53 protein-coding genes and 5 pseudogenes (1 of these 58 only partly in view) are annotated in these 57,279 nt (G+C 60.3%); 22 read left to right on the top strand and 36 right to left on the bottom strand.

Annotated elements, in window-relative coordinates; all coding sequences use genetic code 11:
* From KX928_RS11650 to KX928_RS11585, 14 genes are all read right to left on the bottom strand, one after another.
* Positions 1–67 carry the start of an acetamidase/formamidase family protein gene (locus KX928_RS11650; RefSeq protein WP_219502286.1) on the bottom strand. 893 nt of this gene lie to the left of the window's left edge, so 67 of the gene's 960 nt are visible here — the first part of the coding sequence; the start codon lies at positions 65–67; its stop codon lies beyond the left edge, outside the window.
* Positions 64–1,230 carry a M20 aminoacylase family protein gene (locus KX928_RS11645; RefSeq protein ID WP_219502285.1) on the bottom strand — a complete coding sequence of 389 codons (1,167 nt, stop codon included), beginning with the start codon at positions 1,228–1,230 and terminating at the stop codon, positions 64–66. The genes KX928_RS11650 and KX928_RS11645 overlap by 4 nt, the downstream gene beginning before the upstream one ends.
* 42 nt (positions 1,231–1,272) lie before the next feature.
* The gene (locus KX928_RS11640; protein ID WP_219502283.1) at positions 1,273–2,088 is read right to left on the bottom strand and encodes an ABC transporter permease; all 816 of its coding nucleotides are present in this window, start codon (positions 2,086–2,088) and stop codon (positions 1,273–1,275) included.
* Positions 2,085–3,026 (bottom strand): ABC transporter permease, encoded by a 942-nt coding sequence (locus tag KX928_RS11635; protein ID WP_219502281.1) that lies wholly within the window; start codon positions 3,024–3,026, stop codon positions 2,085–2,087. The genes KX928_RS11640 and KX928_RS11635 overlap by 4 nt, the downstream gene beginning before the upstream one ends.
* A 55-nt stretch (positions 3,027–3,081) precedes the next feature.
* Positions 3,082–4,620, bottom strand: a complete 1,539-nt coding sequence (locus tag KX928_RS11630) for an ABC transporter substrate-binding protein (RefSeq protein ID WP_219502279.1) — start codon at positions 4,618–4,620, stop codon at positions 3,082–3,084.
* Positions 4,621–4,693: 73 nt separating this feature from the next.
* A complete protein-coding gene (locus KX928_RS11625; RefSeq protein WP_219502277.1) occupies positions 4,694–6,343 on the bottom strand; it encodes an amidase in 1,650 nt (549 codons plus the stop codon).
* Positions 6,340–7,071: a FadR/GntR family transcriptional regulator gene (locus tag KX928_RS11620; RefSeq protein ID WP_219502275.1), complete on the bottom strand. Its 732-nt coding sequence runs from the start codon at positions 7,069–7,071 to the stop codon at positions 6,340–6,342. Before KX928_RS11620 ends, KX928_RS11625 begins: the two co-directional genes overlap by 4 nt.
* A 15-nt stretch (positions 7,072–7,086) precedes the next feature.
* Positions 7,087–7,830 (bottom strand): DUF1028 domain-containing protein, encoded by a 744-nt coding sequence (locus KX928_RS11615; protein WP_219502266.1) that lies wholly within the window; start codon positions 7,828–7,830, stop codon positions 7,087–7,089.
* On the bottom strand, positions 7,827–9,608 hold the full coding sequence (locus KX928_RS11610) for a gamma-glutamyltransferase family protein (RefSeq protein ID WP_219502264.1): 1,782 nt from the start codon (positions 9,606–9,608) through the stop codon (positions 7,827–7,829). The genes KX928_RS11615 and KX928_RS11610 overlap by 4 nt, the downstream gene beginning before the upstream one ends.
* Positions 9,609–9,624: 16 nt before the next feature.
* Complete coding sequence (locus KX928_RS11605; RefSeq protein ID WP_219502263.1) at positions 9,625–10,509, bottom strand: ABC transporter permease; 885 nt, start codon at positions 10,507–10,509, stop codon at positions 9,625–9,627.
* Between the two features lies 1 nt (position 10,510).
* A complete protein-coding gene (locus KX928_RS11600) occupies positions 10,511–11,455 on the bottom strand; it encodes an ABC transporter permease (protein WP_219502261.1) in 945 nt (314 codons plus the stop codon).
* A 61-nt stretch (positions 11,456–11,516) separates the two neighbouring features.
* Positions 11,517–13,037, bottom strand: coding sequence for an ABC transporter substrate-binding protein (locus KX928_RS11595; protein WP_219502259.1), 1,521 nt, complete (start codon positions 13,035–13,037; stop codon positions 11,517–11,519).
* A gap of 3 nt (positions 13,038–13,040) precedes the next feature.
* On the bottom strand, positions 13,041–14,141 hold the full coding sequence (locus KX928_RS11590) for an ABC transporter ATP-binding protein (RefSeq protein ID WP_219502258.1): 1,101 nt from the start codon (positions 14,139–14,141) through the stop codon (positions 13,041–13,043).
* The gene (locus KX928_RS11585; protein WP_219503791.1) at positions 14,138–15,103 is read right to left on the bottom strand and encodes an ABC transporter ATP-binding protein; all 966 of its coding nucleotides are present in this window, start codon (positions 15,101–15,103) and stop codon (positions 14,138–14,140) included. Before KX928_RS11585 ends, KX928_RS11590 begins: the two co-directional genes overlap by 4 nt.
* Positions 15,104–15,421: 318 nt before the next feature.
* On the opposite strand from KX928_RS11585, the pseudogene KX928_RS24030 reads away from it, so the two are divergent.
* Positions 15,422–15,601, top strand: a pseudogene (locus KX928_RS24030) (IS6 family transposase); the annotation flags it as partial.
* Positions 15,602–15,983: 382 nt separating this feature from the next.
* Here KX928_RS24030 and lhpI read toward each other — a convergent pair.
* The 9 genes from lhpI to KX928_RS11540 all read right to left on the bottom strand — a co-directional run bounded on the left by lhpI (position 15,984) and on the right by KX928_RS11540 (position 23,402).
* Positions 15,984–17,681, bottom strand: coding sequence for a cis-3-hydroxy-L-proline dehydratase (gene lhpI / locus KX928_RS11580; RefSeq protein WP_219502255.1), 1,698 nt, complete (start codon positions 17,679–17,681; stop codon positions 15,984–15,986).
* Entirely contained in the window at positions 17,678–18,619 is a 942-nt protein-coding gene (locus KX928_RS11575) for an ornithine cyclodeaminase family protein (protein WP_219502247.1), read from the bottom strand. The genes lhpI and KX928_RS11575 overlap by 4 nt, the downstream gene beginning before the upstream one ends.
* A gap of 59 nt (positions 18,620–18,678) precedes the next feature.
* Positions 18,679–19,365 (bottom strand): glutathione S-transferase family protein, encoded by a 687-nt coding sequence (locus KX928_RS11570; protein ID WP_219502246.1) that lies wholly within the window; start codon positions 19,363–19,365, stop codon positions 18,679–18,681.
* A 25-nt stretch (positions 19,366–19,390) separates the two neighbouring features.
* A complete protein-coding gene (locus tag KX928_RS11565; RefSeq protein ID WP_219502245.1) occupies positions 19,391–20,128 on the bottom strand; it encodes an amino acid ABC transporter ATP-binding protein in 738 nt (245 codons plus the stop codon).
* Complete coding sequence (locus KX928_RS11560; RefSeq protein WP_219502244.1) at positions 20,079–20,792, bottom strand: amino acid ABC transporter permease; 714 nt, start codon at positions 20,790–20,792, stop codon at positions 20,079–20,081. The genes KX928_RS11565 and KX928_RS11560 overlap by 50 nt, the downstream gene beginning before the upstream one ends.
* Entirely contained in the window at positions 20,792–21,469 is a 678-nt protein-coding gene (locus tag KX928_RS11555; protein WP_219502243.1) for an amino acid ABC transporter permease, read from the bottom strand. Before KX928_RS11555 ends, KX928_RS11560 begins: the two co-directional genes overlap by 1 nt.
* Before the next feature lie 65 nt (positions 21,470–21,534).
* Positions 21,535–22,344 carry a transporter substrate-binding domain-containing protein gene (locus KX928_RS11550; RefSeq protein ID WP_219502241.1) on the bottom strand — a complete coding sequence of 270 codons (810 nt, stop codon included), beginning with the start codon at positions 22,342–22,344 and terminating at the stop codon, positions 21,535–21,537.
* A 150-nt stretch (positions 22,345–22,494) separates the two neighbouring features.
* Positions 22,495–23,109, bottom strand: coding sequence for a Rid family hydrolase (locus KX928_RS11545; protein ID WP_219502240.1), 615 nt, complete (start codon positions 23,107–23,109; stop codon positions 22,495–22,497).
* Positions 23,076–23,402 (bottom strand): aldo/keto reductase, encoded by a 327-nt coding sequence (locus KX928_RS11540; RefSeq protein WP_219502238.1) that lies wholly within the window; start codon positions 23,400–23,402, stop codon positions 23,076–23,078. The genes KX928_RS11545 and KX928_RS11540 overlap by 34 nt, the downstream gene beginning before the upstream one ends.
* Positions 23,403–23,768: 366 nt before the next feature.
* Between KX928_RS11540 and KX928_RS11535 the strand changes: the two genes are divergently transcribed.
* The 3 genes from KX928_RS11535 to gcvPB all read left to right on the top strand — a co-directional run bounded on the left by KX928_RS11535 (position 23,769) and on the right by gcvPB (position 27,915).
* A complete protein-coding gene (locus tag KX928_RS11535; protein WP_219502237.1) occupies positions 23,769–24,878 on the top strand; it encodes an ATP-NAD kinase family protein in 1,110 nt (369 codons plus the stop codon).
* Between the two features lie 74 nt (positions 24,879–24,952).
* Complete coding sequence (gene gcvPA, locus KX928_RS11530) at positions 24,953–26,359, top strand: aminomethyl-transferring glycine dehydrogenase subunit GcvPA (RefSeq protein ID WP_219502236.1); 1,407 nt, start codon at positions 24,953–24,955, stop codon at positions 26,357–26,359.
* Complete coding sequence (gene gcvPB / locus KX928_RS11525) at positions 26,356–27,915, top strand: aminomethyl-transferring glycine dehydrogenase subunit GcvPB (protein WP_219502235.1); 1,560 nt, start codon at positions 26,356–26,358, stop codon at positions 27,913–27,915. The genes gcvPA and gcvPB overlap by 4 nt, the downstream gene beginning before the upstream one ends.
* A gap of 18 nt (positions 27,916–27,933) precedes the next feature.
* Here the strand turns inward: gcvPB and KX928_RS11520 are convergent, their stop codons facing one another.
* On the bottom strand, positions 27,934–29,070 hold the full coding sequence (locus tag KX928_RS11520; RefSeq protein ID WP_219502234.1) for an NAD(P)/FAD-dependent oxidoreductase: 1,137 nt from the start codon (positions 29,068–29,070) through the stop codon (positions 27,934–27,936).
* A gap of 29 nt (positions 29,071–29,099) precedes the next feature.
* Between KX928_RS11520 and KX928_RS11515 the strand changes: the two genes are divergently transcribed.
* Complete coding sequence (locus tag KX928_RS11515; RefSeq protein ID WP_219502233.1) at positions 29,100–30,050, top strand: dihydrodipicolinate synthase family protein; 951 nt, start codon at positions 29,100–29,102, stop codon at positions 30,048–30,050.
* Positions 30,051–30,066: 16 nt separating this feature from the next.
* On the opposite strand, the gene KX928_RS11510 is transcribed toward KX928_RS11515, so the two are convergent.
* Positions 30,067–30,840: an SDR family NAD(P)-dependent oxidoreductase gene (locus KX928_RS11510; protein ID WP_219502232.1), complete on the bottom strand. Its 774-nt coding sequence runs from the start codon at positions 30,838–30,840 to the stop codon at positions 30,067–30,069.
* 3 nt (positions 30,841–30,843) lie between these two features.
* Complete coding sequence (locus KX928_RS11505; protein ID WP_219502231.1) at positions 30,844–31,944, bottom strand: NADH:flavin oxidoreductase/NADH oxidase; 1,101 nt, start codon at positions 31,942–31,944, stop codon at positions 30,844–30,846.
* A gap of 110 nt (positions 31,945–32,054) precedes the next feature.
* Here KX928_RS11505 and KX928_RS11500 point away from each other — a divergent pair, with 110 nt between their 5' ends.
* Positions 32,055–32,894 carry a sugar phosphate isomerase/epimerase family protein gene (locus tag KX928_RS11500; protein ID WP_219502230.1) on the top strand — a complete coding sequence of 280 codons (840 nt, stop codon included), beginning with the start codon at positions 32,055–32,057 and terminating at the stop codon, positions 32,892–32,894.
* Here the strand turns inward: KX928_RS11500 and KX928_RS11495 are convergent.
* Positions 32,891–33,649: an SDR family NAD(P)-dependent oxidoreductase gene (locus tag KX928_RS11495; RefSeq protein ID WP_219502228.1), complete on the bottom strand. Its 759-nt coding sequence runs from the start codon at positions 33,647–33,649 to the stop codon at positions 32,891–32,893. The two genes, KX928_RS11500 and KX928_RS11495, sit on opposite strands and share 4 nt — an antisense overlap.
* A gap of 89 nt (positions 33,650–33,738) precedes the next feature.
* Between KX928_RS11495 and KX928_RS11490 the strand changes: the two genes are divergently transcribed.
* Genes KX928_RS11490 through KX928_RS11480 form a run of 3 tightly spaced genes read left to right on the top strand, consistent with a single transcriptional unit; the run spans position 33,739 to position 37,458 of the window.
* Positions 33,739–34,683 (top strand): 3-hydroxyacyl-CoA dehydrogenase NAD-binding domain-containing protein, encoded by a 945-nt coding sequence (locus KX928_RS11490; protein ID WP_219502226.1) that lies wholly within the window; start codon positions 33,739–33,741, stop codon positions 34,681–34,683.
* Positions 34,680–36,347 (top strand): FAD-dependent oxidoreductase, encoded by a 1,668-nt coding sequence (locus KX928_RS11485; protein ID WP_219502224.1) that lies wholly within the window; start codon positions 34,680–34,682, stop codon positions 36,345–36,347. The genes KX928_RS11490 and KX928_RS11485 overlap by 4 nt, the downstream gene beginning before the upstream one ends.
* Positions 36,334–37,458 carry an NAD(P)/FAD-dependent oxidoreductase gene (locus tag KX928_RS11480; protein WP_219502222.1) on the top strand — a complete coding sequence of 375 codons (1,125 nt, stop codon included), beginning with the start codon at positions 36,334–36,336 and terminating at the stop codon, positions 37,456–37,458. The genes KX928_RS11485 and KX928_RS11480 overlap by 14 nt, the downstream gene beginning before the upstream one ends.
* Before the next feature lie 3 nt (positions 37,459–37,461).
* On the opposite strand, the gene KX928_RS11475 is transcribed toward KX928_RS11480, so the two are convergent.
* Positions 37,462–38,310, bottom strand: a complete 849-nt coding sequence (locus tag KX928_RS11475) for an IclR family transcriptional regulator domain-containing protein (RefSeq protein WP_219502220.1) — start codon at positions 38,308–38,310, stop codon at positions 37,462–37,464.
* Positions 38,311–38,527: 217 nt separating this feature from the next.
* Here KX928_RS11475 and KX928_RS11470 point away from each other — a divergent pair, with 217 nt between their 5' ends.
* The 10 genes from KX928_RS11470 to KX928_RS11425 all read left to right on the top strand — a co-directional run bounded on the left by KX928_RS11470 (position 38,528) and on the right by KX928_RS11425 (position 47,904).
* Complete coding sequence (locus KX928_RS11470) at positions 38,528–39,862, top strand: ABC transporter substrate-binding protein (protein ID WP_219502219.1); 1,335 nt, start codon at positions 38,528–38,530, stop codon at positions 39,860–39,862.
* Between the two features lie 56 nt (positions 39,863–39,918).
* Positions 39,919–40,815 carry a carbohydrate ABC transporter permease gene (locus KX928_RS11465; protein ID WP_219502217.1) on the top strand — a complete coding sequence of 299 codons (897 nt, stop codon included), beginning with the start codon at positions 39,919–39,921 and terminating at the stop codon, positions 40,813–40,815.
* Complete coding sequence (locus tag KX928_RS11460) at positions 40,815–41,636, top strand: carbohydrate ABC transporter permease (RefSeq protein ID WP_219502215.1); 822 nt, start codon at positions 40,815–40,817, stop codon at positions 41,634–41,636. Before KX928_RS11465 ends, KX928_RS11460 begins: the two co-directional genes overlap by 1 nt.
* A 3-nt stretch (positions 41,637–41,639) precedes the next feature.
* The gene (locus tag KX928_RS11455) at positions 41,640–42,773 is read left to right on the top strand and encodes an ABC transporter ATP-binding protein (protein WP_219502213.1); all 1,134 of its coding nucleotides are present in this window, start codon (positions 41,640–41,642) and stop codon (positions 42,771–42,773) included.
* Positions 42,770–43,723, top strand: coding sequence for a dihydrodipicolinate synthase family protein (locus tag KX928_RS11450; protein WP_219502211.1), 954 nt, complete (start codon positions 42,770–42,772; stop codon positions 43,721–43,723). Before KX928_RS11455 ends, KX928_RS11450 begins: the two co-directional genes overlap by 4 nt.
* Positions 43,714–44,496 carry an SDR family oxidoreductase gene (locus KX928_RS11445; RefSeq protein WP_219502209.1) on the top strand — a complete coding sequence of 261 codons (783 nt, stop codon included), beginning with the start codon at positions 43,714–43,716 and terminating at the stop codon, positions 44,494–44,496. The genes KX928_RS11450 and KX928_RS11445 overlap by 10 nt, the downstream gene beginning before the upstream one ends.
* Positions 44,496–45,197 (top strand): SDR family NAD(P)-dependent oxidoreductase, encoded by a 702-nt coding sequence (locus tag KX928_RS11440; RefSeq protein ID WP_219502207.1) that lies wholly within the window; start codon positions 44,496–44,498, stop codon positions 45,195–45,197. The genes KX928_RS11445 and KX928_RS11440 overlap by 1 nt, the downstream gene beginning before the upstream one ends.
* Entirely contained in the window at positions 45,194–46,576 is a 1,383-nt protein-coding gene (locus KX928_RS11435) for an aminotransferase class III-fold pyridoxal phosphate-dependent enzyme (protein ID WP_219502198.1), read from the top strand. Before KX928_RS11440 ends, KX928_RS11435 begins: the two co-directional genes overlap by 4 nt.
* A 47-nt stretch (positions 46,577–46,623) precedes the next feature.
* Positions 46,624–47,466 (top strand): polysaccharide deacetylase family protein, encoded by an 843-nt coding sequence (locus KX928_RS11430; protein WP_308342299.1) that lies wholly within the window; start codon positions 46,624–46,626, stop codon positions 47,464–47,466.
* A 132-nt stretch (positions 47,467–47,598) separates the two neighbouring features.
* On the top strand, positions 47,599–47,904 hold the full coding sequence (locus tag KX928_RS11425; RefSeq protein ID WP_219502188.1) for a hypothetical protein: 306 nt from the start codon (positions 47,599–47,601) through the stop codon (positions 47,902–47,904).
* Between the two features lie 121 nt (positions 47,905–48,025).
* Here the strand turns inward: KX928_RS11425 and KX928_RS11420 are convergent, their stop codons facing one another.
* From KX928_RS11420 to KX928_RS11400, 5 genes are read right to left on the bottom strand one after another with little or no spacing between them, the layout of a single operon-like run.
* The gene (locus tag KX928_RS11420) at positions 48,026–48,754 is read right to left on the bottom strand and encodes an MBL fold metallo-hydrolase (protein WP_219502187.1); all 729 of its coding nucleotides are present in this window, start codon (positions 48,752–48,754) and stop codon (positions 48,026–48,028) included.
* Positions 48,751–49,794: an ABC transporter ATP-binding protein gene (locus KX928_RS24325; RefSeq protein ID WP_219502186.1), complete on the bottom strand. Its 1,044-nt coding sequence runs from the start codon at positions 49,792–49,794 to the stop codon at positions 48,751–48,753. Before KX928_RS24325 ends, KX928_RS11420 begins: the two co-directional genes overlap by 4 nt.
* Positions 49,791–50,561: an ABC transporter permease gene (locus tag KX928_RS11410; RefSeq protein ID WP_219502185.1), complete on the bottom strand. Its 771-nt coding sequence runs from the start codon at positions 50,559–50,561 to the stop codon at positions 49,791–49,793. Before KX928_RS11410 ends, KX928_RS24325 begins: the two co-directional genes overlap by 4 nt.
* Before the next feature lie 2 nt (positions 50,562–50,563).
* Positions 50,564–51,364, bottom strand: coding sequence for an ABC transporter permease (locus KX928_RS11405; RefSeq protein WP_257883728.1), 801 nt, complete (start codon positions 51,362–51,364; stop codon positions 50,564–50,566).
* A gap of 47 nt (positions 51,365–51,411) precedes the next feature.
* Positions 51,412–52,464, bottom strand: a complete 1,053-nt coding sequence (locus tag KX928_RS11400; RefSeq protein ID WP_219502182.1) for an extracellular solute-binding protein — start codon at positions 52,462–52,464, stop codon at positions 51,412–51,414.
* 126 nt (positions 52,465–52,590) lie between these two features.
* Here KX928_RS11400 and KX928_RS11395 point away from each other — a divergent pair, with 126 nt between their 5' ends.
* Positions 52,591–53,211: a TetR/AcrR family transcriptional regulator gene (locus KX928_RS11395; RefSeq protein ID WP_219502180.1), complete on the top strand. Its 621-nt coding sequence runs from the start codon at positions 52,591–52,593 to the stop codon at positions 53,209–53,211.
* Here KX928_RS11395 and KX928_RS11390 read toward each other — a convergent pair.
* Both KX928_RS11390 and KX928_RS11385 read right to left on the bottom strand, forming a co-directional pair.
* On the bottom strand, positions 53,204–54,628 hold the full coding sequence (locus KX928_RS11390) for an aldehyde dehydrogenase family protein (RefSeq protein ID WP_219502178.1): 1,425 nt from the start codon (positions 54,626–54,628) through the stop codon (positions 53,204–53,206). The two genes, KX928_RS11395 and KX928_RS11390, sit on opposite strands and share 8 nt — an antisense overlap.
* 804 nt (positions 54,629–55,432) lie before the next feature.
* Positions 55,433–55,737: pseudogene (locus KX928_RS11385) on the bottom strand (integrase core domain-containing protein); the annotation flags it as partial.
* Positions 55,738–55,818: 81 nt separating this feature from the next.
* On the opposite strand from KX928_RS11385, the pseudogene KX928_RS24320 reads away from it, so the two are divergent.
* Positions 55,819–56,089: pseudogene (locus KX928_RS24320) on the top strand (transposase); the annotation flags it as partial.
* Positions 56,090–56,101: 12 nt separating this feature from the next.
* Here the strand turns inward: KX928_RS24320 and KX928_RS11380 are convergent.
* Positions 56,102–56,536, bottom strand: a pseudogene (locus KX928_RS11380) (LysR family substrate-binding domain-containing protein); the annotation flags it as partial.
* 454 nt (positions 56,537–56,990) lie between these two features.
* Between KX928_RS11380 and KX928_RS11375 the strand changes: the two are divergent.
* A pseudogene (locus KX928_RS11375) lies at positions 56,991–57,279 on the top strand (endonuclease/exonuclease/phosphatase family protein); the annotation flags it as partial.

Below are 57,279 nucleotides of genomic sequence, written 5' to 3'. Positions count from 1 at the left end.
TCACCGGCGGCAGCTGCGCGTCAAAGAAGCCCCAATGGCAGGTCTTTGGGCTGGCATTCACAATCATGCGGGCATCCTTTCCTCAACGAGGCTGACCCAATAGGAACAGCCGGTGGGGATCACCTCGTCATTAAAGTCATACTCCGGGTGATGCAGGCCCGGCCCTGCGCCGACCCCCAGCTGAATGTAGGCGCCCGGACAGGCCCGGAGCATGTAGGCGAAATCCTCACCGCCTGTTGTACGCGGTGCATCGGTGATGCATGTCCCGGCCACCGCGCGCGCCGCGGAAATACAATGCGCGGTCTCGGTCTCGTGGTTGGCCATCACCGGGTAAGGTTCTTCATCAAATCCAAGCGCGGCCGCGGCCCCGTAACTTTCGGCGGTGAGTTTTGCCAGAGCCTCAATCCGGTCCAGTGTTGCGGCGCGTACATCCATGTCGAAACTGCGCACGGTGCCGCGCAGCACTACATGCTCGGGGATCACGTTGAAGGCTTCGGATTCGGTTCGGAAAGAGGTCACTGAGACCACCAGAGGCTGTTGCGGATCCGTGTTTCGGGAGACCACGGACTGCAACGCCATGACAATGGCTGAGGCCGCCAGCGTTGTATCCACCGTGTTATTGGGCCGGGCGGCGTGCCCCCCTTTGCCGCGCACGTTGATGTGGAAGCTGTCGACCGCAGCGTAAAAAGCACCCGGGCGGATGGCAAATTGACCCAGAGGCAAAAGCGGAGAGTTGTGTAACCCGTAAATCTCTGAAATGCCGAACTTGTCGATCAGACCATCCTGCACCATGGCCTCGGCACCAGCACCTCCCTCTTCTGCGGGCTGGAAAACCACCGCCACCGTGCCATCGAAATTCCGCGTCTCCGCCAGATACTGCGCGGCCCCCAACAGCATAGCGGTATGCCCGTCATGCCCACAGGCATGCATCTTGCCGGGGGATTGCGAGGCATGCTCAGCTCCGGTCGCCTCGAAGATCGGAAGCGCATCCATATCCGCCCGCAATCCGATCACCTTGCCGGAGACCGTGCGCTTGCCATGGATCAGACCGACAACACCTGTTTTGCCGATCCCGGTCACAACCTCGTCACAGCCAAAGGCGCGCAGCTTGTCTGCCACGATGCCGGAAGTGCGTGGCAGATCATATTGCAGCTCCGGGTGCTGGTGCAGATCACGGCGCCATGCGGTTACTTCGGCATGCAGTTCAGCAAATCGGTTTCGGACAGGCATGTCATTGGCTCCTTTGTGAGACGTTAAGGACTTCGGGTACGGTCAGGCAATGCGTGGGTCCAGTACATCGCGCAAAACGTCACCAAACATATTCAGACCCAAAACCGTGAGTGCCACTGCCGCGCCCGGCACGAGCGCTGTCCATGGGGCGATGTCCAGATAGTCGCGGCTGGCCTGGATCATCAAACCCCAGCTTGCATCCGGGGGCTGCGTGCCCAGCCCCAGAAAAGACAGGCCGGCCTCGGCCAGAATGGCAAATGCGAGACTGATCGTGGCCTGAACTATGATCGGGGGCATGATGTTGGGCAGCACATGACGCAGGATCATCTTCCCATCCGAGGTGCCGACGGAACGCGCCGCCTCGACATAAGGCATTTGTGCAACGCGCAGTGCTTCGCCGCGGATGATGCGCGCCAGATAGGGCGTAAAGGCGATGCCGATGGCTATGATTGTATTGGTCAGGTTTGGCCCCAGTACCGCTGAAATCGTCAGGGCAAGCAGCAGCGCCGGGAAAGCCAGCAGCGTATCCACCAGCCGCATCAGCACATTGTCGATCCACCCGCCGAAATAGCCTGAGACGACACCAATGGGCAGCCCGATCAGCAAGCTCATCAACACCGCCGTTCCCGCGATCATCATTGATGTTTGCGCGCCCAAAAGCACGCGGTACATCAGATCACGCCCCAACTGATCGGTGCCAAGCGGATGCGTAATTGAGGGCCCGGCGAGCCGCGCGCGCATGTCCATCTGCGTGGCCCATGTCTCCGGGATCAGCAATGGACCAAAGAGAGCGGTCACAATGACCAGCAGCAGGATGGTTCCGCCAAAGATGCCCTTGCCCGTCAGAAACCGCCTCATGACAGTTTGATCCTCGGATCGATGAGGGTGTAGAGCAGATCGACAATCAGGTTGGTGAGCATGACCACAGCGGCAATGACGAATACGGTGCTCTGGATCAGCGGGATGTCCCGGTTCAGCAGGGCCTGATACGTCAGCCAGCCCATACCCGTGAAATTGAACAGGCTTTCGATCACGATGATCGAGCCGAAAAGATAGCCCACCTGCAAACCAGCCACCGTTATGACCGGACCAATGGCATTCGCGAGCGCACAGCGCCAGATGACCGTGCGTTCTCGCAGGCCCTTGGCGCGGGCCATACGGATGAAGTCCTGCCCCAGAACAGACATCATCGTCGAACGGGTCATGCGCGTCAGATGGGCCATCAGCCCGAGACCCAGCGCTAAAGAGGGCAAAAACGCATGGCGCACAGCGCCCAGAAAGTCATCTGCCGGATGTACAAAACCAGAGGAGGGGAACCAGCCCAGATACCGCGCAAAGAGCAGGATCAGCATGATCCCAAAGAAGAAATCCGGCAGGCTGACGCCGAAAAGCGCCGTCGTTGAGGCAGTATTGTCCTGCCATTTGTCACGATGCACCGACGCCCAGACCCCAAGCGGGACGGCACAGGACAGGGCAATCGTCATCGACATCACCACAATGAGCGAGGACGCAACGACTTTATCCGCGATCAACGGACCAATCGCCGTCTTGAACACCAGCGAAGTGCCCCAATCGCCCGTCATAATCCCCAGGATCCAACGCCCGTATTGAACAATCAGCGGGTCGTTGAGCCCAAGGCTCTCGCGCAGACCGGCCAGCGCTTCGGGATTGGATTGCGTCCCCATGATCACCATCGCCACGTCACCTGGCAGGATGTTTGTGACCATGAAGGTGATCACTGAGATCAGCAGCAGCGTCAGCGCCACGGACAGCAATCTGTTGACGATATAGGTCATGGCCGCCTCCGCATTGGGTGGGTCCGGGGCGCCGGCAGCGCCCCGGACAGCTGCATCAGGCTTTCAGCCAGACCTTGTGGAAGTTCATCTCTGACCCATTGGGCTGAACGACGGTGTCAAGACCCATCACGTTCGGCTGTGCCCCGATGGTGCCATTGCGGAACCACAGAATCACATCGAGCGTGTTCTCGTTGATGTATTGCTGTACGTCCTTGTAGATCGCCATGCGGGCGTCTGTGTCCACGGTCACGCGTGCCCGCTCCAGCATCTCGTCCAGCGCCGGTTCAGAGATTTTGCGATAGTTGAAACCGCCAGTGGAATGGTAGAGCGAATAATACAGGAAATCCGGCTCCCACAGGGTGAAGAAATTCATCATCGTGACCTGGAAGTCCTTATCGACCCAGACCTGGCTCAGCCAATCCGACCATGTGAGCTGCTCGATGCTCATGTCGACGCCACCGGCACGGAACCACTCCAACATGATCTGCGCACTGTCCACGTGATAAGGGTAGTTGGTGGTCACCTTGAACACGATTTTCAGGTCTCCGGGGCCGTAGCCTGCTTCCTGTAGCAAAGCAGCTGCGCGTTCGAAATCCTGCGGGCGCTGGCTGATGGCGTCATTGTAGGAGGCCGATGTCGGGAAGCTGGGCGAAGCGGAGGTCTTGCCCTGTCCCCAGAGCGCGCCCTGCATCAGGGTTTCCTTGTCAATCATCAGATCAAAGGCTTCACGGACACGCGCATCCTTGAAGGGTTCGAAATCATGGTTGAAGTTCACGAAATCCCAGTTGAGCGGGAACCACGCCACCGTCTGGAAATCTGAATTGCCCTCGAATTCGCTCATCCGGTCGAGCGGAATGTCGTTGATCATGTGCAACTCACCCGTCCGCAGGCCGGTCAGGCGCACCGTTGGCTCCGTGATCTCGCGCGAGATGACCTTGTCCAGGTAGGCTGGTCCCCCGAAGTAGTCGTCAAACCGCTCAAGCTCGACCTCATTCCCGAACTCGCGGCGGATGAATTTGAACGGCCCCGCGCCAATGGGCGTTTCACCCTGCACGTCACCGGTGCCTTGCGGCATCACAACGCCCGCGCCATTCTCCGCAAGACGTGACAGGAAAGGCGCATTGACGGTTTCCAGCTTCACAATCACCGTCAGATCGTCGGGTGTCTCGATACTCTCCACCGCGTTGAACACTTCGAAGTTCACGGCCCCGGTCTCCGGGTTCATCACGCGCTCAAAGGAGTATTTAACATCGGTCGATGTCATCTTGTCACCGTTGTGAAACATCACATCGTCGCGCAGTCTGAAGGTGTAGGTCAGCCCGTCATCCGATTGCTCAAAGCTGGCTGCAAGGTTTGGAACGATGTTGAAATCCGCGTCAGCCGACACGATACTTTCGTGGACGTTCTGCAACAACCGGCCTGTGGAGGCCGTTCCCGTCTGGTGCATGTCGAGGTTCTGCGTCGTTTCGGAATGCCCCCAGATCAGGGTGCCACCGCGCACCGGTTCCTCAGCAAACACCGCGACGGGCGCGCCGGTCACGATCGCAGCCCCCATGATCGCGGTCGTTGATTTCAAAAATTCTCTGCGTTTCATCTTGTCGTCTCCATGTCTGGCGCAGTCTCTGCGCAATTTGCAAGTAAAACGGCCTGCTTTCTGCAGGTCTTCATTATTGTGGAAAACCCGGCCGCTCCGAGGCCACGTCAAGCGCCTGCTCCAGCGCCATGCCAAGGTTTAAAAGCGGCCCTTCATCGAAAAGCTGGCCCCACAGCGATATCCCCTGCGGCACCCGGAAGGTACGTTCGCCTTCCGCTTCACCGGTGGTCAGCTTGCCTGCGCCCAAAGACGCGGCAGAGCGGGTCGCGATCTGCTCAAATCCTGCCCGCAAATGCAGACAGGGATGGCCTGTGAAATTGCTCGCCACCAACATCGGCCCGGTCATAAAGGGGCCGATCAGCGCATCGACACCCTCCATCATCTCGCCCACCGCCTGCATCACACGGTAGCGCAGGCGATCAAGGTTTACGTGATCGACTGCGGACAGGAACCGTGCCTTGCGCATGGTGTTGGGCCAGGCGCCTTCCTCCTGCCATTTCAATGTGTCATCTGCATCGGTCAGGGTCAGCTCTTCGAATGCCGCAGCGGCTTCGGCGTAAAGCACATTCATCAGCGCACCGTAGGGCAGGTCTTCCAGCGTGACCTCCTTGACGGTAATGCCCAGCCCCCTGGCAGCCACCAGAGCGGCGCGGTCAACATCGGTCGCGCCTTCCTCGAAGGCCTCCGGCAAGTATCCCAAAACCATACCGTCAATGCTGCGCCTTGCATCAAAGACGAAGGGGGCGGCGATGGATCCGCGATCCTTTGCGTCATGGCCATTCAATGCTGCCAAAACGAGCCCTGTGTCCTCAACCGACCGGCAGATCGGGCCCACCTTGTCCAGCGACCAGCAGAGCGCCATCGCACCGGTCCGGCTGACCCGTCCGAACGTCGGTCGCAGGCCGGTCGTGCCGCAGCGTTGTGACGGTGACGTGATCGACCCGAGCGTTTCTGTTCCAATGGAAAACCCGCACAGCCCCGCCGCCGTTGCAGAGGCCGATCCCGCACTCGACCCGCTTGAGCCTTCGTTCAGGTTCCAGGGGTTGCGGGTCCAGCCGCCATACCAAAGATCGTTGTAAGCGAGCGCGCCCAGGGTGGTTTTACCCAGCAGCACAGCCCCCGCCGCCCGCATCTTGCGCGTCACGGCAGCATCCGAGCCCGGTACCCGGTTCTGAAACGGCTCAGCCCCCCATCCGGTGGTGATCCCCTTGGTATCAAAGAGATCCTTAAGCCCATAAGGAATTCCGTGCAGCGGCCCGAGGCTCACCCCTGCCCGCGTCAGGTTATCCATCGCGTCTGCCTCAGACAGCGCCACATCGGCCGTGACGGTGGCGTAGCATTCCAATTTCGGGTTCAGCTTTTCGATCCGTGCAAGGTAGATCTCCGTCAACCGGCGGGACGTGATTTGTCTGCTGGCCACCCAATGTGACAGGGCTGTCAGCGGGGCAAAAGCAATGTCTTCGTCGTTGTCTGGCAGGTCTAACGGTCTTTGAGACAGGCGCAGATCATCCAGGCCATGCGGCATGGTGAAACTAGGTAGTCGTGGATCAAATCGGCAGGCCATTGGGGTTGCATTGTCCAGAACCACGCCGCGGCGCGCCTGTGCGGAGAGGAGCTGACCCTCGAGGTTGCTAAGCATCTGGTCCCGTTCAGCAGGCGTGTATGTCACCCCCATCAGCTTTTCGGCGGCGGCAATGTCAGATGCGGTGAATGGCTCTGTCATATCTCTGTCCCCACGGTGAAAAAGGTCTTGCCTTCAGCGGTAGCGGCATGGCCAATTTCGCCTTCCAGCGCCCGAAAGCGTGTTTCCAGATGATCGCGCATGGCGTGGCGGGCGGCGGCAGCATGCCCCAGCGCGATGGCGTCGACGATGGCCAGATGCTCTGAATGGGTGACCGCCAGTGACGCCCCGTCCCGCGCCTTGGCTCTGATGGCTACCCAATCCGGGTTTGACCGGATCTTGTCGAGCAGGGCATAGGCTGTCAGCAGCGGACGGTTGCGCGCGCATTGTGCGATCAGCCGGTGCAGCGCGCCATCCCACAATTCCGTTGCCTGCGCATCACCAGCTTCAAATTGCCGTTGCGCCAGATGCCGCAACCGGGCGATCTCCTCCGGCAGCATCCGCGTGGCGCAGAGTGCTGCCAGCTCCGGCTCAATACACAGGCGCGCCTCCATCACCTCAAGCGTGTTCGTCTCTCCGGTGATCTTTGCCGCCAAATCCCCCATCGGGTCCGCCGGCTGTCCGATGAATGTACCCTTGCCCTGTCGCCGCCAGACCAGACCTTCCTCTTCCAGCGCATCCAGTGCCTGACGCACATGCCGTCTGCCGACGTCAAATCTCTCTGACAGGCTGCGTTCGGTTGGCAACTGCCCGTCTTCGCGCCATTCACCGGATTTGATCAGCGCGAGAAGCCGCTCCCTGACTTGCAATGATGACCTGTTGAGTGTCATGCCACCTCCCTCATTTCAGTACTCCACCGCATGTGACTGGCTGGTCTTTCCGCGGGCCTTTCTGCGTGCCTCGGCGGCTGCAATGTCGGCATCAATCTCGTCCCGCGTGGGCACGCCCGAGAAACGTGCCGCTGTCGGCATGCCCTTGGCGAAATGCACGTATCGCTCCTGCGCCACGCTCCAAAGACGCGACAACTCGGCCAGAGGATCAGCATGATCATCCGCGCGCAGGTCGAGCCAGGGATGGGCCTCACCGCGATGGATCACCAGACCGGCGGCTTGACGCCCCCGTTTGTCCCCGCCAGCGTCCTCACCAGCTTGCATCGCGACGATCAGGCGTTCGGCAAAGGGTAAATCGGCCCCTGCCTGAAAAGCCTCCGAGGTGGCGCGCAGCACCCCCGGCCCTGCCAGCATGTTGCCCGCAACCGAGTGGTCGTGTCCCTGCAGATGCCCGGCCCATTCCACGCAATCCGCACCGGTATGGGCGGCGAAATCACCTGCCGCGTCCATCATATGGGCCTGACGAATAGCGCGGCCTTCATCCCGCGCGACCAGATCCGCCAGTACCGCCCTGGCAGGTTCGCCGGCATTCAGCCGGTCGCGCCCTTCTGTGCCCCAAACCGGATTGCAGAACGCCTGACTGGCAACAGCACCTTGTGCGCACAGGTAAGGCACCACCGCACCGCAGGCGAAGAACTTGCTCGCCACGATCAGGCCGACACTGCCCTCCGCGTCCCGTGCAATCAGCGACCAGGTCATCGGCCCACCGCATAGGCTTGCATCAGGCGCGGTGTCGCCGCCGCCCGCAGCAGGCCATCCTTTTCTCGCAAAGCCGCCGTCAGCCGCCCCACCGTCCAAGGCTCCGCCACCGTTACCTTGTGACCCCGTGCACGCAGCTCCGCGATAGCATCCGGGCCCACATCGGGTTCAATCATCATCTCGCCGGGACGCACTTCGCGCGGGAAGAACGACCCCTGGAAATGCATAGAGTGGAACAGGGGCGCATCCATACCTTGCTGCAAACCCAGACCGAAGTGGACAAAGCGCAGGAACCAGATCAACTGCCACTGATCCTGCTGGTCTCCACCGGGCGTGCCAAAGACCAGCCGGACGCCATCCTTCTCGGCAAGACTTGGCGACAGCGTGGTTCGCGGGCGGCGACCGGGGGCAAGCGATGTGGGCAAACCTTCGTCGAGCCAGAACATCTGGGCCCTTGAATTGAGCGGAAACCCCAGACCCGGAATAACCGGATTGCTTTGCAGCCAGCCGCCCGACGGGGTGGCCGCCACCATATTGCCCCAGCGGTCGATGATATCAAGATGCACTGTATCGCCGCGCTTTTCGGTCAGGTGGGACATGGTGGGTTCCTGCGCCGTCACGTTACCCACATTGAAGTCGCGCTGGCAGCGTTCGATGTAAGCATCCGCCAGGTGCTCAAACCCGGGCACCCGGCCCGGACGCTGCGCCAGCGACGCTTTGCTGCCTATCAGCGCGCGGCGCTCCATGTTGTAAGCATCGCTCAACAGCACCGCCATCGGGATGTCGCTATGGGCCGGATCACCATAGTAAGCCTCCCGATCCGCATAGGCGAGCTTCATCGCCTCGATCACGATGTGCGCGAACTCCGCGCCGTTCGGATCCATCGCGCCCAGATCGAACCCCTTGAGGATCGCCAGCGCTTGCAGCATCACCGGCCCCTGGCTCCAGGCATCGGTCTTGTGCACGGTCCAGCCATGGTACCTGTAGCTCAGCGTGTCTTCGTAAGTTGCGCGCCAGGCCGTCATGTCTGCTGGCGCCAACACCGCGGCATGCGGGGCCTCCGACACATCCATTACATGGGCGTCCTCAAGATACGCAAAGATCGCATCTGCCACGAAACCTTCACGCCACTGACGCCGGGCCTCGTCGATCCGCGCGTCGCGCGTGCCGCCTTCGGACGCCGCCAACCTGTCATAGGTTGCGGCCAGATCGGGATTTCTGAAAAGCCTGTGCGCTTCGGGCGCCCGTCCGCCTGGTGTCCAGACCTCGGCCGAGCTGGGCCACTCCGTTGCAAAGAAGTCGGCCAGACCCGCAATCGTATCTGCTACTCTGGGCAATACCGGGTGCCCGTCGCGGGCATAGTCGATCGCGGGTTGCATGACCTCGCGCAGACCCATTGTGCCATGATCGCGCAGCATCAACATCCAGCCATCAAAGGCTCCGGGAACCACGGTGGCCAGCAGGCCGGACCCCGGCACCAGCGTCAGCCCCTGCGCCCGGTAATGCGGGATGGTGGCGGCAGCCGGTGCCACGCCTTGCGCACACAGTACTTCGGTTTTACCCGTCTTTACGGAATGGAAAATCGCCGGCATGTCGCCTGCCGGGCCGTTCAGATGCGGCTCGACCACCTGCAGGGTCAGGGCGCAGGCCACGGCGGCGTCGAAGGCATTGCCACCCTTCTCCAGGATCGACATGGCCACCGCCGACGCGATCCAATGCGTCGAGGTGGCCACGCCAAAAGTGCCTCTGATCTCGGGTCTTGTGGTGAATTCGGACATGTACACTCCAGACCCCTCAGTGCTCACGAGGATCGAGCGCATCACGCAGCCCGTCCCCCAGCAGGTTGAACCCCAGGACCACAAGGAAAATCGACAGCCCCGGCCACATCGCCATCCAGGGGGCCTGATTGAGGAAATTCTTTGCCGTGTTCAGCATCGACCCCCAGCTGGGAGCCGGTGGCTGCTGGCCCAGTCCGAGAAAAGACAAGGAGGCTTCGGCAATGATGGCTGTCGCGATGGTCAGTGTGGCCTGCACAAGGATCGGCGGCAGGACATTGGGCAGAATGTATCGGCTTAGGATGCGATGGGTTGGCAAGCCGATGGCCCGGGCACTGTCCACGTAGTCTTCGGATTTGATATTGATCACCTGCCCGCGCGTCAGGCGGATAAAGATCGGCGTGGCCGAAATCCCGATGGCAATCATCGCGTTGGTCAGTGACGGCCCAAGGAAGGCCGCGAGCGCGATGGCGAGGATCAGGAAGGGTGCTGCCAGCAATGCTTCCGTACAGCGGGAGATTACGGCATCGGTCCAGCCGCCGAAGTAGCCCGCCACGAGACCCAAGGGAACGCCCGCGATCACCGCTATGCCGACCGAAACCACACCCGCCAACAATGACGCCTGCGCGCCCCAGATCATGCGTGCCATGACATCGCGCCCGATTTCATCCGTCCCCATCCAATGCGCCCAACTGGGGGCTTTGCGCACCGCGCCCCAATCGGTCGCCGCCGGATCGGGGATCGGCAGAATAGGCGCGGCCAAAGCAATCAGAACGAAGAAGATGACAAGACTGCCGCCCAGGAGCGCGCTGCGATGCGCACGAAGCTTCTTCCACACACGGTTTTCAGGCTTGGCGGTCAGAACCGGATCTGAGGTCAGCTCGGTTGGGGCGGCGTCTCGCATCTTACTGCTCCCTCAGACGCGGGTTCAGAACAAAATACATCATGTCCGCCAGCAGGTTCATGAAGATGAAGCCGACGGCGGTGACCAGCACGATCCCCTGAACCACCGCATAGTCACGGTTGAACACCGCATCCACCACGAGCTTGCCAAAGCCGGGGATGGTAAAAATCTGCTCCGTCAAAACCGCACCGGCGATCAGCTCGCCAAAGAGCAGCGCGGTGAGCGTCACGATCGGGGTCAGCGCGTTCCGGAAACTGTGTTTGAGGATCACCACACGTTCAGAGAGCCCCTTGGCGCGCGCGGTGCGCACATAGTCAGCGCTCAGAACGCCCAACATCGCTGAGCGCGTGTGTCGCATCAGCGTTGCGGCCAATGCTGTCCCCAAAACGAAGGAGGGCATCAGCATCGTGCGAATGGATTGCCAGAAATCTTCGGACAAGGGCACATAGCCCGACGCGGGCAACAACTGCCATTTCACCGAGACCAGCAGGATCAGCATGATCCCCAACCAGAAATTGGGAATGGAAAGACCGGATAAGGCGACCACATTGGCCACGTAGTCCGTGACCGTGCCCTTTTTCACCGCTGACAGAATGCCCGTCGGGATACCGATCACGAGGGCAAAGATCATTGACATCGTCGCGAGTTGGATGGTCACCGGCAGTTTCTGTGCCATCAACTCGGTGACCGGCTGATTGGTCCTGAGCGAGGTGCCCAGATCGCCTTGCAGCGCATTGCCGATCCACGCCAGATATTGCACCGGGATCGGGTCATTCAGGCGGTACTTCTCGCGCAGAAATTCGAGCACTTCGGGATCACGTTCCTCGCCCGCCAGCACCAGCAGCGGGTCGCCCGGCAGCAGCTTTTGCAGGGCAAAGACGAAGATCGAGATCAGAATGATGGTGGGGAGTGCGATCAGCACCCGCCGCATCAGAAACCGCAGCATGACAGGCCCCTTGACAAGAGAAGAAACCGCGCCGCCGGTGTCAGCGGCGCGGTGTCGGAGGTCACTCTTCCCAGGTCACGTTTTCCAGGCGGATCATACCATCGGGATAAGCCGTAAAGCCCTTCATGTTGTCGCGGTAGGCCCAGATCCACTTGACGTGGTAGAGGAACAGGCGCGGCAACTCGTCGAGCATGATGACCTTGGCTTCGTCATAGATCGCCTTGCGCTCTTCTGTGGTTGCGGCGACACGTGCGGCGTTCAGCAACTCATCCATTTTCGGATCCGAGAACTTGCTGTCGTTGATGCCGCCCTCGCTCGTGACAAACGGGTGGTTGTTGCCATCAGGATCGACCCGGCCGGACCATCCGATCTGGCTGGCGGTGTAGTCACCCGCCGACTGATCCGCGAGCAGGGTGGCGAACTCTTTCGACGTCAGTTTGATGTTTATCCCGGCCTGAGCGGCCATGGCCTGCACCACCTGCATGACCGCAAGAGGTTCGGTCGAATTGGGCACCTGAACTTCCAGGTCCAGACCTTGAGGATACCCGGCCTCTGCCAAAAGCGCTTTGGCTTTTTCGACATCGGCCCCCTCAACCGGTAGCGCCTTGTTGTACCAGGGCGAGGTTGGCGGGAACGACTGGTTCCCCGGCGCAAAGGCCCCCTCGAACACCACCTGGTTCAACGCTTCACGGTCAATCGCGTAACTGAGCGCCTGGCGCAGCCGCTTGTCATTTCCCCAGGGGTTGTCGCCCTTGTCACCATTGTTGATATTGAAGGTAATTGCTTGATATCCCAGCGAAACTGCGCTGTCGACCACGATATTCGAATCCGCTTCAGCCTGCGCCAAATCGGTGGCATTGAGCCGCTCAAGCATGTCGATGTCACCCGATTGCAGGTTGGCAAGGCGAACTGTCGTATCCGGAATCGGCAGGAAGGTCACGCTGTCAAAGTGGATCGCATCAGCGTTCCAGTAGTCATCGAATTTGCTCAGAACAATCTTGTCCTGCGCCACACGCTCCTCGAATTTGAACGGTCCTGAACAAACAGGGTTCAGGCCGAAATCCGCGCCCGCTTCGGCCGCTGCGGTCGGGGACATCATCATGCCGGCGCGATCCGCAAGCTGAGCGATCAGAGTGGAATCCGGCCCGGCAAGATTGAGGACGATCTCATACTCGCCGGTCACCTCGGTTGATGTAATTGACTTGAGCTCTGACTTGCGGCGCGACTCGTCCAAGGTCTGCGAGCGTTCGATATTGGCGGCGACGGCTTCCGCATTAAAGGGCGTGCCGTCATGGAAAACAGCGCCTTCACGCAATTGCATGGTGATCCTTTTACCGTCATCGGACGTTTCCCATGCCGTTGCTAGCTGCGGGATGATTTCCAGATCAGGCGTGATGTCCACCAGCTTGTCACATAGGGACGCATAGACAATCCGCCCCACGAAGGTGCGAGACTGGTCCGGGTCCAGCACATCCGCGTCCGATTGCAATGCAATGCGCAAATCCTTGGCAAACCCGGGTGCGGCTGTCAGGGCTGTTGCGCCCATCAATGCGGCAAAAACCGCGGTTTTCAAATGAGTCATGGGTCAGATCCTCTTGGTTGCTGTTTCGTCATGGTGAATAACCGTTCCGCCGGTCGTCGCCGCGCGATAAAGCGCGAAGCGTGCTTCGGCCGCGTCTGATCTGCGGGACGGTATGGCGGGGGCAGGCTGCGTCGCAATCTCTTTCCAGAAATGGCAGGCGACCTGATGGTCGGCGCCCTGCAGCTTTGGACTTTCGGATTTGCATCGCGCCTGAGCGTGGAGGCACCGGGTGTGAAACCGGCAGCCCGGTGGTGGATCAGACGGACTGGGCATTTCGCCCAGCACGCCGGACTTCTTGTCGCGTGACGCCCCGTCAATGGACGGGATCGCGGAAAGCAGCGCCTGCGTATAGGGGTGCAGCGGCGTCGCAAAGACCTCTTCAGCTGTGCCAATCTCGACAATCCGGCCCAGATACATCACCGCAACGCGGTCGCTCATATGGCGGATCACCCCCAGATCATGCGCGATGATCACCAGTGTCAGGCCCAGATCGCGACTGAGATCGCCCAGCAGATTGATCACCTGCGCCTGCACCGACACGTCCAGTGCCGACACCGGTTCATCCCCGATGATCAGCTTGGGGCCAGAGGCCAGCGCGCGGGCAATGCCGATCCGCTGACGTTGCCCGCCGCTGAATTCATGCGGATAGCGCCCGGCATGTTCTGGCCGCAGCCCCACCTTGCGCAATAACTCCGCGACCTTGGCGCGCCGGTCCTCGGTGCTCATCTCCGGCGCGTGCACTTCCAGGGGTTCGCCAACCAGCTTGCCCACACTCATGCGTGGATTTAGCGAAGAAAACGGATCCTGAAAAATGAACTGCATCTGCCTGCGCAGGGTCTTCAGCACTTCGCCCTTCGCATGAGATACCTCGTCCCCGTCGAACAGCACGCTACCCTCTGTCGGTTCCAGCAGACGCATCAGCAAACGCGCAAGGGTGGATTTTCCGCAGCCGGACTCCCCGACAATCGCAAAGGTTTCTCCCCGCCGGACTTCAAGTGACACACCATCGACCGCCTGCACCGGAGGCTTGGGCGACAACCAATTGCCACCATCGCCAAAGTGTTTGACCACATCCACTGCTTCGAGGATCACATCATCCCTCATGCGCTGACCCTCACATGCGCTTCCAGGGGCGCATAATGGCAGGCGACACTGTGATCGGGTGCAATATCGGACAGTGATGGGCGCTTTGAACAATACGAAGTGGCAAAAGCACAGCGGGTCCGGAAACGGCATCCGTCGGGCATGTTGGAAATCGTTGGCACCGTTCCGGGGACAATAGCCAGCCGCTCGCCGGGTTTATCAAGCCGTGGCATCGCGCTCATCAAACCAATTGTGTAGGGGTGTTGCGGATTGCGGAACACCTCCTCCACCGGTCCCTGTTCCACGACCTGACCACCATACATTACTGCGACGGTGTCGGCGATTTCGGCCACAACACCGAGATCATGGGTGATCATGATCGTGCCCATCCCGGTCTCGTCCCGAAGGTCTGCGATCAGGTCAAGGATTTGCGCCTGAATGGTGACATCCAACGCTGTCGTTGGCTCATCCGCAATAAGGATCTGCGGTTCATTCGCCAATGCCATGGCAATCATGACACGCTGACGCATACCACCGGACAATTGGTGCGGATATTCCCGCAGTCGTTGACCTGGGTTTGCAATGCCCACCCGCTGAAGCATTTCTTCAGCACGATCCAGCGAGGCAGCACGGGTACCGCCCTGGTGACGCTGCACAACTTCGGCAATCTGGTTGCCAATGCGAAAGGCGGGATTCAGCGAAGTCATAGGCTCCTGAAAAATCATTGCAATCTTGTTGCCACGCAGCTCCGCAGGCAGACGATCCGTAACCAAATCCCACTCATCGGACGAAATCCGCATTTTTCCTGAGGAAATCTGAGCTGAATTCGGGGGCAGCAATCCCATGATCGCCATTGATGTGACGCTTTTCCCGCAACCCGACTCGCCGACGACACATAGAACTTCTCCGCGCCTGACGCGCAGGTTAACGCCCTGCACAACGTCGTTTTTCTGACCTTTGAATCGCAGTGTCAGATCAGACATTACGAACAAGGCATCCTCGGACGCCAGCTCCTGTCCCGCTGTTGGTGCCGCAATTGCCATCGAATAATCATCCCCAGCACAATTCGATTCGTACGCTTTTGAACCAATTATAAATTGGTTCTGATTATAAGCGAGGGATTTGCTGAAACTTTTGTACAAATCCAGAGAACACTTCGACTTCGTCAGTAAGCTGCTAGAAATATGTGCGCTTCGAAATGCGAACTTCGTCGGGCATTCACTGCGTAGCGGAGTACCGCGCTCGGTACCGTCGAAACACGCTGGCTTGAGTAGATCAGGGCGATGTCGCTGCCTCGCTGGATAGCAAAACGCTCTCCGTTCCGTTGTTTCAGAGCAAGCCCCGAAACTGTTCGGCTGGCGGATACACTCTACGCTCGATTTCCCCTCCCACTCCGCAACGTGGAAGACTTTCTTCACGAATGCGGCATCGACGTCCGCCACGAAACTGTCCGGTTTTGGTGGAAACAGTTCGACCCGGTTGGCCGAGGTCTTTGTGAAATCAACGGTGCGACGCTATTATGGCGCCGTTATTCGTGAGGCTAGTCCACAAACGGGTCGATCCCACGGCACATCGGTGACGGCAAGTGTCGTTACCAGCTGAAGAGCCGCGATTTCGCCCAATTCAGAAGCTGAGATGGGCTTGCAGGACATCTCAACAGGCATCCATCAAGTGGCGGCTGACAACCTTAAAGGCCGACTGTACCGGGCGCGCAGATCGAAACAGCGCCCTGCCCTCACCGTTTGCTGAAATCAGCATCCCGGTACGGGTTCCGTGGCGCCAGCCGCGCCCCGTCGCCCGGGATACACTGAAAGCTGTCTTTTACGCGGCGATGGACACGGACCTTCTCGCGAAGATGAGCTTCTAAGTCTTCAATAAGAGCCAGTCGGGAAGGCAGCCGGCAGCGGTGCCGGTGATCGCGGCATGCGCACAGTCCGCCAACCCCCCGAACCGCACGCCACGACCTGTCAAACCTTTGGCGTAATGCGCATATTTTCCAGAGTTTGTCATGAGCACCTGTGCACCCGGTGGGAAAACCGGCTCCGTGATGGAGCACCAACAGATATCCGGGATGATCCGAACGCCCGCATCACGCAGGCGTTCCACGATACCCTCAGCACGGGCTGCGGCCAGCACGTCACGCCCGACCGTCACGATCGTGTCCGTGCTGCATGTGTGTCCTGCAATGAGATCGGCGAACGCCCGACACTCCGTCAACGAAGCGTGCGGGCTGCCGATTGCAACCAGATCGACCTGTGCGTCGGCAGCGTTGAAGTCGCGCCAGACCACGGCCAAATCAGTCGGCGTGATTTCGGACCGTTCGTGACCATCGCGCGGAGCAAGCGCGCCTTCGGGCGTGTGGCCCCGCAGATGGATCAGGGGGGCCGCTGACGTCGTCCCAAAGGCCGCACATAGGGCCTTCAGGTCATCCTCTGTTGGTTGGGCTTTTTTCAGGCCCGTAAGAACCGGAACCCCGCTAGGCGATCTCACCCCCGCCAGCCATCCCAGCATGGGCCATAGGGCATCATCATGGGTTTCAGGCAGCGTGACATCGATGACATGGTCGGGCACACGGTTCTCGTCCAGATAGACGCCCGTGTTGGGCGCACGTCCGGTCATGGCGATAAACAGATCGAGGTAATCGGGGTGTTTGACCGTGCGCGCGCCGATCACCGAATTTGCATAGATCACGGCGTTCGACTCGGACCAGCCGATCATTTCACCCAGCACCGGACCCTCGTCCAGCAGGTAGGGAGCACAGGTGAAAGTGGGCCGGGCTCCCATTTTGACGTAGGCGTCCGCAAGACGGCTGGCTTTTTTGCCAAAATCGGGCACGACATTCTGTGATTGCCAATTTTCCCGGTCGACGGAAATCGCATTGATTGTCGTTGGAATGCGGGTCCTGGCGCCCATCTGCTGCATCTTTTCGGCAAAATCCAGATTGGCATCATGGGCCAGAATGCATCCGTCGATATGGCCGCGCCGCACATCGATCAGATCCTGCGCACCCTGGGCGGCGGCCATGAGGCACAGGACCGTCATCGCCACTTCAAGCGCCGCCCCCTCTTGCCCGTCGAGCATGCGCCGATCCATGTCATTCAACGCCAGCATGTCAGGGTGCAACTTGGCCAAGGAGATCGAACGGCCACCAAAGCGCAGTTCATCGCGTGTGATCGTCGCTCGGTCCGCGCCTGCCAGATCGTCATAGATCGCCCTTGTGCACCGCAGGACAACAACCCGGGCGTCAAAGAGCTGCTCTGCAATCATTGCGCCAAGCGTAAGGATGTTTTCCTCTTTGCGAAAAACCAGTGCCGCGGGGGCGTGCCCGTTGCGCGCAAGTTGAAGCAACACGCCGCTGCCGCTGCAGGAGCCACGAGACGTCGGCATAAGAACAATGCGCCCGGCAAGCGAGGCACCGTGATCGGGATGATGCGCGTCGATGATGACCCCGGTGTCAGGATCAACGCCGCCCCAAAAGCTGAGCCCTTCCTGGCAGGCAAGCACCTCCGCATCTGCCTGACCCGGCACCAGGGCCGTTGCGGTGGGTTTGTCTGATGTCATGCGCTGTCCCCAACCGCCTTTATGATGTAGTCGCCGATCATCAAATCAAGATGTGCGCCACCACCGTTCTTGAAGATGGTAATCTGATCATCGGAAGTACGGCCCGGATGGTCCCTGCCGATCAAATCATAGAACTCCGCTTTGACGTCCGCTTCGCTGATTACACCTGCCGCAAGCGGGATCGTCAATTCGCCAATGTGATGAAGGGTGGTGTCCCGGCTGTCCACAAATATCGCGCCTTTTGCCATCAGCGCATCATCCGCCTCGCGCATATCAGCCTTGAACGCACCGATCAGATCGACATGCGTGCCCGCAGATATCCATTCCCCCTTGATCACGGGCGTGCGCGCCATGGTCGCCGAACTGATGATGTCCGCAGCCGCGACAGATGACGCCAGATCATGCGCCACAACGATCTCCCTACCCGCATTGCAGAAATCATCCACGATCTGGTGCGCTTGTGCGGGCCGCCTTGCCCAGATCGCAATCTTTTCCACCCCCGGAAACACCTCGAGATAGGCCTGTACCAGAGCCCTTGCGATCACCCCTGCTCCCATTATCAGAACGCGTTTGCTCTCTGGGCGCGCCAGCAGTTTTGCCCCCAGAAGAGAGTCGCTGACCGTTTTGATCTTGGTCACGAGACGGCTGTCGATCATGGCCCGGAGGCGGCCATCATGGGGTTCAAAGACCATCATCGCGCCTTGCGTCGTTGGCAGGTCTCTGGTCGCGTTGTCCCGCATAACCGTGACGGCCTTGACCGAATACCCCAGCCCTTCGATGTAAGCGGCGCGGTTGAGCAAGGTGGCGTCCGACGGCCCGAGAAAGATATCAGCAACCTCGGCCCTGGGACGCAGATGCCCCTTGCGCAGGGCTTCGATGGCTTTCTCCCACGATATCAGACCGATGGCATCGTCGTGACTGATGTAGGTCTGTGTCATGGTCGCTCTCTTTTCATGGTCACACCCTAAAACCAGATGACGCGGGCCCCATCCTGTATTCAGACCACATCGGGGGCAAAGATCTGCGGGTAGAGATTGCGCATCGCCGTGTCGTCCATCTCGGTCTGAAAGACATGGGTTTCTGACAGCGCGTGGGCACGCGTGGCGGCGGGGCGTGCGTCCAACTTGTCGAGAAGGCGCTTGATGTTCGTGAAACGCTCGAACGCATCCGGTTCTTCAAGAACGAAGGGAATACGCGGCGCCCACCCCCAGACGGCCATATCCACAATCGTATATGTGTCGCCCATCATGTACTGCCGCCCCTTGAGCCGGTCATCGATAATCTGCCAGTGGCGGTTGGTTTCAAAATGATACCGTTTGATCGCATAGGGCAGCTGCTCGGGCGCCATGTTGCGGAAGTGAAAAGCCTGCCCCGAGTACGGGCCGACACCTGTTGCAATGAACATCAGCCAGGACAGCATTTCCCCCCGCTGCGCGGCCGGAGGCAGAAACCTACCTGTCTTTTCAGCCAGATAAAGCAGGATGGCATTGCTGTCGAAAACGGTCGTCTCGCCATCTCTGATCGCCGGTACTTTTGCGTTGGGGTTGATGGCGCGGAAACCGTCGGTGTGCTGATCACCGCGTTTGGTGTCGATGGGTACGGGGCGATACTCCAGACCGCTTTCCTCAAGAAAAAGGCTGACCTTGAGCGGGTTGGGGGCTGCATTGAAGAAGAACTCGATCATGGCGATACCCTTTGGTGATGCAGGTTCAATGGCGCAGGATTTTCGAGAAGAAGTCGCGCGCACGGTCGGTCTTGGGCGTGTCAAACAGCTCGGCCGGGGTACCAGCCTCGATGATCTGACCTGCGTCCATAAAGACGACCTTGTCGGCCACCTCTCGCACAAAGGCCATCTCGTGGCTTACGATGACCATCGTCATCCCCTCGTCCGCCAGCTTGCGAATGGCGTCGAGAACCTCGTTCACCAGTTCCGGATCCAGCGCCGAGGTGACCTCATCCAGTAGCAGGATCTGCGGTTTGAGAGCGAGCGCGCGCGCCAGTGCCACGCGCTGTTGCTGGCCCCCCGAAAGCTGGTCGGAATAGGCCTCCGCCTTGTCCGACAGCCCGACAAGGCCAAGCAGCCTGCGCGCCTCCGACATCACCTCGGACTTGTCCCACTTCTTGATCTTGAGCGGGGCGAGCGTGAGGTTCTGCATCACGGTCATATTCTGGAACAGATTGTACTGCTGAAACACAACGGCCATGCGGTCCCGTGCCGCGCGCACTTCCTTGGCGGAGGAATAGTTCATCGTCTCCCCGGCGATATCGACCGCGCCGCCGGTGATCGGGGTCAGCCCCATCAGGGCGCGCAGGACCGTGGATTTGCCCGATCCCGATGGCCCGACAAGCGCCGCGATCTCGCCCTTCTCTATCGAGAAGGTGATCCCCTTGAGAACCTCAAGTGAACCATATTTTGCGCGTACGTCGTTGACCGCGAGGTGTGGCAAGGCGTTTCTCCAGATATTGGCCGAGCATGCTCAGCGGGAACGACATGAGGAAGTAGCAAAGGGCGATGGTTCCAAACACCAGAATGCCCGAATACCCCTGATTATTCAGCTCTTTACCCCGGAACGTTAATTCGAATACACCGACCTGGCTGACCAGCGCCGTATCCTTGATGAAACTGACGGCAAAGGCGATGGCAGGCGGCACGATGACGGGCCAGGCCTGCGGCAGAACAATGCGCAGGTTGGTCTGCAGCCGCGACAGGTTCATCGCCTCGGCAGCTTCGACCTGCGCCCGTGGCACGCTTTCGAGCCCACCGCGGATGATATCGGCCGTATAGGCCACGGCATAGAGACAAATCGCAATCACCGCGATGGTGAAAAGCGAAGCATTTGGCGTCACTGTCTGGATGAAAAACAACACCAGGTACACGACGACGATGAATGGAATACGGCGAAAAACCTCGACATAGAGGATGCAGATCAACCGCAAGGGCATCGCCCAAAGGCCCGGCGTCTGGCGCAGGTAGACCAGCACAAACGCCAGCCCAAAGCCGATCAGACAGCCCATCAGGGTCATTGCCAGCGTAAGGCCGGCAGATTCGAGCAGCAGGAGGAGATTGGGCCCCGAGAAAAAGCGCGGTATCTGGTCAAGGATACGCTCCATCAGAAAATCCTCGCTTTGACACGGAAGGCCCACCGTCCCAGCAGCGCCAGACCGATGGAGGCAACGAAGGTCAGCACGACATACATGCCAGCGACGACTGTAAAGTATTCAAGCCAGCGATAGTTGACACTGGACAGGTTGATCGCCTGACCGGTCAATTCGTCGACACCGATCAGCGCGCCGACGGATGTGCCCATCACCAGAACAACGATGAAGAAATTGGCAAGCGCGGGGTAAATCGATTTGGCGATATGCGGGATGATGATGTAGCGCACCTGCTGGATCAGCGACATGCCAAGCGTCTGGCCTGCTTCGATTTCGGTGATCCGCACCGACAGGAACCCCGCGCGCAAAATCAGCGTCAGGTAGGCTCCGGCGTTCAGCGTCAGCCCGATCAGAAGGCACGCCTCGTTCGACCAGCGCAGGCCCACTTCGGGCAGACCGAAGTAGAGAAAATAGATCTGGATCAACGCGGGTGTGTTGGTGATGAACACCACATAGGAATCCACCAGGAACCGAATGGCCCATGGCCCGTATGTCTTGAGTGCCGCACAGATCAGCCCGATGAGCGCCCCGCCTCCAAAGGCAATGCAGCCGAGCTGAAACGTCAGCCAGGCCCCCTCGAGCAGTGCCGGGAAATTGTCCCAGACGACGCCGAACTGAAAATTGTAATCCATATGGTTCTATGTGTGGATACGCCCCGGACTTCTGTCAGAAAACCGGGGCGTATCGCTTTACTCAATCAAAAATACGGAACAGGGTCGACGGTCCGCAGCATCGGCGCGCCGTAGTGCTTCTCCCAGGTTTCGTTGATCATGCCCGAAGAATGCAGATTGTAGAGCGCGATATTCAGCACTTCCGTCAGGTTTTCGTTGCCCTGGCTGACGCCGATGGCGCAATAGGCCACAAAGATCGGGTTCTCGACCACGCGCCACGCGACATCGGGGTAGTTTTCGGTGAAGGCCATGAAGAAATCGATGTTCTCCACAATGGCGTCCGCCCGTCCCTGCCCCACAAGGCGCACGGTGTCCGCGAGGGTATCGACCAGTTCAACCTCGACGTTCGGCATGTTCTCACCGATCCAGTCAACGGTCCAGTTGCCGCGCATGTTGGCCAGCGTCACGCCATCCTTGTCGAAATCCTGCCAGCTGTTTCCCTCGACCTTGTCGGTGGTCAGAACGGCCAGAACTTCGGTGTGCAGAGGCACTGTGTAGTCAATCAGTTTTGCGCGCTCGGTGTTGCGCGTCAGGGCACCCAACGAGATGTCGATACGGTCGGAGACGAGGAAGGGCACTCGCTGCGGTGTTTCTGTCGGCACCCATTCGACCTCGACGCCAATAGCGGCCGCCAATGCGTTGCCCACGTCGATGTCAAAGCCAACCCACTCCCCCGCATCGTTGCGCGTGCTCATGTTGGGGAAATTCGGGTTGATCCCGATACGCAGTTTGCCGTCTGATAGTATTTCATCAAGGCTCTTTGCGTCCGCACCGGTAAAGGTGGTAGCCGCCAGCGCAAGCGCCGCAATGCCCGCTAGGAACTTTCTTTTCATCATGTCTCGTAACTCCCGTGTTGGTTGGCCCACGTCAGGACTTTGGCCAAGAATTTGGGTCTTCGCCCGAATTGTGCGCAAAACGAACTTTTGTGCGCATTCAGCGTCGGCAAACTTTGTCCGTGTGTCAATAGCTGATGAGTCTTGGCGCGATTAACTTGGATCGACGTCGGCTTCGGCCTCGATTTCGACGGCATAGGGCCCGATCACCTGAACGCCGCCGATCAGCGTATTGGCCGGAAGACCCCCCCTGAAACAGCGGGCATGCACACGCGACACGGCCTGCCAGTTCCCGGCACCGCGCAGGTAGATGCGGGTGCGCACCACATCTTCGGTCGCGCGCCAAAGCGATCCCACCGCGGCCGGTATCTTGTCCAAGGTATACGCGGCCTGCCCTTTTACGTCTTCCGCGCACAGGGGGTTGCCATGGGGATCGGTGGCCGTCGTGCCGCTGACCCGGATAGAGGTCCCGGTGCGGTGTGCGCGCGCAAATCCCGCTTTTTCTTCATAGATAGATCCGCTCAGCGCGCGGGATTTCTTCGGGCGTGCGGGCGCGGAAATGACACCAAAAACCGGCGGCAAGGCATGCAGATGATCGCTCAGATCGCCCGACGCGGTCAGGCACGGTGGCTTGTGGTATTCGTCGCCGCAATCGCCGGGAACGCGGCCGAGCGTCTTTACCGCGGCCCTGATCGCGGCGCGATCTTCCGCGTCGAACTGCAGCGAAAGCGCGTTCAGGCTGTCGACACGGTGTTCGGCTTCGCCCAAACGCGCGCCAATGATTGTCGCGCGCGGCGTCGGTCGCGCAGGAAGAAACAAAACGGGTTTGAAGCTATTTCGATCCTGTCTTTGATCAGCATACGCAGATGGGAGGCGTCGAAATTCGCCGGCCCGATCTCACCGATCAGCCCCTCTTTGCGCAACCGCATCGGGTGTTCAAGCACATCGAGGTAGTCCTGCGACTGGTACTGCCACCAACGGAATTGCATCACGTCAACGCAGTCAATCTGCAGGCGTTCCAGCGCCGTCTCGACACCTTTGCGCACCACATCGGCCGTCATTTGTCCGGGGGGCGGACGTTACCTCGTCAGGATCGTGGGCGGCACCTCGCCCGCCTCGGTCATCGCCCTGCACACCATGCCCGCCACGATTTCTGAGCTGCCCTTGTGATCGGCCATGTCGAATCCGTCGAAACCGGAGCGGGCCTATTCCAGCAGCGCTTCGGCGGCATGATCCAGATCGCAGGGTTTGCCGTCCCTCGCCTGACCGGCCATGTGCCACAGACCCTAATCAGGCGACGGATTGGCACCTTGCGGCCAAGTGTGGTGTGGTCGGGGTGTCCCACACGCATTTCTTCTCCTTGCGGTTTTCGGCACCTGTTTTCAATTGCCGTTGCAAACGCAACTGCTAACGGGCCAAATACAGCGATGCGTATCGGACTGGTTGTCAATCCATTTGCGGGGCTTGGCGGGGCTGTCGGCCTCAAGGGCACAGACGGGCCGGGCACGGTGACCGAAGCGTTGCGACGCGGCGCGCAGGCCAAAGCGGGTGCGCGGGCGCGACTTGCCCTGAGCCGATTGGCAGACCGGGTGCCGGGGGCCGAAATCATTCTTGCCGCCGGATCCCTGGGCGAAGACTGGGCGCGCGGTCTCGACCTCGACACGGTGATCACGCCGGGCTCAAACCTCACAGGTACCGCCCGCGATACCAAGGCAGCAGTGCGTGCGATGGGCGCGCTTGACGTCATCGTCTTTGCCGGTGGCGATGGCACGGCGCGCGATGTGGCGAGTGTCGCAGAGGGTGCGGCTCTTCTTGGGATTCCATGCGGCGTCAAGATGCATTCAGGTGTCTTTGCGGTCTCACCACAGTCAGCGGGCGCAATGATGGCCGATCTGACCGCCTCGCCAGACCGGATAACCTGGGCTGACGACGCCGAGGTGATGGACATCGACGAGGAGGCGTTGCGGCGCGGCATTCTCGCGCCACGGCTTTACGGCTACGCCCGCGTTCCTGTCTCTTGTACGCTGATGCAGGCGGCCAAGGGCGGACCGCGACAGGACGCGGCCAGCGCTTTGTCGAGCGCTGCGCGAGGCATCGTAGACGGCATGGAGGACCGCACGCTTTACATCATCGGCCCGGGTACAAGCGCAGGGTCCGTCATGCGCGCAGCAGGTCACACTGCGACACCTTTGGGTGTGGACGCGTTGCTGAACCGCAAACGCGTGGCGCAGGACGCAGACGACGCAGCATTGTGCGCCCTGGCCGAGGGTCGGGACGTGCGTGTCGTTCTGGGTGTGACCGGGCAACAGGGCTTTCTGCTGGGCCGTGGCAATCAGCAGATCGGGCCGGCGCTCATTGCGAAAGCGGGGCGCGATGGCCTGATTATTCTGGCAACCGAGGATAAGCTGACCTCGCTGGCGCATCCGCGCTTGCTGATCGACACTGGAGACCCCGATCTGGATGCAGAACTGACGGGTTTCGTCCGCGTCGCAACAGGGGCCAACCGCGAGATGATGATGCGCATTGCTTCTGGTTGATTAGAGTTGTGCGATATGCGAACATTTGTGCACCAGCTACGGCTGACCGTTCGCCGACACCGAGGAGACCCATGATGACCGACACAACACGCGCACATCCGTGGATGGCAAATTCCGCCCCCGGCGCGATGCAGGCGATGCTGGACGAGATCGGTGCCACCTCCGCGGCAGAGGTTTTCGAGCAAATCCCACAGGATCATTTCCGCACAACCCCGCTGGATCTGCCGCCAACACTGTCTTCCGAAATCGAGCTGAAGCGGGATCTGGTCAGCAAGCTGAAGAAGAACGCGGATTGCGAAACCAATCTCAGCTTTTTGGGGGCCGGTGTCTGGCAGCATCACGTGCCCGCCATCGTCGACGAGATCGTCGGCCGAACAGAATTCGCCACGAACGTCTGGGGCAGTTACCAGTCCGATCACGGGCGCAATCAGGCCTGGTTCGAGTTTTCGTCGCAGCTTGGCGCGTTGCTGAATCTCGATGTCGTGCAACTGCCCGTCTACTCGTGGGGCTGTGCCATTGGGCATGCGGTCCGCATGGCGCAGCGCATCACGGGCCGCTCCAAGGTCATCGTCTCGCAACTGTCCGACCCGGAGCGGCTGTCGGTGCTCAAGACATATTGCCAGCCCTCGGCAATGGAGAGCCATATCGACGTGGTCATGGTGGCCGCAGACCCGACAACCGGGCGTATGGATCTGAATGACCTGCACGCCAAGCTCGGCAGCGATGTTGCCGCAGTCTACTTCGAGAACCCCGCCTATCTGGGCACCATCGAGACCGAAGCTGCGGAAATCGCACATCTGACACGCGCCGCAGGGGCGGAAACCATTGTCGGGGTCGATCCGGTATCGCTGGGCGTGATGACCGCGCCGGGCGACTACGGTGCGGATATCGTCACCGGACCAGTACAGCCCCTGGGCGTGCATATGCAGTGCGGCGGCGGCGTCGGCGGTTTCATCGCATCGCGCGACGAGGAAAAATACGTTCTGGAATATAACGGGTTTCTTGTTTCCATTGTCGAGACGCTGGAACCGGGTCAGGTGGGCTTTGGATTGGCCTGCCCGCATCAGAACTCCTATGGCTCACGCGAACACGGCAAGGACTGGACAGGCAATTCCACCTATCTCTGGGCGATCGCCGGCGCTGTTTACATGAGCCTTCTGGGTCCCGAGGGGTTTCGGGAACTTGGCAACCTGATCGTTTCCCGGGCGCGTTACGCCGCAAAATGCCTCTCCGAGGTTCCCGGCATAAAGATTGTCTGGCCGGATACGACATTCAAGGAGTTCGTGGTGAATTTCGACGGCACCGGCAAGACGGTGGCCGAGATCAACGATCTGCTGCGCGCGCAGGGGATTTTTGGCGGCAAGGACATCTCGGGCGAGGACAACGCGCTTGGTCAGTCCGCGCTTTACTGTGTGACCGAAGTGCACACGGCTGCCGACATCCGAACGCTTGCCGAGACGCTCAAGGAGGTTTTGTCATGACCCGCATTCCCGAATTCCGCGCCGCCAAGTGGAACGAACCTGTTGTGATGGAGATGGGTCGTCCCGGCGCACGCGGGCAACTCTTCCCCACACCAGAAGACGAAGTGAACGAGGCTGTCGGCACGGATCTGATCCCCGGCGGCATGGCGCGCAAGGATCGCCCGGAATTGCCCGAGATCACCGAGTTCGAAGCCCAGAGGCATTACCTCCACCTCAGCCAGATGACGCTGGGGATGATGGGCATCAGCCTCTTTGGCACCTGCACGATGAAGTACAACTCGAAGACCGCCGAATACGCGACGCTGCGCCCCGAACTGGCCGAAGTGCACCCCTATCAGCATCCCGATACCCTGCAGGGTGTGCTTGAGATCATTCACGACTTTGACAGTATCCTGCGCAGCCTGTCCGGCATGGATCAGTTCATATTCCAGGCGGGCGGCGGGGCGGATGCGGCCTACACCATGACAGCGGTCGCGCGGGCCTATTGGCAGGATCGCGGCATGCTGGGTCAGCGCACGGAGATGGTGACATCGGTTCAGGCACATCCGTGCAATCCGGCCACGGCGGCAGCGGCGGGCTTCAAGGTCGTGAACCTGCCACTGGAGGAAAACGGCTATCCCTCGCTTGACGCGCTCAAGGCCGCAGTCAGCGAAAAGACCGCGCTGATCATGATCAACAACCCCGACGACATGGGCATCTACAATCCCGAGATCAAGGAATGGGTCAAGGTCGCCAAAGAGGCTGGCGCGCTGTGTTTTTACGATCATGCCAACTTCAACGGTGTGATGGGCAAGCTGTCGGCGCGCGAGTTGGGCTTTGATGCCTGCATGTTCATGCTGCACAAAACCTTCGGCGCGCCCAAGGCGGGTGGCGGTCCGGCTGTGGGCGCTTACGGCTGTACCGACGCACTGGCCCCCTACCTGCCCTGCCCGGTCGTGGTGAAGGAGGGGGATCGCTACATCCTCGACGAGGACCGCCCGAAATCCGCGGGCAAGGTGCGCGAATTCTGGGGGAACGTGCCGCAGGTCGTAAAAGCCTATGCGTGGTCGCGCGCCATGGGGGCGGACGGCATCGAGCTGGCCTCGGACATCTCGGTTGTCGCGAATAACTACATGGACAAGAAACTGGGCGAGATACCGGGGCTGGAGATATCCAACCCGTCCCTCGACATTCACCGCATGGAAATGACACGCTGGTCACTCGGCCCCCTGACCGAAGAAACCGGGGTCAGCACTGTCGATTTTGCCAACCGCATGGCCGATTATGGCATCGACCCCTATTGGATGAGCCACGAGCCGTGGATTGTTGCCGAGCCCTTCACACCGGAGGCTGGCGAGTTGTGGTCCAAGGAGGATATCGACACCTGGATCGGGGTGATTGCGCAAATCGCCGAAGAGGCGCGTACAGATCCCGATATGGTCAAGACGGCGCCCCACAATCAGGCCATCGCGCAGGTCAGGGGCGATGCATTCGAAGACCCTGCCAGATGGGCGATGACATGGCGCGCGTACCAGCGCAAAATACGCGGTGCCTCCAAGGCAGAAGATGTGGCCTGAGCGATGGGCCGGGTGACGTCAGTCCGCCAGAACGGAAATCCCGGTGAGGTCGATGGCGGGGGCACGGCCCATCACCAGATCGGCAATCACGCGTGCGGTCATCGGACCGGCGGTGAAGCCAACCCATGGAAAGAGCGCGAGGTAAAAGCCAGGGATGTCTGGCGCTTCGCCAATGATCGGGCGCCAGTCAGGCGTGCCATTGACCCAGGCCGTCCAGCTTCGGATCGTGCGGGCCTGCGCCAGGCGCGGCACGACGCCTGCCGCCATCGCCATGTTACCGGCAAAGTTGACCGGGTTGGTTGCAAGCCCACCGTGGCTGCGCACATCCGCAGACCAGCCACCGCCAATGATGCACCCCCCATTCGCGGCCTGTTTCAGAGACAGTTTTCCAGCCGCCGAATAGACAAGGTGCGGGATCAGCGGGGCAATCGGCTCGGTCACCGTGACCTGCAGGGGAAAGCCGCCAATGTCGATCTGCATCCCCAGCATCGCGGCAATTTTGGCCGCTTTGGCACCCGCCGTGTTGACGACCTTATCCGCCTGCAACCTGCCCTGCGGGGTCGTCACGACAAATGCCCCGGCCCGGCCAGCAAGCCCTGTCACGGGCGCATTGCAGTGTACCGTCGCACCTTCGGCCTCGGCTGTGCGGGCAATGGCCGGCGTGGCACGCAGCGGATTGGCCTTGCCCTCGCCCGCGCAATACCCGCCTCCGATCGCCTTGTCGGAAAGATAGGGCGCAAGTGCCAGCAAAGCATCGCGATCCAGAATCTGCGTCTCGACACCGACGCTGGCCTCGATCCGGGCCTTCGCTTCGATCAACCGCATCTGGGCCGGGTCACGCGCGACGACGATGCCGCCGCCCAGCCTGACGTCGAGGTCTTCGCCCACCTCCTGCCCAAGATCCTGCCACATCCCAATCGATGCCTCCAGAAACCGCAATGTGGGGGCATAGGCGCGCGCCCAGCCTTCACCGTATTTTGCGAATTCGGGATACTGGATCTGCAAGTGCAACGACCCGGCGTTCGCCCCAGACGCCTGCGCGCCCAGATCGCCTGCCTCCAGCAAGGCCACACGCGCGCCTTCGCGCGCCAGATGCCATGCGGTCATGAGGCCGACGATACCCCCCCCAATCACCACGACATCCACGCGGGTCATGCCGCGCCTCTCTCGAAAAGGACCAAAGGATGAGACCCACCTATTCCGGCAGCCACACCGTTACCGTCACGCCGTTCACGCCGGGCGGCGCAGAGATTGATTACGAGGCCTGGGAGGGGTTCCTTGACTGGCAGGTCAGCTGCGGCGTGCCGGGGGTGATCATCCTTGGCACCACGGGCGAATTCCTGACCGTCAGCGATGCCGAACGCACCGCCTTTGTCAAACATACCGTTGATTATGTAAACGGACGGATGGTCGTCTGGGTCGGCACCATGAACGCCTACACGCCCAACGCGGTGCGGTATTCCAGGGAAGCCGAAGACCTCGGCGCCGACGGGCTGATGATCATTCCGCCCTATTACTACACACCGACCGAGGACGAGATTTTTGAATACTACCGCGCGATCTGCGAGGCGCAGGACCTGCAGATCATGCTCTACAACAATCCCTTCACATCGAACGTGGATATGTCCGCCAAGCTGGTCGGCCATCTGGCCAAAAGCTTTGAGCAAATCCGCTACATCAAGGAAGCCTCGCAACGCATTGAACGTATTCACGATATTCTCGTTGAAAGCGACGGCCATATGATACCCTGGGCCGGGCAACGTATTCTTGAGAGCTACAAGATGGGTGCAAAAGGCTATGTGAACCCTTATGGCAACTACATCCCGCGCGCCTCGGTCAAGTTTGTTGAATGGGCCGAACAGGAACGCTGGGACGACGTCTGGGCGGTTCAGTCCGTCATCACCAAGTTCGATGCCATCATTACGGACGGGCACCCGCTTTATGGTCACCAATGCTATTCCAAGGCGCTGGCGGCGGCGGCGGGGCATCCCCTCGGGGACGTGCGCGCGCCGATCACCACCTTTGAAAGCCTTGGTGCGGAAGGGCGCGACCGTGTGGCCAGGATGGTGCCTTTGATGCAGGAGCTCGACGCCATCGTCGATGAAATCGAGGCGCGCGCCGTGGCGGCCGAATAGGCTCATCTGCGCCGGCTCATCGGATATAGGCCGCGCCATTGAGGTCGATCGTGGCACCCGTGAGGTGCCGCGCCCGGCCCTCGGCAAGAAAGACGGCCATTTCCGCGATGTCCGATGGCGGCACCCATTCTCCCATCGGCAGGGTTGCGGTCACCGCATCCTCCCCGCCTGTTTTGGCGGCACTGTCGACAGACATCTGGGTGCGGACCACGCCCGGCGCGATGACGTACGCCAGAATACCGTGCGCGGCATAGTTCCGCGCCACGGTTTTGGTCGCCGCCGCGATGGCCGCTTTGGACGCGGCATAGGAGATTGCACCCGGGTTGGCCGTGCCGCGCGTCGTCACCCAGCTGCCAATGGCGATCACGGAACCGCCTGCCTCCGCGCTCAGCCAATCGCGCACCGCGTGACGCAGTAAACGCGCGGGCGCATGCACATTGACGGCCATGGAGCGCGTCCACGCCTCATCCCACGCCTCAATCGAGTCTTCGATACCGCCGGATTGCCGCATGATTCCGGCATTGTTGACCAGCACGTCAATCTGACCGCCGGCCGCCACAACCGCCTCGTCCCAGAACGCGTCCACCGCGTCCATATCCGCAAAATCGGCCTGCAAGAGCGTCACCTGACCCGGCTTGGCACCGGCGGTCGCCGTCTCGACACCTGCACGGTCGCCGCCATAGTGGGCAAGGACAGTCGCGCCTGCGTCGATCATCGCGGCGGCGGTTGCGGCACCAATCCCTTTCGATGCCCCCGTTACGATCACGGTCTTTCCCGAGAGTGTGCCCATGCTTTATTTCCTCGATACAAACGGCGTTGCGCGCAGCTTTGGATTGCACCGCGCGTAAGGCGCCGGAAGGGCAATCTCTTCGTCCAGTGCAACGGCTGCTTTCCACGTCCACCGTGGATCCCATAACATACCACGGGCAAGCGCGACCATGTCCGCCTGCCCCGTGCGCAGGATCGTTTCGGCCTGAACAGGGTCCGTGATCTGCCCCACCGCCATCGTCGCCATCCCGCTCTCGGCCCGAATGCGGGCGGCGAAATAGACCTGATATCCCGGTCCGGCCACGATCTGCTGCGCCTGATCCAGGCCACCTGAGGAAACATCCACCATGTCGCAGCCCATATCCTTGAGCGCGCGGCAGAAAGCGATCGATTGGTCGATATCCCATCCGCCTTCAATCCAGTCCGTGGCGGAGAGGCGCACCATCACAGGCTTTTCCTTTGGAAACGCATCGCGCACCGCTTTGAAAACCTCAAGTGGATAGCGCATACGCCCCTCAAGGCCGCCGCCATATCCGTCGGTCCGCATATTGGTGAGCGGAGACAGGAACTGATGCAGCAGATATCCGTGTGCGACATGCACCTGAACGATGTCGAAACCGGCGCGATCCGCCCGACGCGTGGCCTGTACGAATGCCTGCTTGATACGGTCCATATCCGCGGCATCCATCGGGTCAGGAGCGGGCCATCCGGGAAGGTAGGGCACCGCTGACGGCGCCTGAGGGTGCCACGCCCCCTCCCCCTCGATCATGCCGCCGCCAAGCCATGGCTCGATTGTACTGCCTTTCCTGCCTGCGTGGCCCAGCTGGATGCCGACGGCCATCTCACCTGCGGATTTCATGAATGATACGATACGCTTAAAGGCGCTTTCCGTGGCATCATCATAGAGTCCGGTGCAGCCAAGCGTAATCCGCCCGTCAGGCTCGACACCGGTTGCCTCGGTAAAGATCAGGCCCGAACCGGAGAGGGCGAACTGCCCCAGATGCACCATGTGCCAGTCCTGTGGAACGCCGTTCACGGCTGAATACTGGCACATGGGAGCGACCGTGATCCTGTTGGGGATCGTCAGACCCCGCAGGGTGATCGGCGAAAAGAGCGTGCTGGCCATCTGGCCTCCTTCATTTCGGATTGCCCCACGAATTCGTGCGGTATAGAAACATTTGTGCGTAGATTGAACATGTCGGCCTTGTCTGACAAGTGGAAAGGGACCCCCATCACATGACCAAGCTTGAAGTCGCAGCCAGCACGTTTCCGTTTCTCTACTCTCACGATGGTCTGGGGGCGATGAAGCATCTTCGCAGCCTTGGCTATGATTTGTTCGAGTTGATGATCTTTCCGCCGCACTGCTGGCCGCGTGAATTGTCATCCGGGCGGCGACAGGACTACAAGGCCTGGTTGGACGGCGAAGGCCTGCGCATCTCTTCTTTCTGTTATCCGTTGCTGGACAACAACCCCAACGGTGTTGACAAGCTAATGCGGGAATACACGCTGGACCGCTACCGTGAAGCCATCGATTTTGCCGCCGAATTGTCCTGCCCCTACGTCGTCGCCATCCCGGGGCCGATCAATAGCCTGATCAACCCGCCGCACCAGTGGATGCTGGACTGGTTTGTCGAGGGCATGAAGGCGCTGGTTGAGCATGCGCAGGGCACTGGGGTCGAACTGCTGTTGGAAAACGTGCCGTTTACCTACCTGCCCACCGCACAGGATATGGTCGACACCGCCAACCTAATCGGCCCGGAGATCGGCATCAATTTCGACATCTGCAACAGTGCCTTTATCCAGGAAGACCCCGCCGCCGCGATCAGAATGATGGGCGACAAGCTCAAAAATGTGCACATTTCGGACACTGGCTACAAGGAATTCGTACATGCGCGTCTCGGCACAGGTGTTGTAGATCCCGGCCCGTCTTTCGAGGCACTTCAGGATATTGGCTACACGGGCGCGACGGTTCTCGAAATCATCACCGACGCGCTCCAGCCCGGCGCGGATCCCGACAGTGACATCAGGGCCAGCCACCAGATTCTGGCGGACGCAGGCTGGAATCCTTTACCCTAAACCAGCCCCGCTTCGACCGGCAGGATGGCACCGGTCATGCCCCCTGAAGCGTCGGACGCGAGAAAATGAGCCGCATTGGCCACCTCCTCGGGCGTGGCCGTGCGCCCGAGCGCGGTTTCCCCGGCCATGGCCTGAACAACCTCCTCCGGGCTTGGGCCTCCCGCCTCGTGACGGTTTTTGATGCGCCCCAGCAGGGCCTCTGTTGCGATCGGGCCAGGTGCCAGGGCGTTGACGCGGATGCGGCTAGGCCCCAGATCGAGGGCTGCCGCACGGGTGATCCCGATGGCTGCATGTTTCGACGCCGTGTAGAGAACCTGTTTTGCATGCGCCCGAAAGCCGTTGATCGACGCCATAACGACGATCGATGCGCATTCAGATTGCGCCATCACCCGTGCGAAGGCCCCGATACTTACGGCAACCCCCCAGGTGTTGATCGCCATCACACGCTGCCACTCTTCGCCGTCGACGTCTTGCAGGCCCCGCCACGGCGGCACAACACCGGCATTGGCAACGAGGATATCAACGGCATCAGGGCCGTCGGCGAGTGCCCCCAACCGGGTCTTGGCCTCAGGCATCCCAAGATCGCAGCCGAAAAAACCAAAATCCTGCGGCACCTGGTCCCGGGCCGCTTCCAGATCGACAATCGTAACCTTGGCCCCGGCTGCCGCCAGCCTTGTGGAAATCGCCCGCCCCAACCCCGACGCGCCCCCTGTCACAACCGCATGTCGGCCTGCGAGGTCTTGTGAGAATGCCATGATCTGTGTTCCTTCTTGCGGGGTGCGGCGTCTGGCGTGTATTCGTACTTTTGTTCGCCATGCGCACCATGGCAAGAGAAAGGTTCAGTTTGACCAGCGAGACATATAACCGGGTCGTCATCTTGGGCGCGGGCTTTATCGGCGTCTCCTTCGCCGCCGTTCTGGCCGATAACGGCTGGCAGGTGACGCTGGTGGAGCCCGATCTGCCGCGCCGGGATGCAGCAGCAGACGGCCTCAGAAAACAACAGGATGGGATCGCTCTGGCGGACCTCGATAAAGGGCGCGGCGGGGCCATCGACATTGTCAGGTCTGATGAAGGGGCGCTGGAGCAAGCCACGCTTGTGATCGAATGCGGGCCTGAAAGCCTCGACATCAAACAAGAGATTTTTGCCCGCCTGTTGACGGAGACGCCCCCGACCACACTGCTTGTCACGGCCTCTTCCGCGATCCCGATGTCGCAGATCGTGCCCGACCCCGATCAGCAAAGCCGGTGCATGGTCGCCCATCCGGTCAATCCGCCCGCAGTGTTGCGCCTGATCGAGCTCAGCCCGGCGCCGGGAACCTCCCCCGAAGCCATCCAGCGCGCCGCAACTCACTTTGCCGATGCCGGTTTCGAGCCGGTTGTCCTTGCCCGCGAGATCGAAGGCTTCGTGCTGAACCGCTTGCAAGGCGCTGTCCTGCGCGAAGCCTACCGTCTGGTTGATGACGGCATTGCGGAGCCGGATGACATCGACAGGGTCATGCGGCTCGGCCTAGGCCCCAGATGGGCCTTGTCCGGGCCTTTTGAAACGGCAGAACTCAACACACCGGGCGGTATTGCGGCACATGCCGCGCGGCTTGGCCCGGCCTATGAACGAATGGGCGAGCAACGTGGCGAAACGGTGAACTGGTCAGAACCACTCGTCGCGCGGGTCGCAGCCGCCCGTGACGCAGCGCGCGCAGGTCAGTCCATCCCGGAGCGCGCCGCGTGGCGATCCAGGGCAGTTGCCAGGCTGGTTGGACTTCGCGATCGGTTGCTGCGAGGAGATCTATGAGCCGGGACAGCTTTCACTTTGACGGCAACCCCATTGAATTTCGCGATGGCCAATCCGTTGCAGCGGCTTTGACTGACGCGGGACAGCTTGCGCTGCGCCGCACCGCAAAGGGCGACCCCCGGGGCATGTTCTGCGGCATGGGTGTCTGTCAGGAGTGCCTCGTCACAATTGACGGCGTCCCGAACCGACGCGCGTGCATGACAGCTGCGGCGAAGGGTCTGAAGATAGTTCCGCAAATCGCATTCCCGGTTCTGGAGGACATGCCAGCTGCGCAAAAACCCGATCCCGCGCGCATTCTGGAACCCGATGTCGCGATCATCGGCGGTGGCGCGGGTGGCCTGTCGGCAGCCATCGCGGCACGCCAAGCAGGCGCCAGCGTCATCGTTCTGGACGAACGCAAGGTCGCAGGCGGGCAGTATTACAAGCAATCCGCCAGCCACCCTCCGCTCGATGCCCAACAGCGTGAAGGCGCTGCACTTCTGAAGCGCGCGCAAGAGAGCGGCGCGGATGTTTTGGGTTCTGTCGAGATTTGGGGGGCCTTCGACGGCCCGCTTTTTCTGGCTGACAGCGAAGGTGCGGCGCTGATCGTCCGGCCAAAGACCGCGATCATTGCGACAGGCGCATACGAGCGGCCCTGCATGGTGCCGGGGTGGACACTGCCGGGGGTGATGACGACCGGCGCAGCACAGACCCTGTGGCGCAGCTACCTTACGCTGCCGGGCAAACGCATTGCCATATGCGGGTCGGGCCCGCTGAATGCGCAGGTCGCGCTGGAGCTGGCAGAGGGTGGCGCGGATGTGGCCATGGTCGCCGAAGCCGCGCGCGCACCCTGGCGGGTTCCGTGGCACGCGTTTGCGGCGCTCATGGCTGACCCCGGCCTTGTCATCAAGGGCTTGGGCATGATGCGGGATCTGCATCGGCGCGGCATTTCGCTGCGCCACCAAACCACGCTGAGCCGTGTTGACGCAGACGGCGAAAGCCTGCGCGCCACGTTCAAGACTGCTTCGGATGAGGAAATCGCCGAAACCGTCGACGCCCTCTGCATAAACTCCGGGTTTGAACCACAGAACGAAATCCTGCGGCTCCTCGGGGCAAAGATGACCTATGATCCGGCATTCGGGCACCTGAGGTGCGACCGGGATACTAAGATGGAAACCAGCGTGCGGAATATCTTTGCCGTCGGCGATTGCGCGGGCCTTGGGGGGGCGCCTGCGGCGCGGGTGGAAGGTTTGATCGCGGGACGCGTTGCAGCCGCCCGCGCAGGCTTTGGTGATGCCCATGATTTGTTCTCTCACCAGCGCCGCCTCGCCCGGCACCGCCGTTTTCAGGCCAGCCTCTGGAAGATGCATGACATCAGCCCCAGGACCCCGGACAAGGCGGCGCGGGACACCATCGTCTGCCGCTGCGAAGAGATTACACTGGGCGATATCCTGGATGGGCTTGAGACCAGCCCGGGCCATGTCGGCACCCTCAAACGCGCGACACGTGTTGGCATGGGGCGGTGTCAGGGGCGTTATTGCGGGCCGGTCGCGACCCGTCTGGTGGCGCAAACCACGGGCAAACCGGTGGACGATTTCAGCAATTTCGCACCGCGTGTCCCGATCAAGCCGGTGTCCATCGCGTCCATCCTTGCTGCGCAGGAGGCGCTGGATGACCCCGACTGACATCCTTGTCATCGGGGGCGGCATTGTCGGCCAGGTGACCGCCATCGAACTGGCGCAGGCCGGTGCGCGTATTACGGTTGTCGATGCGGGCATCAATGCAGGCTCGACCGCAAATGCCGGCAGCCTGCATGTGCAGATGCAAAGCCGTTTCATGCGGCTTTATCCCGATCAGGTTCCGAACATCGAAGCCTCGTTGCCGCTTTACTGTCAGGCCGTCGAAGAATGGAGGCGACTTGATGCGGCATACGGCCCCTTCGAACTGGTTCGCAAAGGGGGTCTGATGCTGGCCGAGGACGCAACCCAACTTGCATTTCTGGAGAAAAAGGCCGCCCGCGAAGCCAAAAAGGGCGTGTCGGTCGAAATCCTCGACAGGCCTGCATTGGAACGCATTGTGCCCTGGCTGGGGCCGCAGATCATTGGCGCGGAGCTGTGCCGGAATGAAGGCAAGGTCAACCCTTTGGCGGCCAACACGCGCCTGCGCGCCGTCGCAGATGCGCTTGGCGTGCGCTTTGAACAAGACCACATCCGCACCCTGTCCGCCGGCAACCGCATCGTCGCAATCGGTGATCGCGACACCTACCCGGCCGACCGTGTCGTCGTCGCGGCCGCATGGGGGGCGGGCGCGCTTGTGCAGGGTCTCGGCGTGGCAATTCCCTCCGTCGCGGAACCTTTGCACATGAATATCACCGAGGCCTCTTCGGCACGGATCGAACACCTTGTCCAGCATGCCGAACGTTCCATCACGCTCAAGCAATTCAAGACCGGCCAGATCGTGATTGGCGGCGGGTGGTCGGCCCAACACCGCGGCGCGCTCCGCGTCCCTGCAGTCGCACCGTCATCCCTTTTGGGAAACGTCTCGCTTGCCGCAAAGCTGGTGCCAGCCATCGGTCATATGCGCATCATCCGGACATGGGCAGGCATGAACACAACAATCGACGGCGCGTCGGTGATCGGCCCTTTACCCGCGAACGACCGGGTGGTCATGGCCGTTCCGGGGGACGCGGGCTATACGCTGGGACCGCTCGTCGCCAAACTGGCAGCGTCATGTCTTCTGGGCCAGCCGGATCATGGTGTCATCGACCGCTACACCCCTGCCAGGTTCGCCGTCTGACGCCTAACCGATCAAAGCCTTCGAGATATTGGAGACGGTCGTCTGGAGCTTTGGCAGGACCTCTGCGACCATTTCCCGGGGTGTCATGCGCAGCGTTGGCACGCCCACATTGATCGCACCGACAAGCGAGCCCGATTTTGTCCTGACGGGCGCAGAGATGGACATCAGCCCAATCTCGAGTTCCTGATCCACCATCGACCACCCCTGATCACGCACCTGTTCCAGCACCTTCTTGAAGGCCGCCCGGTCGACCACTGTTTTCTCTGTCAGTTTCGTCAGTTCGATGTCGCGCAGCATCGCGGGCCACTTTTCCTTGGGCTGCGCCGCAAGAAGGACGCGTCCGTTCGCGGTACAATGCGCCGGAAAGCGAGAGCCAACAGAAATCCCGACGCTGATCACGCGGTGGTATTGCGCACCCGACACATAAACCACGTCAAAATTGTCCAGAACGGCGGCGGAGACGCTTTCGCGCACGTCTTCAGACAGGTGATCGATGAACGGTTTTGCCACCTCCCAAACGCCTTTCGACGACAGGACGGAATGACCCAGTTCCAGCACCAGGGGCGTCAGGTCAAAGAGTTTGCCGTCAGCAACCGCATAGCCCTCATGCACAAGCGTCAGCAAAATACGGCGCGCGCCCGCGCGGGTGTGGCCGGTCTCTGCGGCAACCTGGCTCAGGGTCATCTTGCGCCCGGTGCGGTTGAAAGCGCGCAACACCTCAAGCCCCCTTCCGAGCGAGCTGACATAGTCGCGCGGGTTCATTCCGCTTGCATCAGAGTCATCACTGCGGTCAGGCTCGGCGGTCATAAGGCCCGCTGGCGCAATCGGTTTTTCCGGCGTGCTTTTGGTCAAAAATCTGATCCTGCGTTAATGTTGGTTCCATCGACACCCGCCTGGGCGCACACTCAAATACCGCACCCGACAGCGGACGCGAATGCTATTACGCACATACAACCACTATTGCAAAAGCCCGGTGCGTAAAAAAGCTTCTTGCGCGACTCAACACTTCGAGTGTTATATTGAACAAACGTGCGCTATGCGAACATTAACGCTCAGGGGAGAAGCAGAAATGAAAAATCCGTCAATGATCAGCAAGGGGATTTCGCGTCGGGGCGCGCTGCAAGGGCTAGTTGCCACAACAGCCGTGGCGGCGATGCCGATGCGCGCATCCGCCCAAGACGTAACCTTGCGCTGGTGGTCGCCTCAGGGCGCGCCGGCCCAGGTCGATGCATATATGGCGCAGATCGCCGCGTTTGAGGCGGCAAATCCGGGCATCAAAGTCGTCTTCGAAACAACATCCGACGAAGGCTATGCACCACAGCTTGCGGCCGCGTTCTCCTCCGGTGAGGTGCCCGATATCGTCACCCACCTGCCGTCCTTCGCGATCCAGTCCTACTATGCCAACGGCCTCGTTGAACCCTTTAACGACGTGATCGAGGCGATAGGGGCGGATGATTACTATCCCGGTGCGAATGACGTTTTCAAGGCGGCAGATGGCAATTATGTCGGCACTGGCATCGGCAACTCTGCCGCCAATATGCTCTGGCTGCGCAAGGATCTGATGGCAGAGGCCGGCATATCGGACGCTCCCAGAACCTGGGACGCATTGCGCAGCGCCTGTCAGGCCATGCAAAAGAATGGCATCTATGGCGCGCCCCTGCCCTATGGGCGAAACTCGATGACGACGCTTATCTTTGTCGGCGTGATCCATCAGGCCGGCGGTCAGGTTTTTGATACTGATCTGAATGTCGCACTGGACAATCAGGCGACCCGCGACGCGCTAGAGTTCTATGCCTCCATGCGTGAACTGTGCCCGCCCGGGGCCACAAATTACAGCTGGGGCGAGGCCATCACGGCCTTCGTGTCGGGCGCTACGGCAACCGGCATCTACACCGGGCGCGTGCTCGGCAATGTCAATGCGCAAAATCCACCCATAGCCGACAGTGTCACCTGCGTGACCTACCCGACGAAGTCAGCGGAGATTCCGGCCTGGACGTTCAATGACTTCCCAAGCGTCTTCATTCCGAAGCAGTCGAATAACATCGGCGCGGCCAAGGCATTCGCGGCATCGCTGTTCAACCCCGATGGCTATATCCAGCAGTTGCACGCGGCGCCGGGTCACGTGCTGCCGGTGCTCAAATCGATCAACAACAACCCCGCATATCAGTCCAACGACATCATCCAGAAATATCCGGCAGAGGTCGAACTAATGTCGCAGGCGGCCGCGGGCGGGTTCAATCTGGGATATGAAAGTGCAAACCATCCGTCCAATGACAAGGCGGGCGAGGTTGTTGGCTCCGGTGTGATCGCAGATATGGTTCAGCGCGTGGTGCTAAATGGCGAAAATGCCGATCAGGTGATCGGCGAAACCACTGCGGCCATCGACAGCATCATGAACGGTTAATGCTGGCAGCGGTTGGGCCGCCCGCCGCGAGGCGGCCCGACCCGCAGCGATACGCAATGGCAAAACAACAACAGACTGTTCTGGAGCGCCAGTATTCAAGGCTCGGCCTCCTTCTGATCGCGCCCACCGTTTTGGTGTTTTGCGCGGTCATCGCCTATCCGTTGGTGTCCGCCATCTACCTGTCATTATTCAAGATTTTCACGCCAACGCTGGAGGGCACGTGGGTCGGGCTGGACAACTATCGCACCCTGCTGGTCAAGGGTGAGTTCTGGACGTCGCTGAGGGCAAATCTGATCTGGACAGTTGGCACGCTGACGCTTCAGATCATATTCGGCGTCGGGATGGCGCTGGTGTTGCACCAGAACATCTGGTTCCGCAGTCTCGCGCGCTCCCTGATCCTGTTTCCCTACTTCATCTCCACGGTCGTTGCGGTGCTGGTCTGGAAATGGCTGTTCAATGATCTCTACGGCATTCTGAACCATCTGATGATCAGCGCGGGGCTTATCGACTGGCCAATCGACTACCTTGGCACAATGCCCAACGCGATGATCTCGGTCATCCTCGTCGGCGCCTGGAAGTATTTCCCATTTGTCGTCATCGCGGTACTGGCCCGTCTGCAGTCCATTCCGGATCAGCTGTACGAGGCGGCGCGAATCGACGGCGCCGGGCCAATTGCGCGGTTCTTTGACGTGACTCTGCCGCAGCTGCGCGAAGTTCTTGTGGTCATCATCATGTTGCGGGCCATCTGGGACTTCAAGGAGTTCGATCTGATCTTCCTGCTGACCGGCGGCGGGCCCGTGACATCAACGCAGACACTGCCGCTTGTCGTCTACAAAGAAGCCTTTGCCCTCAATCAGATGGGAATGGCGGCGGCCTATGCGGTTATCATGATGCTCATCATGCTGGTGTTCATGATCCTCTACATGCGCCGCACCCAGAGAGAGGATACGTGATGCTGCGCAAGATCGCCTTCAACCTCTTTGCATGGTCCATTGTCCTGATGGTTGCCTTTCCGTTGTTCTGGATGCTGGTCACCTCGGTCAAACCACAGTTTGAGCTGTTCCGGCGCCCCCCGACGATCCTTCCCGAAACCTGGACGTTCGAGCATTATTGGAAACTGCTGAGCGATACCAATTTCCTGGGTTACTTCTGGAACTCTGTCATCCTGTCCACGACAACGACAATCGTGGTTGTCGCCATTGCGACCGTCGGGGCGTATAGCCTTGTGCGGTTTCGCTATAAGGGTCGCGAGTCTCTGGCGTTCCTCGTTCTGTTCACCTACCTGCTGCCGTCGGTGGTTCTGATCCTGCCGCTTTACCTGATGCTGGTCCAGCTTGGCCTGTCGAACACGATCACCTCGCTGGTCATTGCCTATACGACGTTTGCACTGCCCTATGCGCTGTGGCTTTTGCGATCCTTCATGGCGGGCATCCCCGAAGATCTGGAATCGGCGGCACTGGTCGACGGCGCCTCCCGCCTCGGCGCGTTCTGGGACATCATCCTGCCGCAGCTTCTGCCCGGCATCATTTCCACGGCGCTCTTCACCTTCATCCTGTCGTGGAACGAATATCTCTACGCGCTGGTTCTGGTGAATTCAGACGACGCGCGGCCGCTGACAACCGGGGTGATGAACATGCTGATCTCGTCGTTCAATATCGAGTGGTCGCTGCTGATGGCCGCCTCGGTGATGATGAGCGTGCCCCTGATCATCGTCTTCGCCTTCCTGCAAAGCTATCTGACACGCGGCTTCGGTGCCGGTGGTGTGAAAGGATAATTGATGGCCGATGTGGTCTTGTCCAACGTGCACAAGAAATTCGGAACTTTCACGGCGGTGGAAGATCTGAACCTCGACATCCAACAGGGCGAATTCATCTCGCTGCTCGGCCCCTCAGGTTGCGGCAAGACGACAACGCTGCGGATGCTTGCGGGTCTGGAATTCCCGACATCGGGCGAAATCCGCATTGGCGACCGTGTCGTCAACGATGTGCCACCCGGTGATCGCGACATCGCGATGGTGTTCCAATCCTACGCACTTTATCCGCATATGTCCGTGGGCCAGAACATTGCCTATCCGCTGAAAAAACGGCGGGTACCGAAAACTGAACGCGCCGGGATGGTCGCGAAAACAGCCGAGATGCTGCAACTGACGCCGCTCCTGCATCGCAAACCCAAGGAACTCTCGGGCGGCCAGCAGCAACGGGTCGCCCTTGGCCGGGCACTGGTGCGTGACCCCAAGGTCTTTTTGCTGGACGAACCGCTGTCAAATCTGGACGCCAAGCTGCGCGGCTACATGCGCGCGGAGCTGATCGAACTACACCAACGGCTCGGGCGCACAATGGTCTACGTGACCCATGATCAGCTCGAAGCGATGACAATGTCAGATCGCATCGCCGTGATGGAGGGCGGGAAGTTGCAGCAATTTGCGCCCCCGCAGGAGGTGTACCGCGCCCCTGCAAACCGGTTTGTTGCAAGTTTCATTGGCACGCCGGGCATGAACATTGTCGACGGCAGTTTGCACGAAGACGCAGGCCGATGGACATTTACCGCCCCGGGATTCTCGGTCGATGCAGGTCAGCTTGGCCCGGACGCGCGCCCCGGACCTGCGGCCATGGGCATTCGCCCCGAAGGCCTGACCATAGGATCAGGGCCCATTCAGGGCATCACGCAACTGGTGGAACAGACAGGCCACGAGAACATCACCGTCGTGCGTCTCGAGGACGGCTTGCGCATGACCGGCCGCACGGCGCCCGACCGGCTATGGCGCACAGGTGAGCCTGTTCAGCTCAGCATCGACGCCCGCCAGGCGCATTTCTTCGCCGAAGGGCCAACCGGCAAGCGGCTGAACCGCGACGTTTGCACGATGGATGCACCCGGATCGAACGGCACATCTTTAAAGGAGGCGACATCGTGAACCGCAACTCTGTCGACTGGTCAGGGCCGATGCCCGCCACCACAACGCCCTTCACATCCGATATGCAGATCGACGAAGGCTCCTTTGTTGCGAACCTGACGCGGCTGTTCGATGCCGGGGCGACGGGCATGGTGGTTGCAGGCTGCACGGGTGAATTCTGGGCACTCTCGATGGCGGAGCGGGCGAGACTGGCAAAACTTGCGGTCGAGGTCTGCAAGGGTCGCGGGCCTGCGATCGTCGGCACCGGCGCCATCGGCGAACAGGAGGTCATTGATCAGATCTGTGCCGCCAAAGAGGCAGGTGCCGATGGTGTGCTCGTGATGCCGCCCTATTTTGCGCGCGTGACCGATGCGGAGATCTTTGCACATTTCGAGGCAATTTCAGAACGCTCGGCCCTGCCGGTCGTCTTGTACAACATTCCCGGAAACGCCGGGAACGCGATCGGCCCTGCCCTTGCCGACCGTCTTGCCGACCTCGACATGGTTGTCGCCATCAAGGAATCGAGCGGCGACTGGACCAACTTTCAGGCCACTCTGAACCGCGTCAAGGACCGTATCCGCGTGTTTTGCGGCCCCTCTTCCGTGTTCGGCGTGCCCGCCACGCTTGCCGGTGCAGACGGGCTGATCGACTGCTTTCCAAACGTCTGGGCGCCGGGCTGCCTTGATCTGTGGAACAAGGTAAAATCCGGCGATATGGATGCGGCCTGGGCGCTGCAAAAAACCGGCATCGCGCTCACCGATCTGTTCACAACGGGGGGGCGCACGCTTTATCCGGCGACCAAGGCCGTGATGAACCATCTGGGCCTGCCGGGGGGTGGCCACATGCGCCCGCCCTATCGCGATCTGGACGGCGCACCTCTGGAAAACCTTATCACCGAAGTGCAGAAACTGACCGCTGCCCCCGCTTTGGCGCAAACAAAACTGAACGAAGGAACGCAAGAATGGACCTAGGACTGAAGGGCAAACGCGCCATTGTGACAGCCGCCAGCCGTGGCCTTGGATACGCAACCGCGCGGTCGCTTGCGGGTGAAGGCGTCGCCGTGACGATGAATGCACGCAGCGAAGAGGCGCTGACCGAGGCCGCCGAAAAAATCCGCGCAGAAACCGGTGTGGAGGTCAAAACCGTTGCGGCGGATTTCACCGACAGCGGGGGACGCGCGGCGATCCTTGAGGCGGCGGGAGAGGTCGATATTCTCGTCTCCAATCCCGGCGTGCGCCAGGTCCCGACGCCCTGGGAAGAGATCACACCCGACGAGTGGCGGTATTGGCTTGAGGCGCATTTTCTGTCCACGGTCGAGATGATACAGGCCGTTGCCCCCGGTATGAAAGCACGCAAATTCGGGCGCATCGTCAATATGTCGGTGAGCTTTATCAAGTTTCCGCAGCTCGGATTTGCCCACAGCCATGCCGCCCGCCTTGCCCTGTCAGGGGCCACTGCGGCAATGACGCGCGACCTCATCGGGCACAATGTCACGATCAACACGGTCTGCCCCGGGCTCTTTGACACCGATGCGCTGCATACCAACCTGCACGGGCACGCCAAACGCGGCAATACCACCTACGAGGCCATTGTGCAGGACCGCAAGGACACCTGCCCGGCGGGTCGATTTGCCGACCCAAAGGAATGCGGCGACCTGATAGCCTTCCTGTGCTCGGCACAGGCAGGCTTCATGTCCGGTCAGAACATCGTCAATGACGGTGGCGTCTACCAGGGTCTGTTCTGATGACCGGGATCGCGATGGTCTCGGGGGCTGGTCGGGGGCTTGGCGCCGCCATCGCCGACAGGCTTTTGACCGACGGCTGGTCCCTGTCACTTGGGCTGCGCGACACCACACAGGCCGCGCGATTTGACGTGGATGCGGATCGCCTGCTGGTCAGCCCTTTCGATGCAACCGACCCCGCCAGTGCCGACGCATGGGTTCAGGCGACGGCCAGCCGTTTCGGCAGGATCGACGCGCTGGTCAACAATGCCGGTATCCTGCGCATGGTCGATTTCGAACAGGGCAGCGAGGACGATCTTGACGCGCTCTGGGCCATCAACGTCAAGGCCCCCTTTCGCCTGATCCGCGCCGCCCTGCCGCATCTGAAGGCCAGCGGTACCGGGCGTGTCGTCAACATTGCCTCTACGGATGCCAAGCGGTTCCGGGCGGGTACATCCATCGGCTATTCCATGACCAAACATGCGCTCCTGGCAATGACCCAGGCCGTGCGCCAGGCGGGATGGGACGACGGCGTGCGCGCGACGGCGCTATGCCCCGGCGCCATCGACACAGACCTGATCGCGGACCTGCCGGGCGTGACCCCCAAGGCGGACCGCCTGACGCCCGAAACCGTCGCCCGCATGGTCGCGTTCATTCTGGCCTTGCCAAATCAGGCAAGCGTGCCGGAATTCATCGCAAACACCCGATTGGAGTCGCTGATATGACCCTTGCTCGCCATATCAACGACGAACTTGCAGCCTGGGATCGCGACAACCTGATGCACCCAACAACGCATGTGGCAAATCACGCCCGTGGCGATACTCCGGGCCGCATCATAATGGGCGGCGAAGGTGTCTATGTGACCGATCGCGATGGCAACCGTATGCTTGATGCCTTCGCAGCGCTCTATTGCGTCAACGCAGGCTACGGGCGCACCGACATTGCCGACGCGATGTCCAAGCAGGCGCATGAACTGGCCTATTTTCATTCCTTTGCCGGGCACGGAAATGAGCCGGCAATCCGGCTGGCAAAGATGATCATGGACCGCGCGCCAGACCACATGGCGCGGGTCTATTTCGGACTGTCAGGCTCGGATGCGAACGAGAGCAACGTCAAATACGCGTGGCATTACCACATTCTGCGCGGCCAGCCGGAAAAGAAGAAGATCATCAGCCGCTGGCGTGGCTATCACGGGTCCGGCCTGGTGTCGGGTTCGCTGACAGGGCTTGCCGGGTATCATGCACGATTTCACCTGCCCTTGCCGGGATTTCTGCACACCGAGACGCCCCATTATCTGCGCCGTCCGGATGCGGACATGTCTGAAGCGGACTATCTGGACCATCTGATTGGCGCGCTCGAAGACATGATCGAGCGCGAAGACCCCGACACGATTGCCGCCTTCATCGGAGAACCGATTATGGGCACCGGGGGCATTCTGCCACCGCCGCCCGGCTATTGGGCCCGGGTTCAGGAGGTTCTGAACCGCCACCATATCCTTCTCATTGCGGACGAAGTGGTAACAGGGTTCGGCCGCATGGGCGAAATGTTCGGATCGACCTATTACGGGATAAAACCAGACTTTATGACCATCGCCAAGGGGCTGACATCGGCTTACGCGCCGCTTTCCGGCTCGATCCTGTCGGACCGCGTGTTCGATGTCCTGAGCCAGGGCACGGACGATCACGGGGTCCTGTGCCACGGCTGGACCTATTCTGCACATCCCGTCTCTGCCGCGGCGGGGGTCGCAACCCTCACGCTGATCGATGATCTTGGTCTGGTGGCACGGGCGGCTAAAAATGGCCCCTACCTCAAGCAACGCCTGCAAGAGGCGGTTGGGGATCACCCCAATGTCGCCGAAGTCAGGGGCGACGGGCTTCTGGCCGCTGTCGAATTGATGGATGACCCGGCCGCGCGCGCATTCTTCCCAACCATGAGTGTCGCGCCCAAAGTGGCCGACGCCATGCTCAGACGTGGCGTGATCGCGCGCGCCATGCCCGAAGGTGACATCATGGGCTTTGCCCCGCCCCTGTCCATCACGCGGGACGAAATCGATATCGTTGCGGCGGCACTGAGGGACGCAGTTCACGAAGTTCTGGGGCCGTGAACCCGGACCGGCCCTGGGAAACGCCTGAGGCGGAATGGCGTGCCGACGTGAACCGTGTGCGTGCCGGCAAGCCGCTGAAACCTGTGCGATGGCCCGGCGGCGCGCGCTGTGCCTTTGCGCTGTCCTTCGACTGCGACCACGAGACCTTCGAGTTGGGAACAGGCCGTGCGGCCATCGGGCGCGTTGCCTGGGGTGAATTTGGTCGGCGGACCGGCGTGCCACGTATTCTCGACACCCTGTCGCGGCATGGCGTTAAAGCCTCTTTCTTTGTGCCCGCCGTTGCGGGGTTGATCGCGCCGGACGCCCTGAAACCGATCACCGATGCGGGCCATGAGATCGGCGTGCATGGCTGGATACATGAGAATACGTCTCTCCTGACGCGCGACGTCGAAAAAGACCTGATGCTACGCGCACGTGACGCGCTCCATGATATGACAGGTCAGCAGCCCGTCGGGCATCGCGCCGCCAACTGGGACCTGAGCGCTCATACCATTGACCTCGTCGCGAGCCTTGGCTTTGCCTATGACAGCTCGATGATGGCGGATGACAGCTGTTATGAACTCATGTCGGATGGCCTGCCCACCGGTCTTGTGGAAATCCCGGTTGATTGGGTACGTGACGACGCGGTCTATCTTCTGTTCAACCGCGCGCCACCAACCCGACCCTGGACGCCACCCGACGCGGTCTTTGACATCTTCCGACGTGAATTTGATGGTGCCCATGCCGAAGCCGGGCTGTGCCAACTGGTCATGCATCCCTTCGTCATCGGCTATCGATCCCGCATCTGGATCCTCGATCAGCTTATCCAGCATGCACGCGACAAGGGCGATGTATGGTTCCCGACCCATGCCGAGTTGGCGGCCTGGGTGACCGATCCCGCCGCTTACTGAGATTGACCAGAGCGCTAGATTGATTCTTGCGTAGCAGCCATCAGAACGGCGCTGAGAAATTCAGGGCACCTGCAAGACGGCACGAAGGCCACGTTCACCACAGGACGGTAACCGTTGTACGAGGCCTCCTGGATGAACGGCAAACCGAAATGCAAGCTCAGGCTTGCCCGCCTGCCGGACATCTCCCCAGACGAGATCATTGAGCTTGTGTCTGACCCTCGTATCGCCTTTCACGTGCCGCCGCTGATAATCATCCGGGACAGCAATACCATCGCCGAAGTCGTTACAGAAGCGGGGCATATTGGCGTCGCGATGGCCTACAGCGTTAGACGATCAGAAACGATGATGTTTGCGGTGGACTCCATAAGAGAAGAAGATGTCTGGGGTGACGGGTTAGTGCTCAAACCAGCTTGTTTCTGTTCTGGCCCGACGCTTTAAAAGAAATCAACTAACTTCGCGAGAACCGATACAGGGTGTCTTTTCGTGTGAGGCCTATGGACATCTGTAAGCGCCCTCTTGTCCGGGCGGGCACTTCTCCGACAAAAGCCATCTTGCGCGCCTACCGCTCCTTTGAGGCCAGCCAGTCGCGAATAATGGTCCTGTGCCGATCGGTGCCGTAGCTGCCGAAATGTCCGCCGTGGACGACGCGCACGGGGAGATCGTATAGCCGCACCATTGAGGCGTGATAGTCATGCGGGTTTGAATGGTAGGTGTCTTCGATCAATGGGCCATCGTAAACGATGTCGCCGGAGAAGAGGATGCCGGTCGCTGCTTCCCAAAGGGCAATGCCTCCCGGGGAATGACCGGGCGTATGGATGACCTCGAAATGACGGTCGCCGAGGTCAATCACATCAGAATCCTCAAGAAGACGTGCGGCTTTTGCGCCTCTCACGGAGTAATCTGCCGAAACATACGGGGCGGGGGGCAACCTGTCGAAAATCTCGTCGGTCACATAAGGATCGGCGAGAGTCGAGGCGCGGGTTGGGTCCGCGAGGATGTCGGCTTCCGCATGATGCACGGCGCGGTCCTCGAATTCGTGGTGGCAGCCGATATGATCGAAATGCGTGTGGCTGGCGACGGCTGTCAGCGCGCGTTCTGTCACAAGGGGGACCCATTCGCGCAAGGACACGACACCCATCCCGCTATCAACCAGCATGTCACGGTCTCTGCCGCGCACGTGCCAGATATTGCAGCGATAGAAGGGCTGGATATGGGGTTCGTCGATCAAGGTGACGTCATCACCCATCCGTTGGATGCGATACCAATCCTCTGGCGCGGCGCGTTTCATGCGGTTTCCTTTGTGAACATCCGGATGTCATCTGGCAGGACGGACAGCTGGATCACCGCCCCTGTTTCGGGAAGGCGCGTCGGCGGGAGATGTGCGACCAACACCATGTCGGGCGCTGCCACAGGGATGACATGAGCGCGGGTGTGCGTGCCGAAGAAGGTCGCATCACGCACTGTTGCCTCGCCCAAAGCGATGCCGCTGCCGTCCTGCCGCAAAGCTTCAGGACGGATGCACAGGGTTGCTTCACCACTCGGCAGGTTGGCAGCTGGAACCGTCGCCAAAAGCGTCTGCGCCCCATCTGAACTGACGCGGGCCGGGATGTGGTTCATCTCTCCCATGAAATCGGCGGCAAAGAGCGAGGCCGGTTCCCGATAAATGCGCAACGGAGGACCGGCATCTTCGATCCGTCCCGTATTCATCACGACAATCCTGTCCGAGATCGCCATGGCTTCCTCTTGATCGTGGGTCACATGCACGAAGGTTGTGCCAACCTGCCGCTGGATGTCTTTGAGCTCGTCCTGCATGGCCCGGCGCAGCTTGAGATCGAGAGCGCCCAGAGGCTCGTCGAGCAACAGCACCTCCGGCTCAACCGCCAATGCGCGGGCCAATGCCACACGCTGCCGCTGACCCCCCGACAGCTCGTGCGGCCGCTTCGCGCTATCGGCTTTGAGCCCGACGAGATCGAGCTTTTCATCCGCTTTACGATGCCGTTCGTTGCGTGCGATACCCGCCATGCGCAGACCGAAGGCAACGTTGTCCCTAAGGCTCATATGCGGGAACAGGGCGTAATCCTGGAACATCGTCGTTGTGGGCCGTTTGGCAGGGGGCACATACGTCATGTCTGCGTCGCCGATGCGTACGGTGCCCTGCGTGGGTTCGATAAAGCCCCCCAGAACGGACAGGAGCGTCGTCTTCCCACATCCCGATGGCCCAAGCAGCGTGACGTATTCCCCGGCTTCAATCTCCAGCGAGATGTCACGCAAGGCGTGAAACGACGCAAACCAATGGTTCAAAGCGTCTAGTCGTACCGAGGCGGTCATGACCTGCGCCTCCGCAACACAGTGAATTCAAGAAGCAGCACCGCCGTCACCGAGATGAGGAACACGACGCTGCCAATGGCGTTGAGCCTGGGCGACAGGCCTGAGCGCAGCATCGACCAGATTTCGACCGGAAGGGTGATGTCGAACCGGGTCAGCAGGAACGCAATGATGAATTCGTCCCAGGACAGGGTTACCGAGAGAAAGAACGCCGCTGCGATGGCCGGGGCCAGCATCGGTGCGGTCACCAGAATCACGACCTTGGCCTCGCTGGCGCCAAGGTCCCGCGCAGCGCGCTCCGCGTTTTCGTGTTGTGCACCCATCGATGCGTAGATGATCGCAAAGGCCAGAGGCAGGTTGATCACCACATGCCCGATCCCGGCTGTCATCAGTGACAGACCAACGCCAATGCGGTTGAGGACAATCAACAGGCCAAGGCCGACGATCAGGTAACTGACGGTCAAGGGCGCGATCAGCATCACCCGCATGACTGCAGAGCCAGGGAGCACGTGTCGCGCCAGCCCATAGGCTGCCAGAAAGCCAAGAAGAACGGCCACTGCGGATGACCCCGTTGCGACAAGCAATGAATGCAACAGCGCGTCGGTGACATCGCCGTCGGACAGCACTTCGGCATACCATTTTAGCGAAGGTCCGTTGAACGGCGGGACCGGAAGCGTGCCATCCTGGAACGAAAACAGCACCAGCGCGCCGACCGGCAGATATATGAACCCGAAGGCCAAAATCAGGTAGAGCCATGCTGCCGTACGCATCGTTACACCCGATCCAGTCGAAGCCAGCGGGCGCTGGCGAGATAGGCCAGCGTGACAATTGCCATCATGACAATCGCCAACGCCGAAGCCAGCGGGAAGTCGGCTCTGCGTCCCAGCTGAACCATAATGACCTGCGGCATCGTCAGTTCGTTATTGCCCCCCAGGACTTGCGGCGTGACGTAATCCCCGATGCAGAGTACGAAGGTCAGGAACGCGCCGGTGGCTATGCCAGGCAAGGTCAGAGGCAAGATGACATGCCGGAACGTCTGGAACGCATTGGCCCCCAGATCCATGGCGGCGCGTCTGTAATTCGGCGACAGCTGCACGAGGTTTGCATAGATCGTCAGGGTCAGGAGCATGACAAAGAAATGCACAAAGCCGGTGACCGTTGCGAAGCGTGTGTTGGCCAGCGTAATCGGTTCGGCGATCAGGCCGATGTTCATCAGGGTCTGGTTCACCAGCCCCTCGCGCGCCAAGACCAGCAGCCACGCGTAGGACCGCACGACATAGGATGTCCAGAAGGGCAGGATTGCCAGAAGAAGCACCAGGCGCTGCCATTGCGGCGGCACCCTGAATGCAATGATCGCTGCCAGCGGGTAGGCCAGGATCACGGACACAACCGTGACCGTCAAAGTGATTTCCAGCGACACCAAAATCGCCCGCCACAAGTACGCGCGGGTGACCACTTCGACGTAATTGTCGAGGTGCAATCCCCAGATAAGGCTGCGCCCCTCCAGCGTGGCAAAACTCATCGCGCCCATCACAAGGAAGGGCACAATGAAAAATGCGAGCGTCCAAATCAAGGCCGGGGCGACAAATCCCCAGCCTCGTCTTCTGCCCGTTGCCGCGCTCACTGGGAAAGCGTGTCGAGCCAGAGATCCTGCATCTCTGCATCAAGGTCCGCATCAGGCGCAGGGTAGAGCTGTGTGCGGGCCAGGTAGTCTGCTTGCTCATCCCAACGCAGCACCGCGCGCTGGTCGTCGGTCAGGATGTCGCCTGCCGCCGAATTCGCGGACATGCCCCAGAAACAGGCCGAGGTTGCGAGGCGTGCCTGACCTTCAGGGCTGACGATGTACTTGACGAACTCCAACGCGAGGTCGGGCTGTTCACTGTCGGCAAGTACGCCAATAGACTGCGTCCAGCGCACGGCCCCCTGATCTGGAATGGTCCATGTCAACTCGGGCTGTTCCTCGGCAAGGACGGCCGTCAGCCATTCGCCGCCACCAACCACGATATCAACCTCTCCTGTCGCGAGGGCTGTCTGCGCAGCCACAACACCAGCGACCGATGCCGCGCTTGCGCGCATCTGAGACAGGATCGGGCCAATGGTATCGAGCGCGTCTGCGTCGATGTCCGCGGTCGCGACACCTTCGGCGATTGCGGCAAGACCCATCACCGGAAGATAGTAATCATAGATCGAAATACGGCCCGCGTATTTGTCGGACCAGACCGTGGACAAGTCCTGCATGTCAGCAGGATCCACCTTTTCAGAGTTGTACGAGATCGTATTGTAGCCGAATTTCTCCGTCACCGCGTAGGTCACGCCATCAAGCGTGTTGTTTTCGGCCATGACAATCTCGGGGAAGAAGTCTGAAATCGGCAGCTCCTCTTCCGGCAGCGGCGCGAGCAAACCAGACTCGACCGCACGAAACACGTCGATGCCATCGATAACCAGAACGTCCCAGTCGCCCGGACGCGATTGCTCCAGCAGCGCCAGGGCCGCACCGGTGCCTTCATATTCGCGGACATTGACGGTGACACCGAATTTTTCTTCGAAGGGTTTGATGAGCGCGTCATCGGTGTGGTCGCACCACACAAGGGCGTTGAGTTCCTGCGCGGTTGCTGCGGTGCCCGCCAGCCACATCGCGGTTCCGCCCAAAAGGGCAACAGTCCGTTTTGTCATCTTCCTTGCTCCCATGTTGTATCATCCCGCCTTTCACCGAGTGCGGCTGACGGAAAAAGTTGAATACATTCTTTTTTTGTAGTCAACTATAAATTTAGATTGGGTTCAACTTTCCGAAAGGCAACCATGGGCACGCTTCGCGAACGACAGAAAGCTGACCGCGAAAAACGCATTCTGTCCGCGGCAGTGCACAAATTCCGGGCAAACGGATACAAGCGCGTCCGCATCGAAGACCTCGCCGAGGCGGCAGAGGTCTCGGTCGGCACAGTGTACAACTACTACGGAACGAAGGGTGACATCCTCATTGCGATTGTCACGATGGAGGTTGAAGAGGTCCTGGCAGAGGGACAAGCCTTGGTCGATAATCCGCCCACCGACCCCGGTGAAGCGCTCCTGGCCTTGACCTTCTGCTACTATGACCACTCCCTGAATTACCTGACAAAAGAGATGTGGCGCCGGGCGATGGCTCTTTCGATTGAGGCACCGGACACCCCGAATGGACGTCGCTATGCGACGCTCGATACGAAACTGGCCAAACAGGTTGGCGACCTCTTGTGCCGCTTCCAGCAGCAGGGAAAGCTGGCACCGGAACTTGATGCGCCGGCCTTGGGGCGCGTTGTTTTCAACAACCTCAATCAGTCATTCATCGATTTCGTGACGGACGACAGCATGACCTTGGACAACTTGCGCGCCAACGTGACCGCCCTGACCACCCCCATCGCTCAACTGCTGCCCAAGCTCACATAGTTATTGCTTTCGTCTCCAGATACTCGTGGAAGCCCATCGGTCCAGCTTCACGCCCATTTCCGGATTCCTTGTAGCCGCCGAACGGAACATCGTAGTCTCCGACATTGCCGTTCACGCTGATGACCCCTGCCCTCAACCTGCGGCTCACGCGATGTATCCGGTCCGGATCCGTCGATTGAATATACGCCGCCAAGCCATATGGCGTATCATTGGCGATCTCGATGGCTTCGCCTTCGGTATCAAAGGGCAAGATGGCCAGCACCGGTCCAAAGACTTCCTGCCGGGCAATGTTCATGTCGTTTGTGACATCGGCAAACAGCGTTGGCCGGATGAAGTAACCTTTGTTGAATCCCGACGGGCGCCCAAGCCCCCCGGCGGCCAATCGCGCACCGTCGTCGATGCCAATCTGAATAAGCCGCTGGATGTGATCGAACTGCTGCTGGTTGACGACCGGGCCAATATGGTCCCCTTCTTTCATCGGGTCGCCGACTTTTGTGTTCTCAACAATCGTCGCAACGCGCTCAACCACCTCGTCGTAGACCGTGCGTTCCACAAGAAGACGGGAGCCGGCGTCGCAGGATTGCCCATTATTGATAAAGCAGGCATCGACCGAGACCTGTGCCGCGGCGTCAAGATCCGCATCCGCGAAAATCAGGTTGGGTGATTTCCCGCCAAGTTCCAGTGTCACTCGTTTTATCGTGTCCGCCGCCGCTTTCGTGACCAGCTTCCCGGCGCGGGTCGATCCTGTGAAGGAGACCATATGAATGCCCGGATGCGCCGAGATCGCTGCGCCAACCCCAGGTCCATCGCCATTGATTATGTTGAAAACGCCGGGCGGGCACCCCGCCTCGTCAATCACTTCGGCGAGCATGATCGCGGAAAGAGGCGAGTACTCGCTTGGTTTTAAAACGATGGTGCAACCGGCTGCCAAAGCGGGCGCAACTTTGATCATGATCTGGTTCACCGGCCAATTCCATGGCGTGATCATCCCGACCACACCAACCGGCTCATCGACGAGCGTCGAGCCGCCCCGCAGCGAGGGCCGCTCGAACCGATGCGCCCTGAGCGCTTCAATGGCGGCCTCCAGATGTCCGGTTCCGACCGGCATCTGCACCTCGCGCGAGAAGGAAAGCGTCGTGCCCATTTCGTGCGACATGATCCTGACAAACTCTTCGGCGCGCTTTTCATAGGCAGCAATGATCCGCTCGAGCAGCGCCACGCGTTCGTCGACAGTGCTGAACTGCCAGGTCTTGAACGCCTCGGTCGCCGCCACTACGGCCTTGTCGACATCCGCGGACGAACCAAGGGCAATCGTGGCGATGGCCTCTTCAGTGCCAGGGTGAATTACGTCAAAGTCGGAATGCTCGACCGGGTCGATCCATACCCCATCAATGTAAAGCTTTTTCAAATTGTTCATTCTGTGCCTCCTGCCAATGTGATCTTCTACCGCGCTCGCCGGAAAAGCGACCCGCTTCCGCGTGACTATCTATGATGAAGCGACAAATGAAAAACACCTGTAATTGGCATCCACAACTCCAGCCGACCAACTTTGCCGCTTCAGGCTCACCCGAACTCGGAGGAATGCAGCACCTGACTGCACGACATACCTACTCGGACGAGGACGGTTCATTCCTGCCCGTCATTGCGGGGTTGCATGGCTGCAGTGCGGTCCGTCAGGCCGGATTTTCGCTGCAGACGCACTTGCCTGTCGCTGTCAACGGTCGTGACGCGCACCTTTGATCAATAGCAGCTTTTCAGGGCTCAGAGCAGGAGCGTTTTGTCTCCATTGGGGTGTTGTTGCAGAATCCCCCCCGCTGAGGCCTGACTGTCCCTTTCCATACGGTATCTGGGCGACGCAGACGATCTCCGCTCTACCGAGTGCCTTGAAACCGTTGATGGGAACAATACGGGTGTAGATTTCGGCGATCTGGCGGTCACCCTCAAAGGTCTTGATAATCACACACGAGACCGAAAGAACTGCAGCATTACTTGTGAAATCGAGTGAATTTTTTCAAAGGTTGGCGGATCGTGACGCCCCGGTTTGATGACTTTTCTGGCGCCCGACCAATGCCCCAGCGGCCTGTCGGCATGACGATGTTTGGTTTGACAAAGCAGCGATCGGCGGGCCGGTCATCTGCAACGGGGAAATCATCCATGCGCAGGATGGTGGAGCACGCCGTACGGGTAACCCCTTGTTTTGGAGGCGCGCCAGTAGGGTCTGAGCCGCCTTCAGTTTCTGTATCGGGATCATCCCGCCGATCCCCATGTTTGGTCTTTGGTTGTTGTATGTCTAACGCCACCGCGCAGTGTGATCTTGTACCTCTTCATGCTGCTGCAATGGTGGCGTCCCAGCCATTCTGTCCGGGCGGTTCGATTGTATCGCTCGACATAAGCGTTCTGTTGCGGCTTGCCTGGCGGGAGGTAGATCAGCCTGATCCCGGCCTTCTCAGCCCAATCCTGTAGGTGGCCACTGACATATTCTCGTCCATTGTCCATACGTATTGCCATCGGCTTCCCCCGCCAGTCTGACGTCAGCGCCTATAGATCCAATTAGGTCGAATTGATAAGAGAGGGTTTGTGGCTCATCGAAACCACCCGGGAGGGGAGATGAGACAGAAACCCGGAACGCGCAAGAGCCACGGTGAGAAGGTCGTCAAAGTCATCCGCCGGGCCACACACAAACAGCATTCAGCCGAAGTGAAGATCAGGATTGTGCTGGGCGGCCTCAAAGGTGAGGACGGCATTGCCGCGCTGTGCCGCCGAGAGGGGATTGCTTAGAGCCCTTATTACAGTTGGTCGAAGGAAGTTCCTCGAAGCTGGGAAGCAGCGTTTGACGGATATACCGCCCCGTGCGGCTGCAACCAGCGGGGTCAAGGATCAATGCCGTTTGAAGGTGCAACACGTTCTGAACAATATCAGGCTCTGCCCCAACCGCGTCGCAGGCGTTCAATATAACTTCGGTCAGGCTCGGCTTGGGGTGTATCGGGAAGAGAATGAGCGGTGCACCGTGCACGCTTGCCAATGCAAGGGTCGTCTCGTGCCTAACCGGGTGGCCCTCAGGCACAGCAACAACCATCTTTTCCGCAACCAGCGGTCTTTGCTCGAACTCGTCCAGAGTCAGTAACGCCGGGCGGACGATGCCCACATCCATTTTCCGCTCCTGAAGCCCGCCGGCGGTGTCGGGCGCAAGCGTTTCAGTCAGGGAAACGTCCACCTTGGGGGACTGTTGGCGGAAGTCCCACAACACCCATGGCAAGACCGGATAAAGAGCGGACCCGACGAAAGCGACGGTCAGAAGACCCGTCTGCCCCCTCCCGATGCGCATGACATCCGCCTTTGCGGCATCACTCAGATCGAGAACGCGTTTTGCATGATCCAGCACGATATCACCTGTACGGGTGAGACGCATCGGCCTGCTGCCTCTTTCGATCAGGATCGTCCCACGATCGTCCTCCATCTGTTTGATCTGCTGGCTCAGCGGGGCTGCGCCATATGCAAACGCTCCGCTGCTCAGGTGGAGTTCAGCTCTACTGCGACAGCGACAAAGTACTCATGGTGCCGAAAGTTCATCACAGGCCTTTTGCTTATTCGTCGCTCTACCCACCACCTTACCCCGTCAGCACCGCCCTGCACCTCTTGTGTGCCTTTACCATTGGCACACAGCTCGAAACGGCCTGCGAGCCTGCAACCGGACCCCGCTCAGAACCCGCATTGCGGACGTTCCGGAATGCTGCAAACCTTGCGGCCGCGAAGTCAACAAGGATCGGCCAGTGAAAATCATGTGCCTGAATGGGTGGGGTGGCAAACTGCATGAACAGCTGGTGCCCTACATCGCACTATCTGTGCCTGACGTCCTCTGCCTGCAAGAAGTCGTTCACAGCCCGGCCTCTGACAAAGACTGGCTGACATACCGCGATGGGGATCACATCCTGCCGCAACGGGCGAATTTCTTTCGGGATGTGTCCCGAGCCTTGCCCGATCACACAGCAACCTTTTGCCCAGCCGCGCAGGGCGTTCTCTGGGACGCAGACCAGCCGATCCCCTCGCAATGGGGGTTGGCCACATTCG

The organism is Roseobacter insulae (genome assembly GCF_019375555.1).
GTDB lineage: Bacteria > Pseudomonadota > Alphaproteobacteria > Rhodobacterales > Rhodobacteraceae > Roseobacter > Roseobacter insulae.
This window is presented reverse-complemented; position numbering and strand designations above follow the sequence as displayed.

Bases quoted from the DNA above. Each gene is read 5' to 3' on its own strand.
- KX928_RS11645 (WP_219502285.1), bottom strand. From the start codon at position 1,230: ATGCCTGTCCGAAACCGATTTGCTGAACTGCATGCCGAAGTAACCGCA.
- KX928_RS11640 (WP_219502283.1), bottom strand. From the start codon at position 2,088: ATGAGGCGGTTTCTGACGGGCAAGGGCATCTTTGGCGGAACCATCCTG.
- KX928_RS11635 (WP_219502281.1), bottom strand. From the start codon at position 3,026: ATGACCTATATCGTCAACAGATTGCTGTCCGTGGCGCTGACGCTGCTG.
- KX928_RS11630 (WP_219502279.1), bottom strand. From the start codon at position 4,620: ATGAAACGCAGAGAATTTTTGAAATCAACGACCGCGATCATGGGGGCT.
- KX928_RS11625 (WP_219502277.1), bottom strand. From the start codon at position 6,343: ATGACAGAGCCATTCACCGCATCTGACATTGCCGCCGCCGAAAAGCTG.
- KX928_RS11620 (WP_219502275.1), bottom strand. From the start codon at position 7,071: ATGACACTCAACAGGTCATCATTGCAAGTCAGGGAGCGGCTTCTCGCG.
- KX928_RS11615 (WP_219502266.1), bottom strand. From the start codon at position 7,830: ATGACCTGGTCGCTGATTGCACGGGACGCGGAGGGCAGTGTCGGCCTG.
- KX928_RS11610 (WP_219502264.1), bottom strand. From the start codon at position 9,608: ATGTCCGAATTCACCACAAGACCCGAGATCAGAGGCACTTTTGGCGTG.
- KX928_RS11605 (WP_219502263.1), bottom strand. From the start codon at position 10,509: ATGCGAGACGCCGCCCCAACCGAGCTGACCTCAGATCCGGTTCTGACC.
- KX928_RS11600 (WP_219502261.1), bottom strand. From the start codon at position 11,455: ATGCTGCGGTTTCTGATGCGGCGGGTGCTGATCGCACTCCCCACCATC.
- KX928_RS11595 (WP_219502259.1), bottom strand. From the start codon at position 13,037: ATGACTCATTTGAAAACCGCGGTTTTTGCCGCATTGATGGGCGCAACA.
- KX928_RS11590 (WP_219502258.1), bottom strand. From the start codon at position 14,141: ATGAGGGATGATGTGATCCTCGAAGCAGTGGATGTGGTCAAACACTTT.
- KX928_RS11585 (WP_219503791.1), bottom strand. From the start codon at position 15,103: ATGTCTGATCTGACACTGCGATTCAAAGGTCAGAAAAACGACGTTGTG.
- lhpI (WP_219502255.1), bottom strand. From the start codon at position 17,681: ATGACATCAGACAAACCCACCGCAACGGCCCTGGTGCCGGGTCAGGCA.
- KX928_RS11575 (WP_219502247.1), bottom strand. From the start codon at position 18,619: ATGACACAGACCTACATCAGTCACGACGATGCCATCGGTCTGATATCG.
- KX928_RS11570 (WP_219502246.1), bottom strand. From the start codon at position 19,365: ATGATCGAGTTCTTCTTCAATGCAGCCCCCAACCCGCTCAAGGTCAGC.
- KX928_RS11560 (WP_219502244.1), bottom strand. From the start codon at position 20,792: ATGGAGCGTATCCTTGACCAGATACCGCGCTTTTTCTCGGGGCCCAAT.
- KX928_RS11555 (WP_219502243.1), bottom strand. From the start codon at position 21,469: ATGGATTACAATTTTCAGTTCGGCGTCGTCTGGGACAATTTCCCGGCA.
- KX928_RS11550 (WP_219502241.1), bottom strand. From the start codon at position 22,344: ATGATGAAAAGAAAGTTCCTAGCGGGCATTGCGGCGCTTGCGCTGGCG.
- KX928_RS11540 (WP_219502238.1), bottom strand. From the start codon at position 23,402: ATGACGGCCGATGTGGTGCGCAAAGGTGTCGAGACGGCGCTGGAACGC.
- KX928_RS11535 (WP_219502237.1), top strand. From the start codon at position 23,769: ATGCGTATCGGACTGGTTGTCAATCCATTTGCGGGGCTTGGCGGGGCT.
- gcvPA (WP_219502236.1), top strand. From the start codon at position 24,953: ATGACCGACACAACACGCGCACATCCGTGGATGGCAAATTCCGCCCCC.
- gcvPB (WP_219502235.1), top strand. From the start codon at position 26,356: ATGACCCGCATTCCCGAATTCCGCGCCGCCAAGTGGAACGAACCTGTT.
- KX928_RS11520 (WP_219502234.1), bottom strand. From the start codon at position 29,070: ATGACCCGCGTGGATGTCGTGGTGATTGGGGGGGGTATCGTCGGCCTC.
- KX928_RS11515 (WP_219502233.1), top strand. From the start codon at position 29,100: ATGAGACCCACCTATTCCGGCAGCCACACCGTTACCGTCACGCCGTTC.
- KX928_RS11510 (WP_219502232.1), bottom strand. From the start codon at position 30,840: ATGGGCACACTCTCGGGAAAGACCGTGATCGTAACGGGGGCATCGAAA.
- KX928_RS11505 (WP_219502231.1), bottom strand. From the start codon at position 31,944: ATGGCCAGCACGCTCTTTTCGCCGATCACCCTGCGGGGTCTGACGATC.
- KX928_RS11500 (WP_219502230.1), top strand. From the start codon at position 32,055: ATGACCAAGCTTGAAGTCGCAGCCAGCACGTTTCCGTTTCTCTACTCT.
- KX928_RS11495 (WP_219502228.1), bottom strand. From the start codon at position 33,649: ATGGCATTCTCACAAGACCTCGCAGGCCGACATGCGGTTGTGACAGGG.
- KX928_RS11485 (WP_219502224.1), top strand. From the start codon at position 34,680: ATGAGCCGGGACAGCTTTCACTTTGACGGCAACCCCATTGAATTTCGC.
- KX928_RS11480 (WP_219502222.1), top strand. From the start codon at position 36,334: ATGACCCCGACTGACATCCTTGTCATCGGGGGCGGCATTGTCGGCCAG.
- KX928_RS11470 (WP_219502219.1), top strand. From the start codon at position 38,528: ATGAAAAATCCGTCAATGATCAGCAAGGGGATTTCGCGTCGGGGCGCG.
- KX928_RS11465 (WP_219502217.1), top strand. From the start codon at position 39,919: ATGGCAAAACAACAACAGACTGTTCTGGAGCGCCAGTATTCAAGGCTC.
- KX928_RS11460 (WP_219502215.1), top strand. From the start codon at position 40,815: ATGCTGCGCAAGATCGCCTTCAACCTCTTTGCATGGTCCATTGTCCTG.
- KX928_RS11455 (WP_219502213.1), top strand. From the start codon at position 41,640: ATGGCCGATGTGGTCTTGTCCAACGTGCACAAGAAATTCGGAACTTTC.
- KX928_RS11445 (WP_219502209.1), top strand. From the start codon at position 43,714: ATGGACCTAGGACTGAAGGGCAAACGCGCCATTGTGACAGCCGCCAGC.
- KX928_RS11440 (WP_219502207.1), top strand. From the start codon at position 44,496: ATGACCGGGATCGCGATGGTCTCGGGGGCTGGTCGGGGGCTTGGCGCC.
- KX928_RS11435 (WP_219502198.1), top strand. From the start codon at position 45,194: ATGACCCTTGCTCGCCATATCAACGACGAACTTGCAGCCTGGGATCGC.
- KX928_RS11425 (WP_219502188.1), top strand. From the start codon at position 47,599: ATGAACGGCAAACCGAAATGCAAGCTCAGGCTTGCCCGCCTGCCGGAC.
- KX928_RS11420 (WP_219502187.1), bottom strand. From the start codon at position 48,754: ATGAAACGCGCCGCGCCAGAGGATTGGTATCGCATCCAACGGATGGGT.
- KX928_RS24325 (WP_219502186.1), bottom strand. From the start codon at position 49,794: ATGACCGCCTCGGTACGACTAGACGCTTTGAACCATTGGTTTGCGTCG.
- KX928_RS11410 (WP_219502185.1), bottom strand. From the start codon at position 50,561: ATGCGTACGGCAGCATGGCTCTACCTGATTTTGGCCTTCGGGTTCATA.
- KX928_RS11400 (WP_219502182.1), bottom strand. From the start codon at position 52,464: ATGACAAAACGGACTGTTGCCCTTTTGGGCGGAACCGCGATGTGGCTG.
- KX928_RS11395 (WP_219502180.1), top strand. From the start codon at position 52,591: ATGGGCACGCTTCGCGAACGACAGAAAGCTGACCGCGAAAAACGCATT.
- KX928_RS11390 (WP_219502178.1), bottom strand. From the start codon at position 54,628: ATGAACAATTTGAAAAAGCTTTACATTGATGGGGTATGGATCGACCCG.